Raw genomic sequence first — 57671 nt, forward strand, 5'->3', positions numbered from 1 at the left:
AAAAAAGACATCGACATTGTAGCTGTAGGTAGCGGAATCGAATTGGCCTTAAAAGTATCTAAATTACTCCCTAACAAACCCAAAGTTCAGGTTTTCAAAACCTACGGAACTGCTATGCTTCGTTTTGAAGATACTGAAATAGAATTTGTGGGTGCCCGAAAAGAGTCTTACCATTTTGAAAGTCGGAATCCAGTTGTGGAAGACGGAACATTAAAAGATGATCAAGACCGTCGTGATTTCACTATCAATGCATTGGCAATATCCTTGAATTCAAATACTTTCGGAGATTTACTCGATCCTTTTGACGGTTTGAAGGATATGGAGAATAAAATATTAAAAACACCTCTAGATCCAGATATCACTTATTCTGACGATCCTTTGAGAATGATGCGAGCGATACGTTTTGCGAATCAATTGAATTTTGTAATCGAAGAAAACTCATTGTTATCCATAACTAAAAATGCAGAAAGAATTAAGATTATTTCTGGAGAGCGAATTGTTGATGAGTTAAATAAAATACTTTCTACTGATAAACCTTCAATTGGTTTTTTACTTCTTTACAAGACTGGTCTTTTGGAGATTCTTTTACCCGAATTGACAGCCTTAAATCAAGTTGAAGAAATAGAAGGACAAACGCATAAAAACAATTTTTACCACACACTGGAAGTTGTGGACAATATTTGTCCAAACACTGATGATGTATGGCTAAGATGGGCCGCATTACTACACGATATAGGAAAAGCACCCACCAAACGTTTTAACAAAAAACAAGGTTGGACTTTTCACGGCCATGAATTTCTGGGCGGAAAAATGGTCAAAAAAATATTTGAGCGTTTACATATGCCATTAAACCAGAAGATGAAATTTGTTCAAAAAATGGTTATGATGAGCTCACGCCCAATTGTATTATCACAAGATACTGTTACGGATTCAGCGGTGCGCCGTTTGGTTTTTGACGCAGGGGAAGATGTTGAGGATTTAATGACTCTTTGCGAAGCGGATATCACAACCAAAAACCCTAATAAATTCAAGAAATACCATAACAATTTTGTAATTGTTCGAAATAAAATAGTGGAAGTGGAAGAACGTGATCATGTTCGTAATTTCCAACCTCCAATAACCGGAGAAGAGATTATAGAAATTTTCGATCTAAAACCTTCAAAAGAAATTGGAATGCTTAAAGAAGCTATTAAAGAAGCTATTTTAGAGGGTGACATACCTAATGAATACAATGCTGCTTATAGTTTTATGATTAAAAAAGCAAAAAAAATGGGATTAGCTATAGTGAACAAAAAAGAAAGCTAGAAAGTTTAAAAATGAAAAAAGAGAATAAATCGGTTATAATTTGGTTGCTATCAGGCTGTGCTTTGTTATTTGTAATGGTGACAGTAGGTGGAATTACAAGAATTACTAATTCCGGACTTTCAATGACGGATTGGCACTTGGTAACCGATACTTTTCCTCCACTAACTGAAGAGAAGTGGAATGAAGCATTTGAAGAGTACAAGAAATTCCCTGAGTATCAAAAAATCAATATTCATAATGATTTCCAACTTTCAGATTATAAATTCATTTATTTCTGGGAATGGTTTCACAGATTTATAGGTCGTATTATCGGCTTGGTTTTTATTATTCCATTCTTTTATTTTTTAGCCAAAAGAAAACTTGATTCTTCAACAGTCAAAAAATGTCTCGTTCTTTTGGGAATGGGCGCTTTTCAAGGTTTCTTAGGATGGTTTATGGTAAGAAGCGGTTTAATAAACAATCCTGATGTTAGCCATTTTAGACTTGCCTTGCATTTAACTTTTGCTTTCATCACTTTTGCTTATACTTTATGGGTATCCCTTGACTTGATTTACCCTGAAAGAAAAAACATAATTGTTCCATTAAGAAATATCGCAAGAATAGCTTTAATAGTTCTTCTTATACAAATCGTCTATGGAGGTTTCGTTGCAGGTTTAAACGCAGGTTTAATACACAATCACTGGCCTTTAATGAGTGATGGTCAATTTATGCACGAAAGTATCTTCCTGGAGCAAAAGAATCTCGCGTTGAGTTTAACCGAAGGTAAAAGTGGCGTTCAGTTTGTTCACCGCACACTGGCTTATGTTGTTGTCGCCTTAATGATTTTCCTTTATTTTAAAAGTAAAAAGTTCACATTAGACAAAATGCAATCAAAAGGAATTAATTTACTATTGATTTTAGTTTTTGTCCAGTTCCTTTTAGGAGTATTCACACTATTGTATGGTGTTCCTTTATGGTTAGGACTGGCACATCAAATTAGCGCATTCTTTTTATTATCTGCTATGACATTTACATTGCACCGTTTGTCAAAATAACAACATTTGACTATATTTACATTCGACTATATTGTCACATTTCTTGTCTTTATAAAGATAAATGTCTAAACTTTCCGAAGAAAATAAATTCCTGGATCTATCCGATTATGGAAGACCATTTGCTGTTCCAATTGCAAATCGATTAAAAAACACGCGATTTACCCCTATCCACATCACACTCCTTTTTGGGGTTTCTGGTCTAATAGCTATATATTTCATACTCCAAAAACAGTATTATTTCGCCGGATTTTTTATCATTTTAAAATCGATAATTGATGCTATTGATGGCGAACTTGCAAGGGCAAAAAACACGCCTTCTTACACTGGAAGATATCTCGATAGTGTGTTTGACATTATACTCAACTTTTTGTTTTTGATGGCAATCTGTTTTGTTTCTAACGCTTCATTTTGGCTGACTCTAATTTCTTTTTTCTGTATTCAGTTACAAGGAACTTTATACAATTATTACTATGTTATTTTAAGAAACAAAACCGAAGGTGGAGATTCAACAAGTAAAATATTCGAATACAAAACACCTAAAGCTTTAGCCGGAGAGAGTCAAAAATCAGTAAATATATTGTTCTTTATTTACACGCTTGTCTATGGCGTTTTTGACAAAATAATACATCTGCTAGATAGTGATGCTTATAAGCTAAAAACATTCCCGAATTGGTTTATGACCTGCATTTCATTATTCGGATTAGGTTTCCAGTTGTTCCTAATTTCACTTATGTTAGCAACTGGTTATATCGAATATATCGTACCGTTTTTTATATGGTATTCAATTCTTATTTTTGTTTTTATCGGAATTAGAAAATGCTTTTTCAAGCCTTAAAAGCACAATAACAAAAATCTATACGGTTGCGGTAATTAATTAATATCCAGCACCTTATGTGCGTTAACTTCAATTTACATATTAACATAAAAACTAGCCTATCCATTTTTTAAATTCGGACACTTTTTCCCTGCTTACAATCACCTCATCTACATTATAAGAAGGTAAAATCACTTTAAGGCGAGAGTTACTGTAGATCAAAATTTCTTTAATTGCCACTAACGGAATGAGGTGTTTTCTACTCACACGGAAGAATTCATCAGGGTCTAATTCTTGCTCTAAAAGTTCCAAAGTTGATTCTACCAGGTAATTTCTATTGTCTTTTGTATGAATATAAGTCCCTTTATTTTCACTATAAAAACACTCAACTTCATCAGTAGAAATCACTTTTAAATGTTGGCCAAATTTTACTGTGAACCTCTTTTTATAACTTTTCTCAAATGGATTTGAAAGCATTTTTTTTATTTCATCAAAATCTATTTTGATTGTTTCCTTTTTTGGTAAACGGTCTTTATATTTAGTTACGGCTATGGCTAAATCATCTTCGTCAATGGGTTTTAAAAGATAGTCAATACTATTTAATTTGAATGCACGCAAAGCATATTCATCATAAGCCGTAGTGAAAATGACAGCACTTTTAATGTCTATTTTTTCGAATATTTCAAACGATAATCCGTCCGATAATTGGATGTCTAAAAAGATCAAATCAGGGTGTTCATTATTAGAAAACCATTCGATGGATTCGGCAACAGAATGAAGCATCACTCCTACTTCGATATTGAGCTTATCAAGTTTTCTTTGCAACAATCTTGCCGCTGGTTTTTCGTCTTCGATTATTATTGTGGTCATTTTTTATTGGGTTTTGGGTTTTGGGTTTTGGGTTACGCTGTGAAAAATTTAAGATTCAAAAACTTGTAGATTCTCAACTGAATACTAAAGTACTGAACACTGATTACTGTTCACTCCCATTTTTTATTTTTGTCCTTATCCATAAACTCTTGAATTTTCCTTTCTTCCCAATCTGATCCAAAAAAAAGATCTCTCCCAAAAACAGATAAACCGTGAGCTACTAAACCAATTCCCCAAAAGAAAACGGTATTCCAGGTTTGCCATTCCCAAAAAACGGCATCGCCAATCATACTTTTATTAAATACAGAAAGCAGGATAAACGCATTTACTAACGCATAAACCAATAAATGAACATAGAACCCTTTAATTCTTTTTACTCTCTTATAAGCTATATCATAACGAGCATCAGGACTATCATTTCCTGACTCATAATTCTCATTTATTCTATTTCTATATCTTCCCATTGCTATACTTTTTATATTATTTCCAATTCCCTTTGTGTTCTTTTTCTTTCTCCATAAATTCTTTGATCTTCTGTTCTTCCCAATCTTTACCTAGAAAAGGCATATAATTAAAGACACTCATTCCGTGAAAAAACACACCAACTCCCCATCCTAACAAAGGCCAATAAAACCATAAATGATCTGGAGAGGTTAACAAATTAATTGTTAAAAGCCCAATATTAACAGCTATGTAGGCAATCAAATTACCATAAAACCCTTTGATTTTTTCTACTTGCTTTTTAGCCTTAAAATAGCGATCTTCATTTTCATATTTATTTTCCATAACTATTTCCATATTTGTTTTTTAGATTCCTTTTCCATTATTCTTTGTATTTTTCTCTCTTCCCAATTTTTACCAAAAAACTGAAATGTTATCAGAATGTCAATTGCTGATATAAAAAAAGCAACCGACCAAATTGCCATTACCATAAAACTAAGATACTTCACAGGGAAAAAATTCAATGGAGCTCCAAAATATTCTTTTAGGACAAACAACACTACTCCAATTAAATAGATAAGCATATGTGTATAAAACCCTTTTAATTTCTTTACTTTTTTTCTTGCCATTTCAAGAATCTCATTCTCTTCATAGCTTTCTTGAGTTGTTTCCATAATTATTTCCATGATTGGTTATTATCTTCCCTTTTTAAAATCTCTTGAATTTTTCTTTCTTCCCAATTAGAACTGTATCCAAAAACCTTGAATGCATGCATAATCAATCCAAAACCCCATCCTCCAGCAGAAAACCAAAACCACTGAAAGTGTGGAGAATACCTAAGGTTAATAAATATCAATATAGGGATTACAATACAATAAGAAATTAAGTTCCCGTAAAACCCTTTCAATTCTTCCACTCTTTTTTTTGCTCTATAATAAGCGTTATTTTCATTATATTTTGCAGTTGTTTCCATTACTGATATTTGTTTAGTTAAAATTGGTATTTTGACCGAAAACACTTTGTCATCTTGCTCAATTCTTACTTTTCTATCCGTAAGAATGGCATAACGACTAATAATGTTTTGGAGTCCAACACCCTGACCATCTTGTAACACTTCTTTTTTTTGATAATCGTTCTGAACAACTAAATAATCCTCTTCGATAAAAATGCGAATATGCAAGGGCCTTTGTTCACTAACAATATTATGTTTCACAGCATTCTCTAGTAATAGTTGTAATGACAACGGAACTACTTTAGCATCTAGATTATCTATTTCTTCAGGAAGTTCGTAAAACAAACTATTTTCGAATCGCATTTTAAGCAAGTTCATATACGTTTTGGCGAAAGCCAATTCCTCTTCAACAGTAACTAATTCTTTGTCTTTTTGCTCTAATACGTAGCGATAAATTTTAGATAGCGAAGTAGTAAACCGTTGTGCGTTATCAGGATTTTCTTCAATTAAGGAACTCAAAACATTCAAACTATTGAACAAAAAATGGGGGTCTATTTGATTCTTAAGACTCTCAAACTTTGCCGATGCTGTTCCAGCAATAATTTTATGTTGAATAACCTCAATATTTGAAGCTTTTTTCCAACTAAGCATAAAACTTCTCGCATGCATAAAAGTAGAAACACCTAATGATAAAATAATATAAAAAAGATGTATCCAGATCATACGTTCATTAAAAAACTCTGAAAATTCAAGGTTATTAAACACTACAAAAGTGAGATAATCTATCCCCAAAATCACTGGAATGGTATACAATACTGTCGCAATAATACCAAAATACACCCTTAGATTAGTTTGTTCTAACCAATCCCATTTTTTGTCTAACAACACATTGATCATTCCATTTCCAAAACCAATTCCAAAAGAATATAATGCGCTTATACAAAAAACAACCAACAGGCCTTTTAGATCATAAATCCCTTGAATAAGAGAGAAAACAAGTGTGAAAACCAAAGTGATTTTTAAACAACTCAGTAATCCTTCTTTAATATTTACAAATGTCAGAACCTTTTGATTACTCATATTTTATATTTTAAAGGTCTAAATAGAATCTAAAAACGCTATTTATTACAATTTTTTTGAGCTTCTAATGCTCTATCCAATCCCCATTTTGGTGAAAAAGACGTTTCAGGTTTAAAAGTAGCAAAAAGTCCGATAGCTTTTTCGATTTGGGCACACATTGGCTTTGTGTCTTGTCCCCAAAATTTCGCTCCTCCAATTTCAAATTCTGCCTTTCCAAAAACAACTCTCGGGTTATTTGGGGCTAAAGCTTCCGCTTTTCCATACAAGGCCATTGTGGCTCCAGATAATTTTTGTCCGTTTGTCATCGGGTCATATACAATCCAGGCAGTGTTGATCATTGCTTGCATTACGTACAGTTCAGCGTTATTTTGATCTTTTCCCATTTCTACATCCAAAGCGTTTTGTGCTTTTGAAAGTAATAATTTTATTTGTTCTTTATCCTTTGTTCCAAAAGCAGAAGTTGTGTTTACCAAAGCTATGTAATAATTAGGCAACCAGTTATTTTGTTCCGCTGCTGCAATTCTTTCAAATAGCGCTGATGCTTCGGTGTTATTCCCTTCTCCCCAAAGTTTAAAGGCTTTTCCCATTCCTTGTTCGAATTGACCTCCTTGTGATGAAGCAGTGGCTTGTTGGCCTTGAGCTGAGATTAAACTTATAACAAAAAGAGCGAATGCGGTGATTAATTTAGTCATAATTTCTAGTTTTTAAGATTGAATATTATTTGATGATTGAAACGTTGTTAATTTATAATCCAAAAGTATTACTGTTTTAACTTTTATAAAATTTATAGTTACCGAACTGTTGATTTTTGTAGATGAATCGTTTCACTAGTCTAAAGTCGCAAAGTCAAATGTCGAAAGTCACATCGTTTGAGGAAATACTCAGAGACTCTGAAGCTAAAAAACTTTGAAACTCTGAAACTTTGATACTTACAAATTCTTCAACTGATTGTCTTTCTTGTCACTACTAATAGTCCAAAAGAAGCCGATGAAAAAGAATCGATCGGCTGTTGGGGTGATTGCTCTTCTATTGTAAACTCCATTTATTTCAGGGTTTCTTGCGTAATCATATCCAAAAACATTTTGGCTTCCAAGGGCATTGTTTACGGAGAAAAACAGAATTTTTTGTGGAGACAATAAGTAGGCCCAGTTGAGACTCAAGCTGTTGTACGCTTTTGTTTTTCCGTTCATAAATTGCGTTTCGTTTGGATTATTATACGGACGGCCTGTAGCAATACTATAGGTTGCCCCTATTTGTGATCTCCAGTCTTGTATCCAGTATTTACCCACTAAAGACACGGTGTGATCAGCTATAAAACTTGGAGTAGCAGAATTCAAAAAGTTTTGATAATCTCTTTCCGTATCGATATAAGAATAAGAAACCCAATATTCTAAGTTCTTAATGTTTTTCCCGTCTCTCCAGTACAATTCCAGACCTTTTGCATACCCAGTTCCATTGTTATTGTATTGTGAATTGTATTGCGGAAAGTTTGAATCGTATTTCACCAGATTGTCATAACCCTTGAAATAGGCTTCGGCCTTAAACAATTGCTTGTCCTTATTATATTCATAATTCAGGATATAATGCTGCGCTTTTTCAGATTGCAAACTAGTATCGTATTTCAAATATTCCTGTCTTGGTGCTTGTTCGAATAAACCATAAGCGAATGAAAACTGTTTATTTTTGGCCACTTTATAAGCTAGTGCTACTCTTGGAGCAATGGATTTTTCGTCTAATAAATAATTATGTGTTGCTCTAAATCCAATTTTTGCAATAAAATTTTTCGAAAACAAAACATCTGTTTCAGAAAATAAGGCGGCCAAATTTGAATTGAATTCACTTCTAAAACCATTGGCCTTTTCGTCAAAATCCGTATTAAAATATTCTCCTCCAAAAGAAGTCTTAACCGTTCGGGAAATCGGTTTTAGAATTTTAACCTTTAAATGAGACGCTTTTTCCTGTGTATCAAAATTAATTATATCGTAAAGACCTTTGTTTTGGTTGTAACCAAAGCTAAAACCTGTTTCAATTTTCCAATTCGAACCCAAATACCCTTTATATGAAGTATTAGTATAAAAATTATTGTTTTTATTGTCCAATTTAATTTTATCAATGCTGTTAATATCCTCTTGGTTTAATTCGAAATTAGCATTGGCAAAAGAAACATATACTTTCAACAATCCTGATTCAAAATGATGGCGAAAAACACTTTCTCCACCAATGGATTGATACGGTTTCTTCCATTCGATATTATCAGGCAACAGCCCTTGATAGGGTTTCAAATTAATATATTGCGTATTGAAGCTTAATGAGTTATTTTTCCATTTCTGGGTATTTCCCACTCCTAATCCCACTGACATCAAACCAACATCTGTTTTTTCATTGTCGGGTTCATCGATGGTATTCATAATTAAAACACTAGAAAGTGCTTCCCCATATTCAGCTGAATATCCTCCAGCTGAAAAAGTTGTTCCCTCAAAGAGTAAAGGAGAAAACGTACTGCGTGTTGGAACATTATTACCCGTTTGAAGATACGGTTGAGCAACACGAATTCCATCAATAAAAGTTTGGGTTTCATTGGCTTCTCCACCACGTACAAATAGTTTTCCGCTTTCACCAGCAATTTGAGTTCCTGGTAAAGTTTTAAAAGCTGAGATTATGTCTCCAGGATTACCGGCTGTGGTTAAAATATCTAACGGTTTCAATACCGAAACCCGTGCTTTATCACCGGATTGCATCGTTCCAGCCGTAATGACAACCGCATCAAGTGAGTTGATATTGTTTTTTAGTATTATGGTTGTATTTTGAAAATTAGCGACATCTACAATCCTTTTTGTTGTTTCATAAATTAAGAAGCTCACCACTAATGTTTGTTTTCCATTGGTGTCAGTTGTAAAATTAAAGTCTCCCTTTTCGTTTGCTGTTGCCCCGTCATAAGTTCCTTCTATATAAATATTGGCGCCAGCAACAGGCTTCCCTTTTTCATCGACTACTTTTCCTGATAATGTTGCCTGAGAAAAAGTTGTTATTGAAAATAAAAGAAGGGCAAAATTAATAAAGAATTTACCACTGGTTAGTTGATTGAGTTTTTGAATTGTTGATTTCATATGTAGATAATACTTATTCTTAATGGAATATGTAATTCGCATATCTTCATTCGCGTTTGCATCGAATTTTCGTTATGCTCATTTCATATCTTGATTTTGATAAAGCAAATATCAATTAGAAAATAGAAGTGCAAAAAAAGTTCTGACTGAGTTGTCATTATTTAGGGATGAGTTGTAATCTTCTGCAATTTCATTTACATTTACCCTAACAATTCGCCTTTTATGAAAACCGAAAAAGAAAAAATGATGGCTGGGGAATTATATCTTTCCGGTAATGACGAACTTAGAAAAGACCGCCGAAAAGCAAAGAATCTGCTCCATCGATTGAATGTAACGGAATACCGAATTACAAAACAAGCTCGGTTGCTGCTTGCTGAATTAATCCCAAATACAGCTTCTAATTTTTATGTGGAGCCACCTTTTTTCTGTGATTACGGTTATAATATTCATTGTGGCGAAAATGTGTATTTCAATACTAACTGCGTCGTTTTGGATGCTTCAAAAGTAACTATCGGATCTAATGTGTTGTTTGGCCCCGGAGTTCAATTGTACACAGCGACACACCCTATTGATGCCGAAACACGTAGAACACATTCGCTTTCAAAACCCATAACCATTGGCGATGATTGCTGGATAGGTGGAAATGCTATAATTTGTCCAGGTGTGACCATTGGAAAAGGTTGTGTTATTGGTGCAGGATCAGTAGTTACTAAAGATGTTCCTGATAATTCTATGGCCGTGGGAAATCCGGCAAAAATCAATCGGAAACTAAATCAATAAAATATGCCCCATTTATTAGCTAAACTAAGTAATGTTCCAATAGATTTTATTGCCGAAATCTTAGAAAAAGACAAAGAATATCACGCTTCCCAAGGAATGTATTTAGAAAACATTTGGCAAAACGCGGATAACGAAAATGAAGTTTTCTTTATGTTTAAAATTGATTCTATCGAAAAAACAAAAATGCTAATTGACAAATTACACACAGAGGCTTTGATAGAAAATCCTGAAGAAAATTTACCCACAATGCTATATTTAGAATAATACGTATGATTACATCTAAAGCATATTCAATTGGGATTACGGGAGTAGTTCTATTTGTACTAACAACTATAATAGGAACGTTTTTACATCCAAATTACAACAATTACTCACAATTCATAAGTGAATTATACGCGGTCGAAGCTCCAAATGCAGATTTAATTAGGTATTTAGGATACATTCCATCCGGGGTTTTATTTTTATTATTTTCATTTTTTGCAATAAAAGAAACCCCTAAATCTTCACTGAAAAATGCTGGCTTTATTGGAATCGGTTTAAGCTATGGATTAGGCACTATAATTTGTGGTTATTTCAACTGTGACATTGGTTGTAACCCTGAATTTATCAATCCTAGTTTATCTCAAATTATTCACAACCTTAGTGGTTTCCTTACTTATTGCATTGTTCCGGGTTCAATATTTCTAATTGCCATTAAATCTAGAAAATGGGAGAATGGAGTTCCTTTTTCAAATTGGAGTTATATACTTTCATTAGTGAGCTTTATTTTTGTTTTTATATTAAATACAAATCTAAATTCCCCTTACAAAGGACTAATACAAAGAGTCATCGAAATTAGTATTCTGTTTTGGATTGTACTATGCGCTTTTTATATAAAAAAACAATTCAATAATGCTTGAACTTTATAAGATCCACCATACTGCTATCATTTGTTCTGATTACCCTAAGTCTAAACATTTTTACACTGAAATCTTGGGTTTGGAAATCAAACAGGAAATTTATAGAGAAGAACGAGATTCTTATAAATTGGATTTGTCTTTGAACGGAATCTATGTTCTTGAACTTTTTTCATTCCCAAATCCGCCTAAAAGAACTTCAAGACCGGAAGCAACAGGATTACGTCATTTAGCATTTGAAGTGAATGATATTGAGAAAAATCGGGATTTATTAATCTCAAACAACATTTCATCTGAAACGATTAGAGTTGATGAACATACAGGCAAACGTTTTTTCTTTATTTCAGATCCAGATGATTTACCGATAGAGTTTTACGAGAAATAGTCAAAAATCTTATCAACAAATCACATTTCTTAAAACTATATCTAAAATTAAATTTTACCTTTGACCTTTCATTAAAAACAAAGATTATGGTTTACAAGTTCAGAGTAATTCTAGATGCAGAAGAAGATATTTTTAGAGATATTGCAATACTTGAAGAAGACACTTTAGAAGATTTACACAATGCAATTTTCAATTCTTTTGGGTTTGATGGTATGGAAGTAGCTTCTTTCTATACTTGCGATGAAACCTGGAATCAAGAGGATGAAATTCCGCTTTTCGACACTGGAGACGTTATCGGCGAAACTAAAACGATGAGCGATTATGCACTATCGGACATATTAGACAAAGAAAACAACAAAATCATATACGTTTACGATTTCATCAATATGTGGACTTTCCTTGTTGAACTTGCAGCTATTGAAGATCAAGTTGCAGGAAACATTTATCCAGAAACTTTGTTCTCACACGGGGAAATGCCTGATGAGGCAATGGAAAAAAACTTCGAAGCTGATAATGCAGATGATTACAACGATGAATTTGAAGATGGTCTAGATGAGGATGACCTAGATATGTTTGAAGGAGACGACAGTTTTGAGGATTATGGATTTGAAGAAAATTGGAATTAGATATTTAAAGTATCAAAGGGGCAGAGTTTCAGAGTTTCAAAGATTATAGCTGTTATAAAAAATATATGGGAACATTTAGAGATTTATTAATATGGCAAAAATCAATGGTACTCGTTACAGAAATTTACGCTTTGTCTAACAATTTTCCAAAAGACGAAATTTATGTACTTACCTCTCAATTGCGACGAAGTGCAATATCAATCCCTAGCAACATTGCTGAGGGTTACGGAAGAAACGGAAACAAAGATTATTTGAAATTTTTAAATATTGCTGTAGCATCATTATTTGAAATGCAAACGCAACTTGAAATTGCTTTTAATCTAAAATATATTAACCAATTACAATTTAACAAAACATACGAAGATAGCAGAGAAGTAGAAAGAATGATAAGTTCTTTTTGTCGAAAAATTAAAACGGAATTATAATCGTTTTTTTTTAAAACTCTGAAACTCTGAAACTTTGAAACTCACTACTAATGATCAACTTATTCAACACACACATTGAGACGCTTTCCATTCATCGCGTTGGGAACAAAAGTCGTAATGAAGCCATCTTTTTATCAGAGCAACCTTTTAGTCTTAATGATGAAATTGTACCTCTTATGAAAGAGTTTTTCTTGAAACCATTTCGAGAAAAAGAGGAGAACTATTTTCAGTTTGCACATGAAGTTGATTTAGATTACAATGATATGTACAAATATGCCACTGAGATTTTTGAAAATCCAGGAAGCATACATGAAGTTTCAAAAAACATAACCAAACATTTATACGAGCAGTCAAACCATCCACATATCAAGAATGGTGAAGTTTATATTACTCATCTTACTAATGTAAATATCGACAACAATGTTGTAGATGCTATTGGGATTTTTAAAAGTGAATTACAAGCTGACTTTTTACAATTTGAAGAAAAAGGAACGCATTTAGATATGATCTTACAACAGGGAATTAATCTTAACAAACTTGATAAAGGTTGTATCATTTTTAATTTCAAGAAAGAAGAAGGTTATAAAATCCTGACCGTTGATAGCAATCGTTATGATGCAAGATATTGGTTAGAGCATTTTCTTTCGGTAGATGCATTTGAAGATGAAAATTTCATCACTAAGAAATATTTGAAATTTTGTCAAGGTTTTGCCAAAGATGTTGTTTTCCCTGCTGAAGATAAAAAAGAGGAAGTAATGTTTATGAACCGTTCCGTAAATTACTTTGCTAAAAACGACCAATTTGAAGAAACTAATTTCTTAAATGAAGTTCTTGACAATCCTGATTTAATCCCTGAATTTAAAAACTATAAAGTTGATAAAGGAGAGAAATACAGCATTGAAGATGTCACTTCGTTTCCTATCGCAAATGCTGCAGTAACTGACGCAAGAAAGTCAATTAAAAACGTAATCAATCTAGACACACATATCCAGATTAAAATGGATTTCATCAACCCAGAAAGCGCAGAGAAATTTGTGGAAAAAGGTTGGGATGAAGAAAAACAGATGTACTACTATTTAGTTTACTTCAACAAAGAAGAGAAGTCATAATCTCTTAAAATAAAAAACACAATCCCCAATTACAAAATGTAGTTGGGGATTTTTTTATGGAAAATTTTGACCATTAAACAAGCAGGGAATAAAATCCTTTAAACGAAAGCTATATCCTACTTATTGATTATTTTAATGCTTTTAATCGATTATTTATGTTTTTAATACGTTAATATTGTATTTTCGAAGTCCCAAATTTACCGTAAACAAACTGAGTATAAACAATTTAAAAAAAGAATCCTTCTAAAATTAATGTTATCATTTTTACATTAAATAAAAATATTAATTCTCACTTAAATATATAGAGATGCTTATACTACTAATGATCCATTGTATTCATCTTTTAAAAAGGCGAATGAATTACAAAGCAAGTTTAATATCTATTTACAAATAAGTTTTTAATAAAACTTAGCATGTAATTTTATTATCTATTTTACATTGAACCTAAAAGCGATATTCTAATATATCCTTACCATAAAGATTTCCCCAAATCTAATTATTGAATACCAACCTTAAGAACATTTTCCAACTCCAACTACTGAAAATAGTTGGAGTTTTTTTTTTGTTAATTTTACATTCCGCTTTAAAACCTGAAAACTGAGTAAGTTTATTTGTAAATTTACATTCTAATAAAGTTTCAAAATGAACACCAAATTATTCAAAGAAAGTCCTTTTAAAACCCAAATTTCATTCCATAAACTGATTGAATCTTTGGAGCAAATTGCATTGACTGATGTTGATTATCGTTCTAATTATGCAAAAGCATTACTGAAGGAAATTGAACCTATACCGGAATTCAGGTCGGGAATTGAAGATTTTTCAGTCATTGAGAAAAACGAAACGCTTATTAAATATTTATTAGCTGACTTGTTCCCAACGGCATTGACAAATAATGAAATAAAAGCAGTTACAATTCCTTTTCAAAATTTAACGTTTAACTATTCCGAAAGGTTTCGAAAAATATTAAAAGATGCTGGAGGTACTTTTGATATGACTATAAGAGATTTTGATAAACATCAGTTTTATATAATGAGTTGTAGTATGATATTAAATTCCTACTACGGTCAACATTTAGATTTTAGCAAACCCTTGTTTTATGATATTCCAGATTCAAATGGTATTCTAAAACACTATCGTATTTTATACAATGCTGATTTTATAGAAATCACACCAACAGAGAATGCTCTTTCACTAACCCCTGATGACATCGATTTATTGATGGACAATTATGATGATATTGATTTATGGAAAGAAAAATTTCCGGTAGATAGTTGGATTTTAAAAGGTTTTGGGATTGTAATTTTATTTGATGCTTCAGTTGAAAATGCAGTTTCAAACTTAAAAACAAACCTTCTTAAAAACGAAACAGAACAGGCACAAATCAATACAGACATCAATACTATTTTTCGCTCTATCTTTAAAGTACCTGATTTAAGAGTAGGATTTATGGTTTACAATCAAGAGGAAAGTAAATTCACAAAACCACCTTATGAGAAAGGGGACCTAGAAAGTTTTGTTCTCCTTGGCATAGATGAAGTAGATTGTAAAAATGAAATATTTGGTTGTTCCCTAGAGCGAATACTAGATGCTAAAAAACCTTTTTCAATTTCGAATACTGCAAAATTTGCTCAGATTCCTGGAAATGAAAAACTTGGAAAACAGTTGCTTAAACAAGGAATTCAAAGTTGTATCTTAGCGCCAATAGTAAAAAACGATATCCTTTTAGGAATTATAGAATTAGTGTCTTCTAAACCTAGGGAATTAAATAGTATCAATGCTAACAATCTTGATTTAATCTTACCTTATCTGGTTGATACTATGGAAAGATACAATATTGATATGCAACATCAAATTGAGGCTATAATTCAGAGAGAATACACTACTATTCATTCAAGTGTCAATTGGAAATTTAGAAAAGAAGCACAAAAATATTTTCAGACCCAAAAGAAAAACAAAGATTATATATTTAAAGAAATTGTATTCAAAGATGTTTATCCATTATATGGACAAATCGATATCAAAGGTTCGTCAGATCACAGAAATAAAACAGTGAAAACAGATTTAAAAAATCAGTTAAAAACTTTGTTGGAACTTTTTGACCATTTAAAAGAAAACACCGCACTTCCATTATTAGAACAAAGAAAATTTGAACTACATTCGTATTATAATGATTTGGAATTTGAATTAAAAGCAGACACGGAGCAGCAAATTCAAAATTACATCCAAAAAGAAATACATCCAATATTAAGAAATTCAAAACCAGAGAAAGATATTCAAAATCAAATAGATGCCTATTTGGAGCAATTAGATATTAAAACGGAGATGTTATATCATTCCCGAAAGGATTTTGATGATGCAATGTCTAAAATAAACAAGAAACTAGCCGCTATTCTTGACAAAGAACAAGCTGAGGCACAAAATATTTTTCCGCATTATTACGAAAGATTTAAAACTGACGGTGTTGAACACAATCTCTATATAGGAGCATCAATAACACCTGCGCAACCGTTTGATCTTATGTATCTAAGTAATCTAAGATTATGGCAGCTTCAAACCTTATGCAAAATGGAACAGGAACACTTCCAGTTAAAATCAACTTTACCCTATAAACTGGATGTTACCTCATTAATATTAGTTTTTAGCTCCCCTATTTCAATCCGATTTAGAATGGATGAAAAACGATTTGACGTTGATGGAACATATAATGCCAGATACGAAGTGGTAAAAAAACGTATTGACAAAGCACATATTAAAGGGACGAAAGAACGCATTACCGAAAAAGAAAAAATAACTATCGTTTATTCGAATAATAAAGAAGAAACAGAGTATTTAAAATACATTAAGTTCTTGCAATTTAAGAATATCTTAGAACCCAACATAGAGAAATTTGAGGTTGAAGATTTACAGGGTGTGTCCGGTTTAAGAGCCATTCGAGTAAAAGTGGTCAACGTAAAAAAAGACACTACTTCACCAAATTACACATATAAAGAATTATTAGATGAATTGAATTAAACTCTTCCTGCATTGAAAGCAATTACAAATGCTATCACTGATATGATTATTCCTATCATAAAAATGTTATAAGTTATTCTCAACAATCTATATTTTTTCTCTAAAACTACACCTAGAAAATACAAATCCTTAATCATTGAATTATAAAGATAATTTCTATCCTTCATCATCTCATTGATTGCCCATTCATACTCTTCGAGAGGCATTTTATAAAAGTTCCCAAAAAAAAGTAAATTCACTTTTCTTTCATCAATATCCTGTTTGCTGAAAGTACCGCTGGTAACTTTAGGACGTGTCGAAAGAATGGCAAATATAATCGAGACAACACTAAACATTAACATTATAAACGTTGGGTAAATTAAATGTGCATTATTAGGACTATCTAATTTAGGGATTAAAGAAGAAAGTGCTATTGAAATAATTATTGCATTTACTGAAAGTAGGATATTCGCTTTACTATCTGCAATACCGCTTAAACGCGTATGATTATTCAAGGTTACTCTAAATAAAGTATCAATCCCGCGCTCAGGTTTAATTTCTTTATTCTTCTTTTTCTTCTTGTCACTTGTAGCTAAGTGCTCTATAGTACCATCTTCCATCATTTTTATAGAATTCTGTATTTGCATTATATTTTTTTCTTTCAAAATTTGCCAGTTATTAATCGCATAGTCCGTATAATACATATGACATTGAGACAACTCACATAAATTAACCTTCGCCCATTCTAAGTCGGCATATTTTTTATCTTGTGTGTTTTCCCATTCCTTTCTCAACAACTCACATATTTCTAGATAAGAATCACTGGCAAAATGAGAATAATCAGCATCTTTAATGATTTTTTCCAGAATACTTTGAGGTTCATAATTATAAGTAGTTGCTGTAATTAAAGTGGCAACCTTATTAATATAGTCGTCCGTTTTTCCCTTAGTGCTTAAAAAATCAGAGGCAAATTGTATGCTACAACTTTCATGCTCATTACAACCACTTATATAACCTGTATCGTGAAACCATGTAGCAATTAACAATGTCTCTTTGTCTGATTCACTTAAGTTTTCTGATTCAGAAAGAATAATTGCAGCTTTAACTACTTCAGAAGTGTGAGTGAAATTATGGTAGGTATATGCTATGGAAAGTTTATCTTTGAGTAAATTAAAGACAAAATCTTCGGCTTGATCAATAAGATTCATAAACAAATTTTTATACTACTAAATTATGAAATTGTTTTCGGAAAAACGTTTTATCCTAAACAAAATGCATTCTTGCATCTTCCTAATACTCATATTGCTACAATCCTGCGCGACTCATCATGCACAATATGGAAACAAAACAGCACAAGCAGAACCTCAAAATGAATTAGATACTTTAAAAATTGCACACACTTTCTTTTTAATAGGAGATGCGGGAAATACTGACGAAGGTGATTCCAGAAATACGCTATCACTACTTCATTCAAAATTAGAAATAGCAAAAAAAAACAGCACGCTTTTATTCCTTGGTGATAATATTTACCCAAAAGGAATGCCCGGCAAAGATACCCCAAAAGAACAACTTATTGCTGAAAAGAAGTTAACGAATCAATTGGACTTATCTCAAGGTTTTAAAGGAAAAACCATTTTTATTCCAGGAAATCACGACTGGTACAACGGAATTAAAGGACTGGAACGACAAGAGAAATTTGTTACTGAATACCTAAAAGACAAAAAATCTTTTTTACCAAAAAATGCATGCGCAATAGATGACATAAAAATAAATGATCAAGTAATCCTGATCACAATTGACAGTCAATGGTTCCTGCAAGACTGGGAGAAAACACCAACAATAAATGACAATTGCGATATAAAAACTAAAGAAGGTTTATTTGAAGAATTAGAAAGCCTCTTAAATAAAAATCAAGATAAAATCGTCATTCTGGCGTTACATCATCCCTTAATGACTAATGGAAGCCACGGCGGCCATTACTCCTTAAAAAAGCAGTTATTTCCGTTAGGCAATAAAATTCCGCTTCCCGTTTTAGGATCTATTCTTAATTTTATTCGAAAAACATCCGGAATAAGTCCGCAAGATCTTCAAAACAAGCAGTACACTATTTTAACAAAACGCATTAAAACATTACTGCAAACCCAAGATAATGTAATTGTCGTATCTGGTCACGATCATAATCTACAATTCATAGAAAATGAAAACATAAAACAAATTATAAGCGGAGCCGGTTCAAAATCAGAAGCAGCAAAAGCAGTGAATCCAAATGATTTTACTTATGGTCGAAATGGTTTTGCAACTTTAAACGTATTTGAAAACGGTGCGGTACAATTGAATTTTATTGGAACTGAAAAAAAAGAAGAAAAAATACTTTTTAAGAAAACTATTTTAGATTCAAAAATAAAAATAGATAGCAACTACTACCCTACTACTTTCCCTTCTTCAACAAAAACAACTATATATTCTACTGAAATGACTTCTAAATCAGGAATTCATAATTTTATTTTTGGAGAACATTATAGAAAATATTACTCACTTCCTATCGAAGTTAAAACTGCTGTTTTAGACACTCTTTTTGGAGGTTTAACACCAAAACGTGCTGGTGGAGGACATCAATCAAAATCATTACAACTAATTGATAAAAACGGAAAAGAATACGCCATGCGTGCGATAAAAAAAAGCGTTTCTCGTTTTTTACAGTCTGTTGCTTTTAAGGATCAATTTGTTGAAGAAGAATTTAAAAATACATATGCTGAAAATTTTCTTTATGATTTCTATACAACTTCTCACCCATACACTCCTTTTGCAGTGGGGAATTTGGCAGATAAAATAGGTGTTTCTCATAGCAATCCCGTTTTATATTACATCCCGAAACAAAAAGCATTGGAAGAATACAATACTTCTTTTGGGAATGAATTGTATATGCTGGAAGAAAGACCATCTGATGGACAAAAAGACTTGAAGAGTTTTGGATATCCAGACACAATAATCAGCACAGATGATTTATTAAAAAAACTTCAAAAGGATGAAAAATACAGTGTTGATGAACCATCCTATATAAAAGCGAGATTATTTGATATGCTTATTGGCGATTGGGACAGACATTATGATCAATGGCGCTGGGGAGAATATAAAGAAGGGGACAAAATCATTTACAAGCCTATTCCGCGAGACAGAGATCAAGCATTTTCAAAATATGATGGTGCATTGCTTGCTGTTTTAATGAATATTCCCGCTTTACGCCACATGCAGACTTTCAAAAATGAAATCAAAAATGCAAAATGGTTTAATAGGGAACCGTATCCTTTAGACCTTGCTTTTCTCAAAACTGCAACAGAAGCAGACTGGGTAAATCAAGCAAGATATATCCAAGAAAACCTTTCGAACGAAGATATTGACAATGCTTTTAATAACCTTCCCACAGAAGTTCAAGATGAAACGATTGAAAGCATTAAGCAAAAATTAAAAATTCGAAAAAAAGATTTAGAAACCTATGCTTCTATATATTATAAAGTTTTACAGAAAACAGTTTTAATTGTCGGAACAAATAAAAAGGACAAATTCATTATCAATCGAATTTCCAATAACAATATTGAAGTTGCCGTTTATAGAATAAAAAAAGAAGGAGATGAGTTAGTCTATAAAAAAGAATTTACTAGTTCTAAAACCAAAAATCTATGGATATATGGTCTTGATGATGATGATGAGTTTGATATAAAAGGGAACACGAATTCAAAAATTAATATTCGTTTAATAGGTGGTCAAAACCATGACATTTATAAAGTAGAAAATGGAAACCGAATTAAAATTCATGATTTCAAGTCTAAAGAGAATACGTTTAACATTGACTCCAAAACTAAAAAACAGTTAACTGATAATTACGAAACGAATCTTTACGATTATAAAAAGCCAAAATACAATTCGTTTTCAGGATTACCGATGCTGGGTTTCAATCCTGATGACGGTGTTAAAATTGGTATTATTGCAAACTACATCATTAACAAATTTAGCCAAAACCCTTATACACAAAAACACACATTAAAAGCTAATTATTATTTTGCTACAGATGGTTTTGAATTAATTTATGATATACATTCTCCAAAATCAATAGGGAAATGGGATTTCAATTTGGAAACCCGATTTACAAGCCCTAATTTTTCGATTAATTATTTTGGATACGGGAATGAAACCTTAAATGATGATGATGCTTTTGGAATGGATTACAATCGAGTGCGTATTGCTATGCTAAAAATAGCACCGCAGTTTAAAAAAATCGGAAGACTTGGAAGTGAGTTCCAAATCCAAACATCATTTGAAAATATTGAAATTGACCAAACACCCAATCGATTTATAAGCCTTTCAAACACGGTAAATCCAATAGTTTTTGAAAGGCAACAATTTGCAGGCACGACACTAAAGTACAGTTATGATAATTATGATAACCCTTCGCTTCCTACTTTAGGAATGGGATTTTCGCTTGCCGGTAGTTGGAAAATTAATTTAAAAGAGACAAACCGAAATTTCACCACGCTGGAAGCCAAACTTAATTTTAATCATAAAATAGATAGGGACGGAAAAATTGTATTGGCTACTTTATTAAAAGGAAAAGCGATACTGAACAATAATTTCGAATTCTATCAAGGGGCCACATTGGGTGGGGATTATGATTTAAGAGGATTTAGAAACGAACGTTTTTTAGGGAATAAATCTTTTTTTCAAAGTAGTGATTTGCGTTTTACAATTGGAAAAATAAGAAAAAATTTGATCCCTATGTCGTACGGTCTTTTTGGCGGATATGATTATGGCCGAATTTGGCTTGATGGCGAAACATCAGATATGTGGCATCAATCTGTTGGTGGTGGATTATGGCTAAATGGACTAAATATAGTCACTGCAAGAGTCGCGTTTTTTAAGAGCACTGATGATGATGCAAGAATTAGCTTTGGATTAGGGTTTGGATTTTAGTTTATTGATATTAATTTCATAAAGTTTACCTCCTGTTTTTTTAACTCTTTCATCGGCAATCAATAAAGTTGTATTGTCTTTAAAACAGATGGCCTCCTTTTGAGAATAATGTTGTAATTCTATTTCGGTCTTAGTTCCCGAGAGGAAATCATCGGAGGAGAAATTTTCGAAAAGCCAAATTTTGCTGTGACTCAAAAGAACAACTTTGGTTTCGTCAGGACTTATTGCGGCACTTGTAATTGCGCAATTATCATAATCAGAACAAGTCTTAAATTCCCCAATTAATTGTGCTTTATGCATTCCAGGAGCATTAGGAACTTTATAAATAAAAACTGTTCCATCATAACCTTTACTTCTGTTTTTGGTAAACAAATAGAAATTATTTTTAAACTCAAAGAAACCTTCGACATCATAAAACAACCCTTTCTTTTTTGGAGGAAATTGTATCTGTTCAGGGTAATCAAATGCTATTTTATAAACTGGAACCGCATTATTGTTTACTAGTGAAGTTTTGTCAATTTTATAAATGCATAAATCCGTTCTAATATTGTCATTGTTGCCAAAATCCCCTATGTATAAATTCCCTTCTCTGTCCTTTGTAATATCCTCCCAGTCAATATTCAAAGTATTGTCAATGGTAATATCCTTTTCAATTTTACCCGTAGAATTTAAGCCATAAATTTTGTTTTCATTACCGCTATCTTCTAGCGTCCATAGTAATTTTGAAGTTGTAGAATAGCTAATTCCAGAAACTTCTTTTAAGCTCTTAGGTAATGTATAAATAGTGACAATTGAATTACTGTCTTGCTTACATGACAACAATAAAAAAATTGAAGAAAATAAAAAAAGGTGGTTTTTCATATTCGAAAAAAAATAAAAACAATCAAAGAATATTTACTAAAAACCGGGTCTAAATAAATTGGCATTCTTAAAGTTTCTTGTTACAAATCTAAAAGCCGCACTCAATACATTACCCATTCGTTTTGCATTTTTAAAATTTAGATCATTTGTATACCGATATAAATCCATTTTTAATTGTTCTACATGCTCGTCAGGAGCAATAAGATCGTTCCCCATGATTTTCAATAATCTTTTGATACGTGTTTCGGCAGAAAGAATCCTTTTGGCCAAAGCGGAACGTTCCTCGTTTTTATATTGTTCAACAGAACTTTCTTGTAATTTATCTTTGACCAATTTCACCATAGGGTAATTCTCTTTAAAGAACTGGGGACGGTATATTTTGAAGTTTCCTTCGTAACATTGCTGATCAAAATCGATAGGACGTATTTTATAAACCACTTGGTCAAAATCATGTATTGGCACAATAACATAATTATATGCCCGCATATCTCCTAAAAGCCGAATCATACAACGTTCATTAAACTTAACAAACTCCTTAGCAATTTGAGATTTTTCAGTTTCATTACATTCTTGAAGTAACGTTTCAATGAATACATCTCCAGGAATTCCTATTATATGCTCTTCAATTAAAGTATCTTCGTAAACCAAAAAATTAATCTTATCCGGAGACAGAATGTGCTCTAATTCGAGTCCATAAATACGGGAAGCATCTGCTTTTTTAATATAGAAATGAACATAATTATCATTAAGAATATTTCTTACTTTTATCCTAAAGGGCTTAGAATTCCCAAAAGTGCAATAATCTATCGCATCAACATTCAAAAATTTAATTGTCTCTGAATTACCGTCTGAATGTAAAAGTGTATAGATTTTTTTTAAATTCAAATCAATTTCATTCCTTTCAAATTCATTATAAAAGACCCTAGCCCATAAAGTATCCTTGTCCTGTTTATCATAAACGTTAATCGCACCTGAAAAACGTAATAAATCATCGTAACAAATAGAAACTTTTGAGATACGATCAAACCGTTCCAAATATTCAAAAAGAGATTTATTTATAGGATAGGATGGTTTTTTAAAAAGTATTGACGAGTCACTCATATTATATGCATTTATTGCAAATTTACATTAATTTAAGGGGAAACTTACTCAAAACAAAAACAACTTGTTTTTAATAGACCAATTTTTACAAAATTACAACTGTCATAAAAATATAAATTGAACAATTAAAAAGCCAAACTTAATACAGTAAGAAAAATTCTATTTTAAAATAAATTTCTTTGTTTCAAATAAACACAATAACAACTAACAACCAGTAACTTACCGTTTTATCAAAGACGAAAAAATAAATTAACATACATAATATTGTCCAAAAAAAGTAGTCGAGAATATAATTGTTTTAAATTTGAATGCCACGAAGAAACATCTTTTACCCTATTACCTACTATGACAAATAAGCATGAAATCTATATTAATGCGGCCAAAACCGCTAAAATTGGTATTTGGGAAGTAAACTTAGAAACTGATCAGGTTTATTGGGACACCGTTACAAAATGCATTCTTGAAGTATCCGAAGATTTCAAGCCATTTAGAGGTTATGCAAATAATTTTTTCCCAGAAGGTGAAATTAGGGAACAATTCAAAATGCATATAAAAAAAGCAATTGAAGAAGGGATTTCATTTGAAGAAAAATTCCAAATTATAACGGCTAAAGACAACATTAAATATGTAAAATGCATCTGTCGGGTAGAATTCAAAGATACTAAAGCTACAAGAATATTTGGTTCTTTTCAAGATATTACAAAAGAACAGAATCTGATAAATAAACTCGAACTAAGTGTTGAAAAATTCTCTTCGGTTTTTTCCAGTGCAAATGATGCCATCCTTATTATTGACTCTACAACTGGAATTATTACGGACTGTAATTCCAGATTCTATGAACTTACTGAATACAACTGCTCCGAAATAATAGGGTTACACAATTTCGAATTATTCCCGGTAAACAAAAGAAAAGAGATTAAAATATTCTTGGCAAATCAATTAAATAAAGACGACTACTTTGTAAAAGAGACTTATCTAAAATCAAAATTCGGAAAAATAATTCCTGTGGAAGTTGCATCCGGAAAGAAATTTACAGTTAAAAACAAAGCTTATTTAGTCTGTTTTTTTAGAGATATAAGTGAACGTAAAAATGCAGATGAAAGTTTGAATATGTTGTCACTTGTTGCTTCTGAAACAACAGATGCCATTATTATTGCAAATCCTGAGGGAGAAGCTCTTTGGGCTAATAAAGCTTACTTAAAGCTTACAGGGTTTAATATGGCTGAAATACTAAACAAAAAAACGGGTTACTTATTGAAAGGCCCAGAAACAGATTTAAAAACTTTTGATGAAATAAGAGAAGCTGTTAAGGATAAAAAAGATTTAAAAAGTATCATACTCTATTATAATAAACAAAAAGAGAATTTTTGGTTTGAATTCAATATTACACCTGTATTTGACAAAAAAGGGAACTGTACTAAATTCATATGTGTAGGTAGAGACGTAACATCAGCGAAAGAAAAGGAATTAGAACTCAAAAGAATATTAGAAGTATCTAGTCAACAAAATAATAAACTTTTTAATTTTTCCCATATCGTTTCACATAACATCCGTTCTCATGTTAGTAATCTATCTATGGTTTTGGATGTTATGGAAAATACTGAAGATATAAATGAAAAATTCTCTTATATCGATATGTTTAGAGAAGGAACCGAAAAATTGTCTGAAACTATTGAGTATTTAAATGAAATCATCACAATCCAGAAAAACACCAATATAGAAAAAAAGAATATTCGATTGAAAGATGAAATCGAAAAAACAAAAATGGCATTGAGATTAATCCTTTTGGAAAGTCAAATAGAAATAATTCATACTATCCCAGATAATCTAACTGTGAGTGTTATTCCTGCTTACTTAGACAGTATATTACTTAATTTATTTACAAACGCGGTAAAATACAAATCTCCTGAGCGAAAAGCTGTTTTAGAAATTGGTTATGAGGTCAATGAACATTTCACAATTATAAGTTTCAAGGACAATGGGTTAGGAATAAATTTAATTAAAAACGGGCATAAAATATTTGGAATGTACAAAACATTTCATGGAAATGAAGACGCGAGAGGAATTGGGTTATTTATTACTAAAAACCAACTTGAGGTCATGAATGGAAAAATCGAAGTTGAAAGTCAGGAAGGACAAGGTTCCATCTTTAAAATATTTATAAATGAAAAATAAGATGACCTATATTATCGACGATGATAAATTGACGGTAAAATTAATGAGTATGATCATTTCAAAAAGTAATTTTTGCGAAGAAATAGTTACTTTTTTTAATCCACAACTTGCTTTAGATGAACTGAGAAAAAATTGTAATGATCCATTAAATCTACCTGATGTTATCTTACTTGACTTAAATATGCCCATTCTGGATGGTTGGCAATTTCTAGATGAATTTATATTAATACCAATAAAAAAAGAAATTGCAGTTTTTATTGTTACTTCCTCAATTGACCCCGTGGATATTGAAATGGTAAAAAAATATGTTGCCGTTAAAAACTATATATTGAAACCTATTAATGCTGAAAAATTAAAAGCTGCTACAGAATTAATTAGTATTTCAAACTAATTTCAATTTTAGAAGTAACAATTTCCGTACTTGTTCGTCATATAGAAAAGCTAAAAAAACGAACATTTTGGAAACCATCCTTTCAATTAATAATCTCAACAAACGCTACGGCAGTTTACAAGCCCTAAAAAATGTATCCTTCGAAATAAAAAAAGGATATGTTTATGGTATTCTTGGACCAAACGGAAGTGGTAAATCAACAACTTTAGGAATCGTATTGAATGTGGTGAATAAAACCTCAGGAGAATACAAATGGTTTGATGGAAAAATACAAACACATGATGCCTTAAAAAAGGTTGGAGCAATTATCGAAAGGCCTAATTTCTATCCCTACATGACGGCTGAGGAAAATCTAAAATTGGTTTGTAGAATTAAGAGTATTGATTATTCAAAAATTCAGGAAAAACTGGAATTAGTAGGTCTAATCGATAGAAAAGACAGTAAGTTTCGCACTTTTTCATTAGGAATGAAGCAGCGTCTAGCCATAGCTTCTGCCTTGTTAAACGATCCCGAAATATTAATTCTTGACGAACCTACAAATGGTTTAGACCCACAAGGAATTCATCAGATTAGAGATATTATCAGACAAATAGCTTCTCAAGGAACCACTATTCTACTCGCTTCCCATTTATTAGATGAAGTTGAAAAAGTGTGCTCCCATGTTTTAGTTTTAAGAAAAGGGGAGATTTTATATTCTGGACCAGTTGACGGAATGACTTCAAACGAAGGTTTCTTTGAAGTACAAGCAACAGATACTGAAAATCTTATCCAAATTTTAAAAACACATCCTGCTACAGAAAATATTGTCAATGAAGAAGGAAAAGTTTTTGTCTATTTAAAAAGCCCTTTAGAAGCATCAGAATTGAATGCTTTCTTATTTGAAAACAATATAAGCCTGAATCATTTAGTAAAACGTAAAAATAGTCTGGAAGAACAATTTTTAGAGTTAACAAACAATATAAAACCAGCACTAAAGGACTAAAAATATGAAAAGATTACTTTCTATCGAATTACAAAAAATCTGGTTAAACAAAGCCAGTCGAGTTCTAACTTTAACTTATTTCATTTTGCTTTCTTTCATTGCGTTGATAGCATCAATAAAATTTGACATTGGTTTTTTTAAATTTCATCTTGCCGATATGGGAATTTTTAATTTCCCATTTATATGGCATTTTAATACTTATATAGCTGCTTGGTTAAAATTTTTCCTAGCGATTGTAATCGTATCAATGATGGCAAATGAATATAGTTACGGAACTTTAAAACAAAACCTGATTGATGGTATGAGTAAAAAAGAATTCATTTTATCAAAGTTTTTAACCGTATTATTATTTGCTTTTGTTTCGACCATTTTTGTTTTTATAATGAGCTTACTTTTAGGATTAAGTTTCTCATCCTATACTGAAACAAGTATTATATTTTCTGATTTAGAGTACTTAATTGCCTTTTTTGTAAAACTTGTTGGTTTTTTCTCCTTCTGTTTATTTCTTGGAATACTGGTAAAACGTTCCGCTTTTGCACTTGGGTTTCTATTGGTTTGGAGTATTGTAGAAGGTATCGCAAAGGGTATATTGACATTCAAAATTTTTCCGGACAGTGACATTCCTTCTTATATTACACAGTTTTTCCCCTTGGAATCCATGTCAAATTTAATTTCGGAACCATTTACACGTTTGTCTGTGGTTAAAAACATTGGTACACAAATAGGGGTTGATGGTATTAAAGATTATGATGTTCATTTTTCGGCTATTATTATCGTCCTATTATGGTCATTATTTTTTATGTTTTCATCATACAAACTACTAAAAAGCAGAGATTTGTAATACCTTTGTAAGGTTATGACAGATAAAAATACTTTTTTATACAGTCTGTTTTTATGTATCATCGCAAATCTCTTAAATGCACAATCAATAAATATTGATGATACTAAAAACGCAATTGATCTTGTTAAGATATTAACAAACAATAGCGCTTGTCTAAATGTTTCTGGTGAAAACACTAAAGGCGATACAACAATTCCTGTAAAAAACAGTTTTGGATCTTTTGATAATAATGGAGGTAGTTTCCCATTAACAAATGGAATTGTTTTGAGTACTTGGGCAAGTAAGAATTCTATAGGTCCATTTACTAGGATTCAAGGAGGCGGAACAACATTATGGAAAGGTGATGCAGATTTGGACGCGGCATTAGGAATAGCATCTGTAAATGCAACAGTTTTAGAATTTGATTTTACTCCGCTAACTAATTTCATAAGTTTCAATTACATTTTTGCTTCTAATGAATATCAGGATAATTATCCTTGTCGTTTTTCTGACGGATTTGCTTTTTTAATACGCGAATTTGACTCAACAACTTATAAAAACATAGCAGTACTTCCTGGTCAAATACCTGTTTCATCTATAAATGTACGTCCACTAATTCCTGCCTTAACTCCTCCCTATCCTCTTGGACTAAATGGATGCGCTGCAAAAAACGAATCTTATTTTGATAGATTAAATACAAGCCCAACATATACAAGCCCAATAAACTATAGCGGCCAAACTAAAATTCTGAACGCACAAACGGCTGTAATAGCCGGAAAAAAATACCACATAAAACTAGTTATAGCAGATGATGTTATCGATACTTATGATTCAGCTGTTTTTATAGAGGGAGGTAGTTTTTCTTCAAAAATAGATTTGGGTCAAGACCAATTAATTGCAACCAATAACCCTATTTGTTTTGGAGAAGCCATCACACTTAATACTAATCTCCCTGGTCTTCACCAATGGACAAGAACTGATTCAAACGGAACAACTCTTCTTCCTGAAACAAGTTCTTCTTTAGTCATCCAAGAAGCTGGCGTTTATAAAGTAGAAACTACTGTAGCGGCGGGTTGTACCGTTACAGGAATAATCAAAATAGAATATGCAACCGAGATACTACTGAAAGATACTTCACTGATAAAATGTGATGATAATGGAGCTGCTTTTTTTGACTTGACCAAAGCAGAAGCCACCATCAAAAATGGTGATTCAAGTTTGATATCTATCGAATATTATGAAACGCAAACCGGGACTGTATTATCAGATCGTATTACAAACCCAACATCATTCATAAAAACAGGTTTGACGGACCAAAAAGTTTATGTAAAAGTGACCAGCAAAACATATGGCTGCACTGAAACGGCTACTATTAACTTACAAACTATTACTAGCATTAAATCATCTACAATTCTATTAACAATCCCCATAGTAAATAATTTTTCAGGCAATGCTAATTCAGTTCAATTGATACCTCCATCGATAACTGGGACTTATGATTATTCTTTGGATGGGAAAAATTACCAATCATCTCCTTTCTTTACTGGATTAGCTGTTGGAAATTACACAGCTTACATAAGAGACTATGGGACTTGTGAGTATTTGACATTTCCAATTACCATACTTGATTACCCCCGTTTTTTTACTCCAAACGGTGATGGTTTTAATGATTTATGGAAAATCAATAATCTTGAAATATACCCTAATGCCACAATTACTATATATGACCGTTACGGCAAACTATTAAAACAATTAAACGCAAACAACTCTGGTTGGAATGGCACTTTTAATGGGAATCTCTTACCCGCAACAGATTATTGGTTTAACCTAAAAATTAATTCTGAAAAAGAAATAAAAGGCCATTTTTCGTTAAAAAGATAGAACTATTTTTATTAATTTTAGCGCATGAAAAAAATAGCATATCTTTTCTTTACATTTTTGTCGATTTCATGTTTTGCCCAATTTAGCAAAACACATTATATCCCACCAATTGGGGGGGCTGATATACAATCTGCACAAGAACAATATTTATACATTTCTTCACCTAGTAGTACTCCTGTTAATTTTACAATAAATATTATAGGAAAAAATATTATACCAAACACATGTATTATATGGCCCAAATTTTATCTAAAAATACATAGCTATATCCACAGATACTCATTACCTCTTTTTTGCTTGTAGCTTTTACGACATTAGTAATGAAATCTTCTACATCTTCCAATGAATTATAAAATTTATTAGAAAATTCTCGTTTGTATTTTGCCCACATTTTTTCAGCGGGATTAAGTTCTGGACTATATGGTGGTAGAAAAACCAAAACAATATTTTCAGGAATGATTAATTTTTTTGCCTTATGAAACCTTCCATTATCCAGCACCATTATTTTGAGTTCTTTCGGATTTTCCTTTGAGAAATTATCTAAAAAAACTTGAAAATTATCAGCGTTGCAATGTGGGAGTATTAATTGAAAATGGTCTCCAGTTATGGGCGAAAAAGCTCCAGAAAGCCAAGTTGATTTAAAAACTTGTTGGAAAGCACAAATCGGCTTAACACTAATAGCAGTAACTGATTTTCCGTTTCGAGTGAACAAACCAAAACGCGATTCATCTTGAAAATACAAGTTTACAGAGTCAAAATCACCCACCGTATTTAGTGCTATTTCTTGACAGATTCGTCCGAAGTCTTTTTAAAAGAGATTCCCTGATCTTCGTCTTTTTTGACATGACTTTTGCGGGCTACTTTTACACTTGATTTAAAATTCCTGATGCAATAATAAAGCAACGTATTGTAATTGAAAGTCTTCCTGATTCTTTTTCAATCCAATCTTTAAGCTCAACATAGCCTTGAAGTCCATTTTGAGGGTCGTTGAGTTTTGTTTCCAACATATTGTGTTCAATAGCATTAAAAGCCGACGGCTTAAAACCTGTTTTTTGATGCTTCATCAAACCCTCAATTCCAGAATTAAGGTATAATGTCCTCCAATTCTGAACGCTATTAGGGTCAACCACAGCTAATTTAGCAACCTCACGTTTAGAAATCCCTACTTTTTCGTTTTGCTTCAAAATCAGCAGAACTCTCAAACGTTGACCAATAAACGGAATAGATTGTTTGAGCAGATTTTTTATTTCTTTTTCGGTTTCCTTAATTACCAAAATTTTTGCATGCGCCATGATTACTTTTATAATATAGTCCAAATATAACATAAAAAAACCAATTATCAAAATTGGTATATATTATATTTTCGTTTGGTATTATTAATGGAACAGTAACAAGAAGTATCCCATATAGGTTAGATATTGGTTACGGAACAAACACAAACCTAATTGTAAATGAAGCAAATATTAGTTACCCATTAAACGACAAAGGGTTTATAATTGAAGCCGAAGAACAAGTTTATGCATCTATTAGATTGAGAGCAGGTGGAGGTAATCAAGCTGGAGGATTAATATCAAAAGGTATTGCTGGTTTGGGAACTCAGTTTAGAATTGGTTCCCTTATAAATACCGATTTTACTACCAACACCACTTTTCTTACATTTATTTCTGTGTTAGCGACAGAAAATAATACTACTATAAATTTTAGTGACATAAAAAATGGAGTGGCATTATTAAACAATCCCGGTGGCAACAACCCCTTACCGATTATTTTAAATAGAGGCGAAAGTTATACATTAGCCGCAAAATCTACAACTTTAACTTCTCCAAATAGAAATGGACTAATAGGCTCGTTAGTCAGTTCCGATAAACCAATTGCAGTAAACTGTGGTTCATTTGTAGGTTCAAATGGAACAAGCGGAGGAGTGGATTTAGGATTTGATCAAATTGTTTCAGCTGAAAGAACTGGCAAAGAATATATTTTTGTTAAAGGCCCAAGTACAATTAATGTAATAGAAAAACCTTTATTAATTGCTCATGAAAACGACACAAAAATATTTTTAAATGACAACACCAATACTCCAGATTACATTTTAAACGCTGGTCAATATCTAGCTCTAGATGGATCTAACTATAGTCCTTCTGGAAATTTATATGTAAAAAGCAACAAAAACATATTTGCTTATCAAGGAATTGGTGGAAATACACAAGCCAACCAAGAAATGTATTTTGTCCCGCCATTAAGTTGTGAAACACCAAACATTATAGATAATATACCGTTTATTGATAATGTTGGAGACTTTCAATTTACAACAAATAATGGTGTAAATATAGTTACAGAAACAGGTGCTGATTTAAGTTTTATATTAAACGGAATCAATTATACATATGCAACTTTACCTTCTTCAGTAACTGCTCAAGGACCATTTGATGTTATTGGTAATACAGCTTATAAAACCTATAAAATAACAGGATTGTCTGGAAACATTTCTGTATTCTCAACAAAACAATTATATCTCTCCTACTTTGGCTCAAATGTCAATGCTACTCATGGAGGTTATTATTCTGGATTTACTTTTAAACCTGATGTAAGTTTAACCAAATTAGATATATCTTCTTCTAATTGCATTCCAAATATTATTTTAGGCTCTAGTTCTATTTCCTCATTTGATAAGTACAAATGGTTTTTTAACGACTTTGAGTTAACTGGACCAGAATCTGAATTACCTAGTTACCGTCCAACTCAGCCTGGTTATTATCATTTATCGGCTACTATTTCTGCTTGTGGAACTACATTAATATCAGATAGAATTCCAGTGAGCAATTGTCCTACTAATATGGATAATGACTTGGCTAATGATAACATTGATATCGATAATGACAATGATGGTATCACAAACTGTACAGAATCTTATGGTAACCAAAACATAAATATTTCGAATTTAAATTCTGGAAGTATTTCAGTCAATAGTTATTCGAATAGCTTTAACGGAATTCTTTCTAATTCAGCTGTATACAGCCCTACTCCATTTATTGGACAAACAGATGGAAGTTTTATAACAGAAATTCCTGCTGGTAAATTGAATTCAGTATCTTATCTTATGTCTTTTAATAAACCCATAAGTATCGGAATGGAGTATATAACAACTGCCAATACTACTGATTTATTGAATGCAGATGCTGAATATATTATAAATTCTGATATTGACAAAACCATTACAGTTTTAAATCCAAGTGACCAGTTATTGATTGACACTAATTATGATGGTATATACGAAAGCGGTATTACAGAATATTCTTCATTTGAAATACGTTTTAGGTTAAAAAGCGTAGTGCCTCTAGCGGCTGGAACTGGAAATTTTAAATTTCAAACTTACTTAACAAATTCAATCCGCATTACCCATAAAAACTTATCCGATACGGCTCCTAACAAATCAAGTTTCAAATTTTATGCAGTTTGCCTACCAAAAGATACTGATGGTGACGGTATTGCTGACCAATTAGATCTAGATAGTGACAACGATGGAATCCCAGATACTATCGAAGCACAAGGGACTAATGTGATTGCTTACACCTCTGTTGATTTAAACAAAGACGGGATGAGCGATGCTTTTGGAACAGGTTTTATCCCAAAAGATACTGACAATGACGTTTCAATAGGAGGCGTTCCTGATTATTTAGATTTAGATAGTGATAATGATGGTATTTACGATTTAGTTGAGTCTGGAAGCAATTCAATTGACACTAATAATGATGGTATTATAGACGGGCCAAAGAGTTCTTTTGGTACTAATGGACTATCATTATCTTTAGAAACCGCAAATGATTCGGGTACTTTGAATTATACAATACGTGATACAGATGGAGATGGAATAAAAGATTACAGAGAAATTGACAGTGATAACGATCTTTGCAATGATGTTATTGAGGCAGGTTTTCAAGATCCAAATAACGATGGATTACTAGGAAACAATCCTTTAACAGTAAATACTAAAGGAATCGTTACAAGTGGAACCGCATACAGTAGCCCCCATATAAATTACATTACGTCAGCACCTATTGTAATTACAACTCAACCTAAATCTTTACCAACTTGCGAGCTTGAGAATGCAAAAATATCCGTGGAAGATAATGGCGGAAACACATATCAATGGCAGGTTTCCACGAATGGTTCAACTTGGGTTAACATTAATAATAATGTTCTTTATTCTGGAGCACTATCTAATACTTTAATTATTACAAGAATACCTAACGCTATGAATGGTTATAAGTATCGTGTGATTTTAAACAAAATTGGCAATTCATGTGGTTTAATCTCTAATGAAGAAGTAATTACAATTCTTCCTTTACCAACCATAGTTTCACCTATTACATTAGTGCAATGTGATGATGATGCCGATGGTTATTCTAACTTTAATTTAACCGAAAAAAATAGTTTTATATCAACAAATTATTCAAATGAAACATTCACTTACTTTACTACACAACTAGGAGCAAATACTAACAGTACTATAACTAAAATAGCAAATCCCCTGACTTATAACAGTACAAATGGATCAGTTTGGGCTAGAGTAGAAAATTCAAATGGATGTTTTAGTGTAGCACAGCTAAATTTAGTTGTATCCACAACACAAATTCCAACAACTTATAAACGCACCTTTTCAGATTGTGATGATTATATAGATGTACAAAATGACGATAAAGATGGTATATCCACTTTTAATTTTAGTAGCGTCACTTCTGAAATTAAAACCCTTTATTTAGGATCGTCTTCTTCTTATACCATACACTATTATAGAAATGAAACCGATGCATTAGCGGAAGCTAATGAAATAACAAATACATCAAATTATAGAAACATAGGATATCCAAACCAACAGCAAATTTGGGTTCGTATTGAAAGCACTTTAGACAATGCTTGTTATGGTCTTGGGCCGCATATAACATTAACCGTGAATGCAAAACCAAATATAAATACCAATGATGACCATAACGATGACAATTTAGTTTGCTCTAATCTTCCTAGTTTTTATGTCCAACTTGATGCAGGAATAAATGATGGTTCGCCTACGAGTAATTACAGTTATATTTGGACCAAAGACAGCCAAGTTTTAATAGGACAAACACAACCTACCCTAGATGTAAATGCTATGGGGTTATATACTGTAGAAGTTAAAACTTTTTTTGGATGCAGTAGAATTAGAACCATAAAAGTAACTTCTTCAGATATCGCACATATAAGTACAATAAAAATTGAGGACCTTAATGAAAACAATTCAGTAACGATAAATGCTACTGGACAAGGTGAATATGAATATAGTATTGATTCTCCTTATGGTCCTTTTCAAAAATCTAACTTTTTTGAAAATGTATCCGCTGGAATCCATGAGGTATATATTATTGATAAAAAAGGGTGCGGAACTATAAGCAAATCAATCGCAGTAATTGGCGTACCTAAATTCTTCACACCTAATGGAGATGGATATAATGATTATTGGAATTTAAAAGGAGTAAATGCAAATTTCAATTCAAAATCAATCATTTATATATTTGACAGGTATGGTAAGCTTTTAAATCAAATTATTCCATCGGATACAGGATGGGATGGTACTTTCAATAGTCAACCTTTATCCTCTGATGACTATTGGTATACTGTAAAATTAGAAGATGGTAGAGAAGCTAAAGGACATTTTACTTTAAAAAGATAAACATAAGCTTAACAATATTTAAAATTCAAACTATAATTTTAATATCCTGATGTTATAAAATAAAAATCAGGATATTAATCTAATTATTACTAGAACTATTTATTATGAGTACCAGTCCCCGAGTTGATATTACTTAGGTTTAAAAACCTGAAATTTTGAATAAGTTTGTTTAACATCATATATGATTAATGCTATTATTATTAATAAAAATTAACACTTCAATACAACGCATAAAAAAAGCCATTCTTTCGAATGGCTTTTTTATTATATAAATAAAAATTAGATTTTAAATCTTTTTCTATCAGTTTCTGTCAAATAAATTTTTCTCAAACGAATAGATTTTGGAGTTACCTCTACATATTCATCTTTTTGAATATACTCTAATGCTTCCTCTAAAGAGAAAATAATTGGAGGGATAATTCTTGCTTTTTCATCATTTCCAGAAGAACGTACGTTAGACTGTTTTTTAGCCTTAGTTACGTTTACACACATATCATCGCTACGTGAATTTTCTCCAATAACTTGACCTTCATAAATTTCATCATTAGGATTAACGAAGAATTTACCACGATCTTGTAATTTATCAATAGAATAAGGAATAGCTTTACCATTTTCCATAGAGATTAACGAACCATTGTTACGTCCCGGAATAGCTCCTTTGAAAGGCTCATATCCTATGTAACGGTGTGACATAATAGCCTCACCTGCAGTAGCAGTTAACAATTGATTACGTAATCCAATAATTCCACGAGATGGAATGTTGAATTTTATAATCATACGATCTCCTTTACCTTCCATAGAAAGCATTTCACCTTTACGGATAGTAACAAATTCTACAGCTCTACCTGAAAGATTCTCAGGTAAATCGATAGTTAATTCTTCAATTGGCTCACATTTTTTACCATCAATTTCTTTGATGATTACTTGAGGTTGACCAATTTGCATCTCGTATCCTTCTCTTCTCATTGTTTCAATAAGAACAGATAAGTGAAGTACCCCACGACCAAAAACCATAAACTTATCAGCTGAATCAGTTTCACCTAATTTCATTGCTAAGTTTTTCTCTAATTCTTTTGTCAAACGGTCTCTAATATGACGAGAAGTTACAAATTTACCCTCTTTACCAAAGAAAGGAGAGTCATTAATTGTAAACAACATACTCATTGTAGGTTCATCAATAGCAATTGATGCTAAAGCTTCAGGATTTTCAAAATCAGCGATAGTATCTCCAATTTCAAATCCTTCAACACCAACAATAGCACAAATATCTCCAGCAATTACTTCTTGTACTTTTTTACGACCAAGTCCTTCAAAAGTATGTAATTCCTTAATTCTTGATTTCATTACTGTACCATCTCTTTTTACTAAAGAAATTGGCATTCCTTCTTTCAAGACACCTCTTTCAAGACGTCCAATAGCGATACGACCTGTAAAAGCCGAAAAGTCTAAAGAAGTAATCAACATTTGTGGAGTTCCTTCTGAAACTTTAGGAGCCGGAACGTTAGCAATAACCATATCTAATAATGCTTCAACATTATCAGTTATGTTTTCCCAATGGTCAGACATCCAGTTATTCTTAGCAGAACCGTAAACCGCTGGAAAATCCAACTGCTCTTCTGTAGCTCCTAATTCAAACATTAAGTCAAAAACTTTTTCGTGAACTTCTTCAGGAGTACAGTTTTCTTTATCAACTTTATTTATAACAACGCAAGGTTTTAAACCAAGGTCTAATGCTTTTTGTAATACAAAACGCGTTTGTGGCATAGGCCCTTCAAATGCATCTACCAGTAAACAAACTCCATCAGCCATATTCAATACACGCTCTACTTCACCACCAAAATCGGCGTGACCAGGAGTATCAATAATGTTGATTTTTGTTCCTTTATACTGAACAGAAACATTCTTAGAAGTAATGGTAATACCTCTTTCACGCTCTAAGTCGTTGTTATCAAGGATTAGATCACCTGTGTTTTCGTTGTCACGAAATAATTGACAGTGATACATAATTTTATCAACCAAAGTTGTTTTACCGTGATCGACGTGGGCAATAATTGCAATGTTTCTAATAGATTCCATCTGTGATTTTTAATGGGTGCAAAGGTACACTTTATTTTGATATAAAAAACCTTTCTGCAATAGTTTACATATTATAAACCAATTAGACTCATTTACACTCACAAGACTAAACTTACAAAATAAGTTTTCGATTGTTTATTTTGAATTAAATAATATTTAATTACATTTGAGTAATGAAAAATAAAATCAATCAAATAACTATTATCTATTTACTAATAGCCCTATTCACGGCTATTATTTTATATAAATTATTGCTTAATTATTCTTCAGATGAAAATTATCCTCTTTACAACTTCATAAAAGATATTGTTTTTGTATTCTCCACAGGAATAGCATACAAATACATTATGTCTAGAAATGAAAAAACGAATATTGATATTTTAGAAAAACATAATATTGCCAATCATGAAATTACAGCATCAAATGAAAGATATGATGCTGTAGCAAAAGCAACAAGTGATACTCTTTGGGACTGGGAAATTCAGGAAGATAAAATTTTATGGAATAAAGGCATAAAAGATATATTTGGATATGATAAAGACCAAGTAGGCGATGGTTCTAAATGGTGGTTTGACAACATACATCCTGAAGATAGTATTAAAATGTCTATCAAATTATACTCTTTCATTGAACAAAAAACCGATAATTGGCAAGATGAATATCGTTTTAAATGCGCAGATAACACCTATAAATATGTATTAGATAGAGGATACATCTTGAAAGATGAAAAGGGAAAAGGGATTAGAATGATTGGTGCAATTCAAGATATAACAAAGCAAAAGAAAGAAGAGTTGCGTCTAAAGCTTTTAGAGACAGTTATCTTACAAACAAGAGATTCGATAGTCATAACCGAGGCTAATTTCAATGAAGGAAAGCTTCCTAAAATCATTTATGTTAATCCTGCTTTTTCACACATGACAGGCTATGAGCCTGAAGAAATTATCGGACAATCACCAGATATTCTAAAAGGAAAAAATACCAGCTTAGAAGATATTAACAAAATAATATCTGCCATTAAAAATAAAGAAGAAGCTTTTATTGAAACATTAAGTAACAAAAAAAACAGGGAAGAATATTGGATACGCTTTTCAATGATTCCTATCTTTAATTTAGAACAGGAACTCACACATTGGGTTTCAATTCAAAAAGATGTTTCAATTGAGAAAAAACAAGAAAAAGAAAAAGAACAACTTATTAGAGAGCTTACTCAAAATAACAAGGATTTAAAACAGTTTTCATATATTACTTCTCACAATCTAAGAGCTCCTTTATCCAACTTAACAGGGCTTTTAAATCTAATAGAAGACATCCCAATAAATGATTCCGAATTAAAAGAAATACTAGAGGGTTTTCAAAAATCAACAAACCTTCTAAATGAAACTGTAAATGATTTAAATAAAGTAATCATTATTAAAGATAACGCATCTATTACTAAAGAAGATGTATTACTTAAAGAAATTTTCGAAAAAGTGCGTCAGCAACTCTCTTTTAAAATTGATTTATGTACGCCAATTATAAATATCGATATTGCACAGCTAACCTGTATAAATATAAACAAATCCTATATAGAAAGTATATTACTTAATTTACTAACTAATTCTTTAAAATTCAAAGCAGAGAATCGACAGTTAATTGTTAATATATCCACTAAACAAATAGATGACACTACTATATTAACTTTTCAGGATAACGGTATAGGAATCGATTTAAAAAGAAATGGTGATAAAGTTTTTGGTTTATACCAGAGATTCCATAATTACCCCGATAGTAAAGGATTAGGTCTTTATCTTGTTAAATCACAGGTGGAAGCTATGGGAGGAACTATCAATATTGAAAGTAAAGTTGACAAAGGAACTATTTTTACTATAACTTTAAAAAACTAATTAATATGCTTGATTTAATTTTATGTATTGATGACGATCCTATTACACTAATGTTGAGCAAAAAAGTCATTGCTAAAACATTATTTTCAGAAAATATTATTACACTTCCAAATGGAGAAGAAGCTCTGAATTATTTTAACAAACTAAAAATTGATGATAATGAAAAGGTTTTGCTTCCTAAATTAATATTTTTGGATTTAAATATGCCAGTAATGAGTGGATGGGAATTCTTAGATATTTTTAATACTCCTGAATATGATGAATTTAAAGACATAAAAGTGATCATTCTTTCTTCCACAATAGATCCAAAAGATTTAGACAAAGCAAAAACATACCCAATGGTTTCAGATTTCTTATCAAAGCCAATTTCTTTAAGTATGTTAGATTATTTAAAAAATAAAACATAATATTATTTTAAATACAACTATATCCTTTTATGAAATTTTACAAAAACTATATAGGGGTCTAGTGGTAACTCAAAATTAAGAGGAACAAGGTTAGGTCGTTTTTAAAAGAAGTCAACAGATTCCAATCCGATAGTTTCTATCAATTGAGTTAAATTAACTAATAACATCAATATAAACATTTTTTAAGCGATTGCAAGAATTAATATTTACTTACATATAAACAAATGTCCAATTTTACAAAAACCTTGGATAAACAATAACCAACTTAAAAAATAGCTTTCTTCTAGTGAAAACTCTATCCTTTTTTTGACTAGAAAAATAGGAAAAAAACTACTATAACCATTATTGATAGTAACATAATCGGATGTCATTACAATTACATAAGCCCTCATCCTAAACAACGGTGTCTAGTCTCAGAAACTTTTCTTTAATAAGGCCGAAAAAAAAGTGACGATTACTCAGGAATTTCCCAAAACACAAACCGTTATAATAACCTTTTTTAAACATATTTTTTAATTGTTATTAAATAAAAATACTGACGATTAGCTAAATTCATTATTTCTTAAAATTTAAAAAAATTAGAAGTACATACCACTAACAAATAATTGTTCCAAAAATAAAACAATAGATAAAGCGTCAAATAAAAAATTTGAACCTATACTATTGACAAATGATGATGCAATTAAACAATTGTTGGTTAGAAGTCACTATTTCTTATACTCACACAAAAAAATAATCAAGTAACATAAAAACCAAACAGAACGAACTTTAGTATAATTTGAATTGTATCCTGACATTGAAAAAGCATCTGATTTAGCTCAAGATTTGAGAAACATCTTTGAGAAAGCAACCTATAAAATTATTGGACTATCAAGATTGGCCAGATGGTATGAAAAAAATAAAGCAATCTGGTTTTAAGTCGTTCAATATAATCTCAAAATCAATAATGAATCATTATTAAACCATTTCGATAACAGAAGTACCAATTCTTCAGCGGAATCCTTCAATACTAAAACAAAAGCTTTTAGATCTTAATTTAGAGGAGTAAGAAATGTACAATTCTTACTTTTAGGCTAACTAATATTTATGCTTAATTTTTGCTACTCCACAGGTTTTGGGATTGCCCCAAGAAAGACGACAAGCCGAGCCGTTAGGCGAACACGTCGATCCTATGAAAAACAAAAAAACCCTATCCAGTTTGGATAGGGTTTTCAAAAGAAAGGCGACGACATACTCTCCCACATAACTGCAGTACCATCTGCGCAGGCGGGCTTAACTACTCTGTTCGGGATGGGAAGAGGTGAGCCCCGCCGCAATAACCACCTTAAGGTTGTTATAATTGCTTTGGGCAATTATCATAATTATTAATTAACTAAAGTTAACTATCAATTACAAAATATCTTAACATACTGAGATAAAGAAAAAAGTATTTATTAGAAAGTTTCTTCCCCCGCCGAAGCGAGGGAAAAGTGTACATAAGCTTACGGGTTATTAGTACTACTCGACTATGACATTACTGCCTTTACATCTATAGCCTATCAACGTGGTCATCTCCCACGACCCTTAAAAGAAATCTCATCTTGTGGTGGGTTTCGCGCTTATATGCTTTCAGCGCTTATCCCTTCCAAACGTAGCTACTCTGCGATGCTCCTGGCGGAACAACAGATACACCAGAGGTTTGTCCAATTCGGTCCTCTCGTACTAGAATCAGATCCACTCAAATTTCTTGCGCCCACAGTAGATAGAGACCGAACTGTCTCACGACGTTCTGAACCCAGCTCGCGTGCCACTTTAATGGGCGAACAGCCCAACCCTTGGGACCTTCTCCAGCCCCAGGATGTGACGAGCCGACATCGAGGTGCCAAACCCCCCCGTCGATATGAGCTCTTGGGGGAGATCAGCCTGTTATCCCCGGCGTACCTTTTATCCTTTGAGCGATGGCCCTTCCATGCGGAACCACCGGATCACTATGCTCTACTTTCGTACCTGATCGACCTGTATGTCTCTCAGTCAAGCTCCCTTATGCCATTGCACTCTACGCACGGTTACCAAGCGTACTGAGGGAACCTTTAGAAGCCTCCGTTACTCTTTTGGAGGCGACCACCCCAGTCAAACTACCCACCAAGCAATGTCCCCCGCATAACGGGGTTAGGCCTCAGACAAACAAAGGGTTGTATTTCAACAATGACTCCACAACGCCTAGCGACGCCACTTCACGGTCTCCAACCTATCCTACACATCATTTGTCCAAGGTCAATACTAAGCTATAGTAAAGGTGCACAGGGTCTTTTCGTCCCACTGCGGGTAAACGGCATCTTCACCGTTACTACAATTTCACCGAGCTCATGGCTGAGACAGTGTCCAGATCGTTACACCATTCGTGCAGGTCGGAACTTACCCGACAAGGAATTTCGCTACCTTAGGACCGTTATAGTTACGGCCGCCGTTTACTGGGGCTTCATTTCAATGCTTCTCCGAAGATAACATCTCCACTTAACCTTCCAGCACCGGGCAGGTGTCAGGCCCTATACTTCATCTTACGATTTTGCAGAGCCCTGTGTTTTGATAAACAGTCGCCTGGACCTCTTCACTGCGGCCACGCCGCAAAGCGTGGCGACCCTTCTCCCGAAGTTACGGGTCTATTTTGCCTAATTCCTTAGCCATGAATCTCTCGAGCACCTTAGGATTCTCTCCTCGACTACCTGTGTCGGTTTGCGGTACGGGTACTCATTACCTGAAGTTTAGAGGTTTTTCTTGGAAGCCCTTAGGCGCACTATCTCTTTGTCCGAAGACTCCGAGTACTATCGTATTTCCCCAAGATCTGTGGATTTGCCTGCAGATCTTATAGGTAGGTACTTCAACGAACTATTCCGTCAGTTCGCGGCGCTTTCATCACTCCGTCACCCCATCACAGTAATAAGTAGTACGGGAATATTAACCCGTTGTCCATCGACTGTCCCTTTCGGGTTCGCCTTAGGTCCCGACTAACCCACAGCTGATTAGCATAGCTGTGGAAACCTTAGTCTTTCGGTGTGCGGGTTTCTCGCCCGCATTATCGTTACTTATGCCTACATTTTCTTTTCTCACCAGTCCAGCATACCTTACGATACACCTTCTACCCTGTGAGAATGCTCCCCTACCACTCCATAATTTAATATGAAATCCATAGCTTCGGTAATACGCTTATGCCCGATTATTATCCATGCTCGTCCGCTCGACTAGTGAGCTGTTACGCACTCTTTAAATGAATGGCTGCTTCCAAGCCAACATCCTAGCTGTCTATGCAGACAAACCTCGTTCTTTCAACTTAGCGTATATTTGGGGACCTTAGCTGATGGTCTGGGTTCTTTCCCCTCTCGGACTTGGACCTTAGCACCCAAGCCCTCACTGTTATGAAACATTATATAGCATTCGGAGTTTGTCAGGAATTGGTAGGCGGTGAAGCCCCCGCATCCAATCAGTAGCTCTACCTCTATATAACTTTACGCATAACGCTGCACCTAAATGCATTTCGGGGAGTACGAGCTATTTCCGAGTTTGATTGGCCTTTCACCCCTACCCACAGGTCATCCGAAGACTTTTCAACGTCAACCGGTTCGGTCCTCCACTGTGTGTTACCACAGCTTCAACCTGCCCATGGGTAGATCACACGGTTTCGCGTCTAACACTACTGACTAAAGCGCCCTATTCAGACTCGCTTTCGCTACGGATCCGTGGCTTAACCACTTATCCTTGCCAGCAACGTTAACTCGTAGGCTCATTATGCAAAAGGCACGCCGTCACCCCACGAAAGGGCTCCGACCGCTTGTAAGCGTATGGTTTCAGGATCTATTTCACTCCGTTATTCACGGTTCTTTTCACCTTTCCCTCACGGTACTGGTTCACTATCGGTCTCTCAGGAGTATTTAGCCTTAGCGGATGGTCCCGCCAAATTCAGACAGGATTTCTCGTGTCCCGCCCTACTCAGGATACCACTATCGTTATCTTCTATTACTTATACAGGGCTATCACCTTCTTTGGCTCTACTTTCCAGTAGATTCTAATTCTATCCGCAACAAATAACGTGGTCCTACAACCCCAACATTGCCGTAACAACATTGGTTTGGGCTAATCCGCGTTCGCTCGCCACTACTTACGGAATCACTTTTGTTTTCTTCTCCTCCGCCTACTTAGATGTTTCAGTTCAGCGGGTTTGCTCACCTATCGGTGTACTATGTCTTCAACATAGTGGGTTGCCCCATTCGGGTATCTACGGATCGATCGATGTGTGCTCGTCCCCGTAGCTTTTCGCAGCTTATCACGCCCTTCATCGCCTCTGAGAGCCTAGGCATTCCCCATACGCCCTTATTTTGCTTATTGTACCAATCTTAAAATCAATTAAGACCGTTTTTTCGATTTACTAAATAAATAGTAAATCTGCTTTCTACTTTTATTATTTTCTTATCTCAATATGTCAATGAACTTTTTTCTAGGCAATAGGTAATAGCCAAAAGGCATTAGTATCGCTTCGTTATCTAGTTTTTAAACTCTTGCCTATTGGCTTTTGTCTAATTACTAAATTAGTGGAGAATAACGGAGTCGAACCGTTGACCCCCTGCGTGCAAGGCAGGTGCTCTAGCCAGCTGAGCTAATTCCCCAATACAGTTGGCAGTGTTCAGTATTCAGTTTTCAGTAACTTTACTTTACATCCAAATGAGTTGTGAATTGCTAACTCTAGATTCTTCTTTTTCTTTAAGTATAAATAGTTGTCTCGGACAGACTCGAACTGTCGACCCCTACATTATCAGTGTAGTACTCTAACCAGCTGAGCTACGAGACACTCTTATTCTTAAATTGTATTATTTGAACTAACAGCAAGAGTAATAAATTTTAATCTTTGTTTCCGACTTCTCTTTTCGTCTCTTTCCCTAGCGTGTTGATAAATCAACTAACACTAAGGCTCTAGAAAGGAGGTGTTCCAGCCGCACCTTCCGGTACGGCTACCTTGTTACGACTTAGCCCTAGTTACCAGTTTTACCCTAGGCAGCTCCTTGCGGTCACCGACTTCAGGCACCCCCAGCTTCCATGGCTTGACGGGCGGTGTGTACAAGGCCCGGGAACGTATTCACCGGATCATGGCTGATATCCGATTACTAGCGATTCCAGCTTCACGGAGTCGAGTTGCAGACTCCGATCCGAACTGAGAACGGTTTTGTAGATTCGCTCCTACTTGCGTAGTGGCTGCTCTCTGTACCGTCCATTGTAGCACGTGTGTAGCCCAAGGCGTAAGGGCCGTGATGATTTGACGTCATCCCCACCTTCCTCACAGTTTGCACTGGCAGTCTCGTTAGAGTTCCCGGCGTGACTCGCTGGCAACTAACAACAGGGGTTGCGCTCGTTATAGGACTTAACCTGACACCTCACGGCACGAGCTGACGACAACCGTACAGCACCTTGTAATTTGTCTTGCGAAAGATCTGTTTCCAAACCGGTCAAACTACATTTAAGCCTTGGTAAGGTTCCTCGCGTATCATCGAATTAAACCACATATGCTCCACCGCTTGTGCGGGCCCCCGTCAATTCCTTTGAGTTTCAAACTTGCGTTCGTACTCCCCAGGTGGGATACTTATCACTTTCGCTTAGCCACTGAGATTGCTCCCAACAGCTAGTATCCATCGTTTACGGCGTGGACTACCAGGGTATCTAATCCTGTTCGCTACCCACGCTTTCGTCCATCAGCGTCAATCAATTAGTAGTAACCTGCCTTCGCAATTGGTATTCCATGTAATCTCTAAGCATTTCACCGCTACACTACATATTCTAGTTACTTCCTAATAATTCAAGTCAGACAGTATCAATGGCCGTTCCACCGTTGAGCGATGGGCTTTCACCACTGACTTATCTGACCGCCTACGGACCCTTTAAACCCAATGATTCCGGATAACGCTTGGATCCTCCGTATTACCGCGGCTGCTGGCACGGAGTTAGCCGATCCTTATTCTTACAGTACCGTCAAGCTCCGACACGTCGGAGGGTTTCTTCCTGTATAAAAGCAGTTTACAATCCATAGGACCGTCATCCTGCACGCGGCATGGCTGGTTCAGGCTTGCGCCCATTGACCAATATTCCTCACTGCTGCCTCCCGTAGGAGTCTGGTCCGTGTCTCAGTACCAGTGTGGGGGATCTCCCTCTCAGGACCCCTACCCATCGTAGTCTTGGTAAGCCGTTACCTTACCAACTAACTAATGGGACGTACGCTCATCTTTTACCGTTGTGACTTTAATTACATCCTGATCTTAAGGTCGTAATACTATGAGGTATTAATCCAAATTTCTCTGGGCTATCCCTCTGTAAAGGTAGATTGCATACGCGTTACGCACCCGTGCGCCGGTCTCTAGGAAGCAAGCTCCTATACCCCTCGACTTGCGTGTTAAGCCTGCCGCTAGCGTTCATCCTGGTAGGATCAAACTCTTCATCGTATATTATGCGAATCAAATTGCTTTGATTCTATTTATGTTTGACTGAAGATCTATCGGTTTTTTCAAATCTCTCGATTCATTACTCTTTATTCTTGTGTTCTTGAAATCTCTCTCAAAAACGGCTGTCAATTCAATATGTCTAGGAACGTGTTCTTCTTGTTTTTTCGTCTCAATAAACACCTAAGGTGTTTCTCGAAGCGGGTGCAAAAGTACAACTTCTTTTCATTCTCGCAAGCGTTTTGAAAAGTTTTTTTTTAGAAACTTTCGTTTCTCTTTTTCTTTCTTTTTAAACCCGGTTTCCCGTGTTTCGCTTACTCAATTTGTTAAAGAACTTGTTTGCTATTGCGGGTGCAAAACTACCTCCTTTTTTCAGTTATTCAAGCTTTTTAAACGCTTTTATTTGACGTTTTTTTATCTTTAATTTTAAGTTGCTTAAAACGTGGTTGTTGAAAGTAAAAGTTTTTCCTCTCCCCGGCCCTCTCCGAAGGAAAGGGAGACTTTACGAGAGTGGTTTGCGAAGATTGATGGGGATTTCAAATTAGCTAAAGTATATTACCTATATATAACAGGCCGACAATTACTTCATTAAATACCCCTAAAGCTAATGACAACCCAAATCCCTAGCCCTGATAGCAGCGAAAATCCTTATGTGCCGGGTTTCGGCACATAAGATTGTAGCGAATAGCAGGAAATTGCTCCTGAAAATATTTAAAAACCTACCTATATACAATTGATTAATTCTAATTCCACAAAATATACACACAGTTCACAAGTACCATCCAAAACCGAGACCCAGAACGATTTTTAAATTAATTATAAAACAAAAAAGACCCCTTAAAAAGGAGTCTTTTTTATATATTTTAAAATAAAAATGTAATACTTACAAATTAGTAACGAATTTTGTCAATTTTGATTTTAAATTAGAAGCTTTATTATTATGGATAATATTCTTTTTAGCTAATTTATCAATCATAGATATAACATTTGATAATTTAGATGTTGCATCCACTTTATCAGTAGCTATTCTTAATGCTTTAATAGCATTACGAGTAGTTTTGTGTTGGTATCTGTTTAATACTCTTCTCTTTTCGTTACTTCTAATTCTTTTTAAAGCAGATTTATGATTTGCCATTTTATTCTTGTTTTATCTTTTACTATTCTTTTTTTGTAGTCCGTAAGGGAATCGAACCCCTGTTACCAAGACGAAATCTTGGCGTCCTAACCCCTAGACGAACGGACCATTATCCTCCTAAGTTGGTTATCAATCTAAAATAAATTAGATTTAATCTGTAGCCCGTAGCGGAATCGAACCGCTCTTACATGGATGAAAACCATGCGTCCTAACCGATAGACGAACGGGCCATTATCCTTTTAAGTTAAGGAAAAACTATAAAACTAAAAAAAATGTAGCCCGTAGCGGAATCGAACCGCTCTTACATGGATGAAAACCATGCGTCCTAACCGATAGACGAACGGGCCATTATTCTTTTAAGTTAAGAAAAAACTTTTGCATTAAAAATTGTAGCCCGTAGCGGAATCGAACCGCTCTTACATGGATGAAAACCATGCGTCCTAACCGATAGACGAACGGGCCTTGCTTCTCTAATGCGGATGCAAAAATACAACTATTTTTGAGACGTACAATAGCTAAAGCGAAAAAAAATAAAAAATTTAATATGCCTTAGCAAAAAGCACTCTTCTAACAGAAGGATTCCCAGTAAAAACACAGCTTCCCGCCTCTTCCACACCGTCCAAAGGCATACATCTTATAGTTGCTTTAGTCAGGTCTTTAATCTTCTCTTCAGTTGCCGCAGTTCCGTCCCAATGTGCTGATACAAAACCACCTTTATCATTTAAAACAGCTTTAAACTCTTCAAAACTGTTTACTTCTGTAATATGATTATTTCTATAATTCAATGCTTTTTCAAACAAATCTTTTTGAATTTCTTCTAAAAGCCCCTTGATATAAGTCGCAATTCCATCTTTAGATTTTATTTCTTTTGTCAAAGTATCTCTTCTAGCCACTTCAAAAGTACCATTTTCAAGATCTTTTGGACCTACAGCAATACGAACCGGAACCCCTTTCAATTCCCATTCAGCAAATTTAAAACCTGGTTTCTGAGTTGTTCTGTCATCAAACTTAACTGAAACTCCTAATTTTCTCAGCTCAGCAACCAAAGTATTCACTTCAGCAGTAATAGAAGCTAATTGTTCATCCGTTTTATGAATAGGAACAATTACTACTTGTATTGGCGCTAAATTAGGAGGAAGAACTAATCCTTGGTCATCTGAATGCGTCATTACTAAAGCTCCCATTAATCTTGTCGAAACTCCCCATGAAGTTCCCCATACATATTCCTGCTTACCTTCGGCATTAGCAAACTTCACGTCAAAGGCTTTTGCGAAATTTTGCCCTAAAAAGTGAGATGTACCTGCTTGAAGTGCTTTACCATCCTGCATTAATGCTTCAATACAATAGGTTTCTTCTGCTCCAGCGAATCTTTCCGTTTCGGTTTTCAATCCTTTGATAACCGGGATAGCCATAAAGTTTTCTGCAAATTCAGCATAAACGTTCATCATTTTCTCCGATTCTTCAATAGCCTCACTTCTTGTTGCGTGTGCCGTATGCCCTTCCTGCCATAAAAATTCAGCAGTTCTAAGAAACAAACGAGTTCTCATTTCCCAACGAACAACATTAGCCCATTGATTAATTAACAATGGTAAATCTCTATAGGATTGCACCCATCCTTTATATGTAGACCAAATAATAGCTTCACTCGTAGGACGAACAATTAATTCTTCCTCTAGCTTGGCATTTGGATCCACCATTAACTTTCCTGGCTTATCTGGGTCATTCTTTAATCTATAATGAGTCACAATCGCACATTCTTTTGCAAATCCTTCGGCATTTTTCTCCTCAGCTTCGAACATGCTTTTAGGAACAAATAATGGAAAATAGGCATTCTGATGCCCTGTTTCTTTAAACATTCGATCCAATTCCGCTTGCATTTTTTCCCAAATCGCATAACCATAAGGCTTGATAACCATACAGCCTCTAACTCCAGAGTTTTCGGCTAGGTCTGCTTTTACAACCAGTTCGTTATACCATTTTGAATAATCTTCTGATCTTGTAGTAAGGTTCTTACTCATATTGAATAGTTTGGCACAAATTTTGTATTATTTATTTATCTAAAAAGTTCCACAAAACTAACTATTTTTGTATTGACCAACAATAAAAAAAACTATATATATGAAAACTAATAATTATACCTCCAAAAACGTTGCACTTTATTCCTTAATTGGGTTTTTAAGTGTTTTGGTAAGTTCGTGTGGATCTTACCAGAATAGCTCTTATTATGACAATGATGGAATATATGGAAGCAACGAAAAAGTAAGTAGTTATGTAGAGCCACAAAACAATTCAAATGGCTACTATAAGGATTACTTTGGCTCTTTACAAAACAACAACCAACAAACAGAAGTATTTACTGATATAGATAATTATCACGATTACGACAACGTAAATGATAACGATCCTCAATCCTATTCTAATAATTACAATGACTGGGGAAATAATTACAACAAAGCTTCCATAAATATTTATTCGAATAATTGGGGCCCATCATTTGGTCTTGGTTTAGGTTGGGGAAATTCTTATTTTGGATGGAATAACAATTTTTACGGGTTCAACAACTTTAATTACGGATGGGGTAATCCTTATTATGGATTCAATAACTTTAATTACGGCTGGGGATATCCTTTTTATGGATTCAATAATTTTAACTATGGCTGGGGTTATCCTTATTATGGATACAACAATTATAACTACGGGAACAGTCGTAATAACTACTCTCACAATCCTAGCAGAAGAGGTTCAACCTATAATAACAATCTAAACACGAACAAAAATTACAGTTCTCGATATTACGATTCAAACAGATCGTATAATACTGACAACCGAAGAAACTCTACTTACGACAGGTCAAGAACCAGCCCGACATTTAGTAATAGAAATAATTCTCAGTATCAAAATACACCTACAAGAACCAGAACCAACACAAACGAAAACAGAAGAGATAACAACACTCCATCCAGAAATTACAACCAAAATAATTCAAGAAACGATAATTACTCTCCTTCAAGATCAAACTCTACTAATTCAAACAGTTCTGGTGGCAGCGGAAGATCTTCAGGTGGAAACGGAAGAAGAGGCGGAATGTAAAAACATTTATATACCAATACATACTTTAAGAACTTTATTTCTATAAAAATGAAAAAACACATATACCTATTATTAGTAGCTTTCGCTTTTAGCGGGGTCCAAGGGCAGGAAATCAAAGACGCTGTACGTTATTCGCAGGACAATCTGAACGGTACGGCACGTTTTAGAGCTATGAGCGGTGCCTTTGGGGCACTTGGAGGCGATTTATCATCCTTGAATGTGAACCCGGCAGGTTCAGCGGTATTCTCTAATAACCAAATTGGAGTTACAATAAGCAATTACGACACTAAAAACAATTCCAATTATTTTGGCACAAAAACAACCGAAACAAACAATTCGCTTGATCTCAATCAAGCAGGTGGCGTTTTTGTTTTTAAAAACCAAAACTCAACTAGTGACTGGAAAAAGTTTTCAATTGCAGTAAACTATGAGAACACTAATAATTTTGACAACTCTTTCTACTCAGAAGGAATTAATCCAACAAACTCTATAGGAAAATATTTTTTGAGTTATGCTAATGGTGTTCCATTAGACAAATTAGAAAACTCTAGTTACTCAAACTTACCAAATGGAGCCCAACAGGCATACATTGGATATCAAGGTTACATTATTAATCCAGTATCGAATAGCCCAACAAACACACAATACACTTCCAATATCCCTGGAGGCGGAAATTATTTTCACGAAAATTCTATCATTTCAAATGGTTACAATGGAAAACTATCTTTTAACGGAGCTACTTCCTATAAAGACAAACTATATATAGGACTGAATTTAAACTCGCATTTTACAGACTTAAGACAGTCTAGCAGTTTTTACGAAGACAATAGTGCACCACTAACTTCTGAATACACTGTATCTAAACTTCGTTTTGACAATGATCTATACACTTACGGTACCGGTTTTTCATTTCAACTTGGAGCTATTGCAAAAGTCTCAAATGAAGTTCGACTAGGAATAGCTTATGAATCCTCTACTTGGTATACTCTTAATGATGAGTTTTCACAAAAGCTGGTTGCCGTGAGCAGCAAAACAAACGCAGACGACACAAACGATGTTGTAGACCCACAAATCATTAATGTTTACGCTCCTTATAAACTACAAACACCTAGTAAAGTTACAGGAAGTTTTGCTTATATCTTTGGCAAGAAGGGCTTGATAAGCCTTGATTATGCCATAAAAGATTACAGCAACACTAAATTCAAGCCCGAAAACGATATCTATTTCAAAGGTTTAAACAACAGTATGAGTACTATTCTTGACAACACATCAGAATTAAGAATAGGTGGTGAGTATAAAATTGAGAAATTGAGCTTAAGAGCAGGGTATCGATTTGAACAAAGTCCATATAAAAACGGTACTACTGTTGGTGATTTAACAGGTTATTCAGGAGGTTTAGGATATAACTTTGGATCAACAAAACTGGATTTATCCTATGCTTATGCAAAAAGAGAATCGCAACAAGGTTTTTTTAATCAAGGATTTACAGATGGTGCAATAATCAATTCCATAAATAATAACATCTCTTTGACTTTACTGTTTGAATTGTAATACAATAAGTAAATACAAATCTAAATCCGTTACATTAATATGAGGCGGATTTTTTTTAGCCCTGATGGAATCGGCATCCTTTCCTTGCCCTCTTTAGGCAAGGAAAGATAAAGCGTACAGCGGGAATAGCTCCATAAAAAAACACCTAAATCGAAACAATCCCGATAGCTATCGGGACAGTTTGAATAAAAAAGCGTAATTTTGCACTCCAATTTACAAATATATGAGAACCAAGTCGTTAAAAAAGAATAAAATCAATGTGATCACTCTTGGGTGTTCAAAAAACATATACGATAGTGAAGTTTTAATGGGTCAGCTCCGTGCAAGCGGAAAAGACGTTGCCCACGAAGCTCCTGAAGCAGAAGAAGGAAATATTATAGTTATAAATACCTGTGGATTTATTGATAATGCTAAGGCCGAATCAGTAAATATGATTTTGGAATATGCTGACAAAAAAGAAAGAGGTTTAGTTGACAAAGTTTTCGTTACCGGATGTTTATCTGAACGTTACAGACCAGATTTAGAAAAAGAAATACCTAATGTTGATCAATTTTTTGGAACTACAGAGCTGCCTCAATTATTGAAGGCTCTAGGTGCTGATTATAAGCATGAATTACTAGGAGAACGTTTAACTACAACTCCTAAGAACTATGCCTACCTGAAAATTGCTGAAGGTTGTGATAGACCTTGCAGTTTTTGTGCTATTCCTTTAATGAGAGGGAAACACGTTTCTCAAACTATTGAAAAACTTGTTAAAGAGGCTGAAGGATTAGCAAGAGACGGTGTAAAAGAATTGATTTTAATTGCACAGGATTTAACTTATTATGGTCTTGATATATACAAAAAACGTAATCTAGGTGAATTACTTGAAGCTTTAGTAAAAGTGGAAGGAATTGAATGGATTCGTTTGCATTATGCTTTCCCTACTGGTTTCCCAATGGATGTTCTTGAAATCATGAAACGCGAACCAAAGATTTGTAACTATATAGATATTCCGTTACAACACATATCTGATTCTATTTTGAAATCGATGAGACGTGGTACATCACAAGAGAAAACCACTAAGTTATTAAAAGATTTCCGCGCAGCAGTTCCAGGAATGGCTATTCGTACGACACTAATTGTAGGTTATCCAGGAGAAACTCAAGAGGATTTTAATATATTAAAGGATTTTGTTCAAGAAATGAAGTTTGATAGAATGGGTTGTTTTGCTTATTCTCATGAAGAAAACACACATGCTTATTTACTGGAAGATGATGTTCCAGATACTGTAAAACAAGATCGTGCTAACGAAATAATGGAATTACAATCTCAGATTTCTTGGGATTTAAACCAAGAAAAAGTAGGTCAAGTTTTCAAATGTATCATTGACAGAAAAGAAGGTGGTCATTTTGTAGGCCGTACTGAATTTGACAGTCCTGATGTTGATAATGAAGTACTTATAGATGCTACAAAGCATTATGTAAAAACTGGAGAGTTTGCAATGATTAAAATCATCGAAGCAACTGAATTTGACCTATACGGCGAACCAGTTTAAATATTAAACTTTTATCTTAATTAAATAATAGTCTATGAAAATTATTCAAACAGTATTTGTTTTTATATTTATGACTTTAACTGCAACCACTGTTTCCGCTCAATACGGAAACAATGGTTATGGTGGTAATAATGGTTATGGCAATAGAAATTCAAGCATGAGCCAAATGAATCGTAACCAAAATCACGATAAACCCACAGAAATCCCTGTTGAAGTTACCGTTAGTAAAATAATGGAGAAACTAAAGCCCGAACTTAATCTCGATGCTCTTCAAGAAATTGCAATTGGTAATGCATATAAAGAAAGTATTCAAAAACAAGGAATTCTTTTTAAATCTGAAGACAGCCAAGAGAATAAAATGAAGGAATTTCAGGCTCTTTCTGAAACTTTAGACCGAAAAGTAAATGATTTTTTGAATGAAGATCAAAAAGCAAAATACAAAGCTTTAAAGGAAGACAACAAAAATCCAAAAAAATCAAGAAGAAAAAGAGATTAATTTCTTCAAAATAAAAGGCGTCTCAGAATATGAAAAAACATTTATGCTACTTGATTATTGCAGTAACAACATTCTCCTGCTCCACTAATCCTTACAAGGTAAGTGAGAAAGAATACAATACAAAATTAAAAAATTTAAAAGAAGCCATTTCAAATAAAGAGCCTGAGCCATTACCAATTGTATCTAAAACCACAATTACTATTGACAGCCTTTATACCAAACATTTGTATACTTTTAAAGATTCCATATCAAAGATGTCTTCAACTCCATTACAAAATGGAATTCAACCTGAATGGATCAGTACCGTAAATTTCAATTTACGTAAACCAAATTTTATTATCATACATCATACAGCTCAGGATTCCATCCAGCAAACCATCAAAACATTTACTCTTACAAGAACTCAGGTAAGCGCGCATTACGTTATAGGTGATGATGGATATGTTGTGCAAATGCTAAACGATTACTTACGTGCTTGGCACGCAGGAAGTGGAACTTGGGGAAGAAACTCTGACATCAATTCGGCTTCAATAGGAATCGAACTCGATAATAATGGGACTGAACCTTTCTCTGAAAAACAGATTACCAGTCTTATGGCTCTGTTAAGCAAGTTGAAAAAAGATTACAACATCCCTACTCAAAATATAATTGGCCATTCAGACATAGCTCCTACTCGAAAAAGTGACCCTAGTGCTTTATTCCCATGGAGAACTTTAGCCGAAAATGGATTTGGTTTATGGCAAGATGATACGCTAGAACAAGCTCCTCCCTATTTCAGCTCAGATTTAGCTTTAAGAATAATAGGTTACGACACCAAAAACCTACAAGCTGCAATCAAAGCGTTTAAATTGCATTTTATCCAAACCGAAGTAGATTCAGTATTAGATGAAAAAACAATAAACACCATCTACAATATCTACAAAAAACAGTAGTAGATTTATAAAAAACAGTTCTTTGATGATTCATTGAACTGTTTTTTTTTTTGATTTATATCCAATAATAAGTTTTAGGTGACACAAAAAAAATGCCAAGAGACTTTTCAGTATCCTGACAGAAAAAAAAAAAAAAAAATTAAAAACTATAAGTAGTCGCTAATAGTGCAAAACCAGTGATTCCTTTGGCTACTGAATGGTTATTAGAGAACACCTCTTCAGAAGCTTTATCTACTCTAAACTCAGGTATAATTGTTAAGTTCCCTACTTTATAATTCAGGGACAAAGTATTTCCCAGAACTGATGTTCCAGTGAGACTACCTAAAGCCGAAGTAGCTTTTAGAGCATTAAAATATTCTATTCTATATGCAAGACTCACTACATCATTAAGAGAGTAGTTTGCATAACCAACCATAGAATACCATTCTCCATCATTTAAACTATTAGAATCATTAGTAGTCAAAGCATACGTTCCATTAAATGCCAAAGAGATTTTGTTATTCAGTTTTTTAGTTCCCACAAAGTCAAATTGAGTTTTATTCTCATCTGAAGAAGGGTTGCTACTACCTGAGGTAACATTAAAAAAAGCAGATGTAGCATCTCCTACATAAGCTAATTGACCAATAAATGTTTTTTGAGTTGAACCTGCTTTAATAGCAGTTTTAAAATCAGTAGGATTAGCAACACCGGCCATAATACTGAATTTACCTTTAGTATACTGGGCTTTTACACCAGTATTAAAAAAGGGTCCGTAAGAAAAAGCATAAGACATACTGTAATTTTTATTGTCAACTGCATCCGCTAACTCATAGCCAATATGAGTTCCAAAACTCCCTGCAATAACAGATATATTACTAGAAAGCGCGTATGTAACATACAATTGTTTAATTAAAAAAGTAGCGGGATCATCATTATAAGTAAATTGTGCTGCCCTTGTTCCAAAACCCAAATCAACAAATACTTCTGCTTTGCCCTGTTTATGTGAAGCCACAATAGAAGCCATACCTAATTCGAATGAATTATGTGAATTAGTAAAACTTGTAAAACTGTTATCAGCTTTAGAAAAATCATATTTATAGTAAATATCCGCCGAACCTTCAAAAATTGTTTTAGATTCTATTTTTGTTTCCTGAGCAAAAATCATTGATGCCGAAAACATTATTGTAAAAATCAGTATTGCTTTTTTCATGTGTAGTAGTTTAAATTTCAATAAGTTTTATTTAGTATTATATTTTGTCCTCTTCTTAGAAATTCATAAAAACTCTAAACCTGATTAGTTCAAAAAACAAAATGACAGCTTCTCATTTTGTAAGAATTAAAACGAAACGACAATGCGAAATTATTAACATTATCCTTAGTAAAGCAATAAAAATTAGACTAATTAACAGTTTCTGAAAAGAATTATTGATTTGCAATATCCGCTACATTTAAAAACAATATTTGATATTTCAAAGGCTGTTTTTTAATTTATCAATAACGCATTATTACCCAAGACCCCATTGTTTTTAAATTTACATTCAAATAATATTAAAATATTTACACAATTTGACCATTTAAACATTATTTATTTTAATCACCCCCTCATAAAACTATTCGATATTAACATTTATCAATATATCAAAAATACTAAACAAACAAAATAACAGACTGTAAAAAAAACTAAAACCATCTATTTTAATAAAACATTCTTATTTTAAAACAAGCCAAGACACAAGTAATAAAAACCTAGCAACTAAAATAATATTTTGTAAGAATTTGACACGTGATTGAATAAGTAATAGCTGAGCATTTAAGAAAAACTGAGCCAATAAGTAATTCTTATACAAATAGTAAACTTTAAAGTTTTTTGTATTTTTTTAACCTCTTTACGGGAAACCGTAAGGAAAAGAAAAAGGAGTAGTTTTAATTTGCATTGAATACACCAAACCTCTATAAAACAACAAACTATGATTCCGAAAAACATTTCACTCATTGAGAGACAACTTCTAGCTAATCAGTTTAAGATTCTTTCTAAAATAGACCCGACTGAAAAAAGAAATGAGGCAAAAATAGAGATCTTAGAAAAAGGCTACACAGGTAGGTATTTTGAGTTATTTGACATCACAATTGAAGAGATCCCTTTTACAATTTGTGACGAAACCGAACAAATATTAAATATGTATCGACGTATAGCTACAACGATGGAGACATTATCTGATGTTGATAAAGAAAACATTAACGAAAACACAATCGCTTTTGAAGGTTTTGACGCTAATAATGATCCTCACTATCATTACATGCGATTCATGGTAGAGAAACTTAATTTATGGGAAGAATACAGAGGTGTACTTTTAAATTCACATAACTCTTTATGTATAAACAAATACAGAAAAATGTTAACCTACCAGAATCATTTACTGCACAATGAACAATAC

General features: G+C 33.4%; 43 protein-coding genes, 6 tRNA genes and 3 rRNA genes (2 of these 52 cut by a window edge). 27 read left to right on the forward strand and 25 right to left on the reverse strand.

All coding sequences use genetic code 11. From position 1 onward, the window contains the following. The 3 genes from FLAK523_RS13795 to FLAK523_RS13805 form a co-directional block, all read left to right on the forward strand. Positions 1–1305, forward strand: partial view of a CCA tRNA nucleotidyltransferase gene (locus FLAK523_RS13795; protein ID WP_248904510.1) — the 3' portion only. The gene continues 126 nt to the left of window position 1, outside the view; only the last 1305 of its 1431 coding nucleotides appear in the window; its start codon lies beyond the left edge, outside the window; the stop codon is at positions 1303–1305. Between the two features lie 11 nt (positions 1306–1316). Next, positions 1317–2339, forward strand: a complete 1023-nt coding sequence (locus FLAK523_RS13800) for a COX15/CtaA family protein (RefSeq protein ID WP_248904512.1) — start codon at positions 1317–1319, stop codon at positions 2337–2339. 61 nt (positions 2340–2400) lie between these two features. Beyond that, positions 2401–3174: a CDP-alcohol phosphatidyltransferase family protein gene (locus FLAK523_RS13805; RefSeq protein WP_248904514.1), complete on the forward strand. Its 774-nt coding sequence runs from the start codon at positions 2401–2403 to the stop codon at positions 3172–3174. A 93-nt stretch (positions 3175–3267) separates the two neighbouring features. Here the strand turns inward: FLAK523_RS13805 and FLAK523_RS13810 are convergent, their stop codons facing one another. From FLAK523_RS13810 to FLAK523_RS13840, 7 genes are all read right to left on the reverse strand, one after another. Continuing rightward, positions 3268–4023, reverse strand: a complete 756-nt coding sequence (locus FLAK523_RS13810) for a LytTR family DNA-binding domain-containing protein (RefSeq protein WP_248904515.1) — start codon at positions 4021–4023, stop codon at positions 3268–3270. A gap of 110 nt (positions 4024–4133) precedes the next feature. Further along, positions 4134–4487 (reverse strand): 2TM domain-containing protein, encoded by a 354-nt coding sequence (locus FLAK523_RS13815; protein ID WP_248904517.1) that lies wholly within the window; start codon positions 4485–4487, stop codon positions 4134–4136. A gap of 16 nt (positions 4488–4503) precedes the next feature. Continuing rightward, positions 4504–4821: a 2TM domain-containing protein gene (locus tag FLAK523_RS13820; RefSeq protein ID WP_248904520.1), complete on the reverse strand. Its 318-nt coding sequence runs from the start codon at positions 4819–4821 to the stop codon at positions 4504–4506. Continuing rightward, complete coding sequence (locus FLAK523_RS13825; RefSeq protein WP_248904521.1) at positions 4812–5150, reverse strand: 2TM domain-containing protein; 339 nt, start codon at positions 5148–5150, stop codon at positions 4812–4814. The genes FLAK523_RS13820 and FLAK523_RS13825 overlap by 10 nt, the downstream gene beginning before the upstream one ends. After that, positions 5141–6496: a histidine kinase gene (locus FLAK523_RS13830; protein WP_248904524.1), complete on the reverse strand. Its 1356-nt coding sequence runs from the start codon at positions 6494–6496 to the stop codon at positions 5141–5143. The genes FLAK523_RS13825 and FLAK523_RS13830 overlap by 10 nt, the downstream gene beginning before the upstream one ends. 38 nt (positions 6497–6534) lie before the next feature. Continuing rightward, positions 6535–7188, reverse strand: a complete 654-nt coding sequence (locus FLAK523_RS13835; RefSeq protein WP_248904526.1) for a hypothetical protein — start codon at positions 7186–7188, stop codon at positions 6535–6537. 237 nt (positions 7189–7425) lie between these two features. Further along, positions 7426–9603: a TonB-dependent receptor gene (locus FLAK523_RS13840; protein WP_248904528.1), complete on the reverse strand. Its 2178-nt coding sequence runs from the start codon at positions 9601–9603 to the stop codon at positions 7426–7428. 222 nt (positions 9604–9825) lie between these two features. Between FLAK523_RS13840 and FLAK523_RS13845 the strand changes: the two genes are divergently transcribed. The 8 genes from FLAK523_RS13845 (at position 9826) to FLAK523_RS13880 (ending at position 16836) form a co-directional block, all read left to right on the forward strand. Next, positions 9826–10383, forward strand: coding sequence for a sugar O-acetyltransferase (locus FLAK523_RS13845; protein ID WP_248904530.1), 558 nt, complete (start codon positions 9826–9828; stop codon positions 10381–10383). 3 nt (positions 10384–10386) lie between these two features. Next, a complete protein-coding gene (locus tag FLAK523_RS13850; protein ID WP_248904532.1) occupies positions 10387–10647 on the forward strand; it encodes a hypothetical protein in 261 nt (86 codons plus the stop codon). Positions 10648–10652: 5 nt separating this feature from the next. Continuing rightward, entirely contained in the window at positions 10653–11282 is a 630-nt protein-coding gene (locus FLAK523_RS13855; protein ID WP_248904534.1) for a DUF998 domain-containing protein, read from the forward strand. Next, entirely contained in the window at positions 11275–11664 is a 390-nt protein-coding gene (locus FLAK523_RS13860; protein ID WP_248904536.1) for a VOC family protein, read from the forward strand. The genes FLAK523_RS13855 and FLAK523_RS13860 overlap by 8 nt, the downstream gene beginning before the upstream one ends. An 86-nt stretch (positions 11665–11750) precedes the next feature. Beyond that, positions 11751–12290 carry a plasmid pRiA4b ORF-3 family protein gene (locus FLAK523_RS13865; RefSeq protein ID WP_248904538.1) on the forward strand — a complete coding sequence of 180 codons (540 nt, stop codon included), beginning with the start codon at positions 11751–11753 and terminating at the stop codon, positions 12288–12290. 65 nt (positions 12291–12355) lie between these two features. After that, positions 12356–12715: a four helix bundle protein gene (locus tag FLAK523_RS13870; RefSeq protein ID WP_248904540.1), complete on the forward strand. Its 360-nt coding sequence runs from the start codon at positions 12356–12358 to the stop codon at positions 12713–12715. A gap of 50 nt (positions 12716–12765) precedes the next feature. Continuing rightward, on the forward strand, positions 12766–13824 hold the full coding sequence (locus FLAK523_RS13875; protein WP_248904541.1) for a nucleoid-associated protein: 1059 nt from the start codon (positions 12766–12768) through the stop codon (positions 13822–13824). A 642-nt stretch (positions 13825–14466) separates the two neighbouring features. Beyond that, complete coding sequence (locus FLAK523_RS13880) at positions 14467–16836, forward strand: GAF domain-containing protein (RefSeq protein WP_248904543.1); 2370 nt, start codon at positions 14467–14469, stop codon at positions 16834–16836. On the opposite strand, the gene FLAK523_RS13885 is transcribed toward FLAK523_RS13880, so the two are convergent. Further along, positions 16833–18023, reverse strand: coding sequence for a Pycsar system effector family protein (locus tag FLAK523_RS13885; protein ID WP_248904545.1), 1191 nt, complete (start codon positions 18021–18023; stop codon positions 16833–16835). The two genes, FLAK523_RS13880 and FLAK523_RS13885, sit on opposite strands and share 4 nt — an antisense overlap. A 25-nt stretch (positions 18024–18048) precedes the next feature. Between FLAK523_RS13885 and FLAK523_RS13890 the strand changes: the two genes are divergently transcribed. After that, positions 18049–21780 (forward strand): metallophosphoesterase, encoded by a 3732-nt coding sequence (locus FLAK523_RS13890; protein WP_248904546.1) that lies wholly within the window; start codon positions 18049–18051, stop codon positions 21778–21780. Here the strand turns inward: FLAK523_RS13890 and FLAK523_RS13895 are convergent. Next, positions 21763–22641: a hypothetical protein gene (locus FLAK523_RS13895; protein ID WP_248904548.1), complete on the reverse strand. Its 879-nt coding sequence runs from the start codon at positions 22639–22641 to the stop codon at positions 21763–21765. The genes FLAK523_RS13890 and FLAK523_RS13895 overlap by 18 nt on opposite strands. Before the next feature lie 36 nt (positions 22642–22677). Beyond that, entirely contained in the window at positions 22678–23742 is a 1065-nt protein-coding gene (locus FLAK523_RS13900; RefSeq protein WP_248904550.1) for a hypothetical protein, read from the reverse strand. Between the two features lie 345 nt (positions 23743–24087). On the opposite strand from FLAK523_RS13900, the gene FLAK523_RS13905 reads away from it, so the two are divergent. The 5 genes from FLAK523_RS13905 (at position 24088) to FLAK523_RS13925 (ending at position 29991) form a co-directional block, all read left to right on the forward strand. Next, entirely contained in the window at positions 24088–25917 is a 1830-nt protein-coding gene (locus tag FLAK523_RS13905; RefSeq protein WP_248904552.1) for a PAS domain-containing sensor histidine kinase, read from the forward strand. Further along, a complete protein-coding gene (locus FLAK523_RS13910; protein WP_248904554.1) occupies positions 25907–26308 on the forward strand; it encodes a two-component system response regulator in 402 nt (133 codons plus the stop codon). The genes FLAK523_RS13905 and FLAK523_RS13910 overlap by 11 nt, the downstream gene beginning before the upstream one ends. A gap of 67 nt (positions 26309–26375) precedes the next feature. After that, on the forward strand, positions 26376–27290 hold the full coding sequence (locus FLAK523_RS13915; RefSeq protein ID WP_248904562.1) for an ABC transporter ATP-binding protein: 915 nt from the start codon (positions 26376–26378) through the stop codon (positions 27288–27290). Positions 27291–27294: 4 nt separating this feature from the next. Next, the gene (locus tag FLAK523_RS13920) at positions 27295–28131 is read left to right on the forward strand and encodes an ABC transporter permease (RefSeq protein ID WP_248904564.1); all 837 of its coding nucleotides are present in this window, start codon (positions 27295–27297) and stop codon (positions 28129–28131) included. 15 nt (positions 28132–28146) lie between these two features. Further along, positions 28147–29991 carry a T9SS type B sorting domain-containing protein gene (locus FLAK523_RS13925; protein WP_248904566.1) on the forward strand — a complete coding sequence of 615 codons (1845 nt, stop codon included), beginning with the start codon at positions 28147–28149 and terminating at the stop codon, positions 29989–29991. Positions 29992–30220: 229 nt separating this feature from the next. Here FLAK523_RS13925 and FLAK523_RS13930 read toward each other — a convergent pair whose 3' ends face one another. Together FLAK523_RS13930 and FLAK523_RS13935 are read right to left on the reverse strand one after the other, a co-directional pair. After that, positions 30221–30757 (reverse strand): IS630 family transposase, encoded by a 537-nt coding sequence (locus tag FLAK523_RS13930; RefSeq protein WP_248902447.1) that lies wholly within the window; start codon positions 30755–30757, stop codon positions 30221–30223. Positions 30758–30854: 97 nt separating this feature from the next. Then, positions 30855–31316 carry a hypothetical protein gene (locus tag FLAK523_RS13935; RefSeq protein ID WP_248904568.1) on the reverse strand — a complete coding sequence of 154 codons (462 nt, stop codon included), beginning with the start codon at positions 31314–31316 and terminating at the stop codon, positions 30855–30857. 20 nt (positions 31317–31336) lie between these two features. On the opposite strand from FLAK523_RS13935, the gene FLAK523_RS13940 reads away from it, so the two are divergent. Then, complete coding sequence (locus FLAK523_RS13940) at positions 31337–35695, forward strand: T9SS type B sorting domain-containing protein (RefSeq protein WP_248904577.1); 4359 nt, start codon at positions 31337–31339, stop codon at positions 35693–35695. A gap of 279 nt (positions 35696–35974) precedes the next feature. Here the strand turns inward: FLAK523_RS13940 and typA are convergent, their stop codons facing one another. Further along, a complete protein-coding gene (typA, locus tag FLAK523_RS13945; RefSeq protein ID WP_248904586.1) occupies positions 35975–37771 on the reverse strand; it encodes a translational GTPase TypA in 1797 nt (598 codons plus the stop codon). Positions 37772–37944: 173 nt separating this feature from the next. On the opposite strand from typA, the gene FLAK523_RS13950 reads away from it, so the two are divergent. From FLAK523_RS13950 to FLAK523_RS15240, 3 genes are all read left to right on the forward strand, one after another. Beyond that, complete coding sequence (locus tag FLAK523_RS13950) at positions 37945–39654, forward strand: PAS domain-containing protein (protein ID WP_248904593.1); 1710 nt, start codon at positions 37945–37947, stop codon at positions 39652–39654. Between the two features lie 5 nt (positions 39655–39659). Continuing rightward, the gene (locus FLAK523_RS13955; protein ID WP_248904595.1) at positions 39660–40061 is read left to right on the forward strand and encodes a response regulator; all 402 of its coding nucleotides are present in this window, start codon (positions 39660–39662) and stop codon (positions 40059–40061) included. A 783-nt stretch (positions 40062–40844) separates the two neighbouring features. Continuing rightward, complete coding sequence (locus tag FLAK523_RS15240) at positions 40845–40979, forward strand: hypothetical protein (protein WP_256469081.1); 135 nt, start codon at positions 40845–40847, stop codon at positions 40977–40979. A gap of 299 nt (positions 40980–41278) precedes the next feature. Here the strand turns inward: FLAK523_RS15240 and rrf are convergent. The 11 genes from rrf to proS form a co-directional block, all read right to left on the reverse strand. Beyond that, positions 41279–41388 (reverse strand): 5S ribosomal RNA (gene rrf / locus FLAK523_RS13960). Between the two features lie 144 nt (positions 41389–41532). Continuing rightward, positions 41533–44420, reverse strand: a 23S ribosomal RNA gene (locus tag FLAK523_RS13965). 204 nt (positions 44421–44624) lie between these two features. After that, a tRNA-Ala gene (locus tag FLAK523_RS13970) sits at positions 44625–44698 on the reverse strand. A 108-nt stretch (positions 44699–44806) separates the two neighbouring features. Continuing rightward, positions 44807–44880 (reverse strand) — tRNA-Ile (locus FLAK523_RS13975). Positions 44881–45006: 126 nt separating this feature from the next. Continuing rightward, positions 45007–46519, reverse strand: a 16S ribosomal RNA gene (locus FLAK523_RS13980). The 16S, 23S and 5S rRNA genes sit together here with 2 tRNA genes alongside, the layout of an rRNA operon. Positions 46520–47399: 880 nt before the next feature. Next, on the reverse strand, positions 47400–47651 hold the full coding sequence (gene rpsT / locus FLAK523_RS13985; RefSeq protein ID WP_248904597.1) for a 30S ribosomal protein S20: 252 nt from the start codon (positions 47649–47651) through the stop codon (positions 47400–47402). A gap of 36 nt (positions 47652–47687) precedes the next feature. Next, positions 47688–47759, reverse strand: a tRNA-Glu gene (locus FLAK523_RS13990). Positions 47760–47809: 50 nt separating this feature from the next. Then, a tRNA-Glu gene (locus FLAK523_RS13995) sits at positions 47810–47881 on the reverse strand. Positions 47882–47926: 45 nt separating this feature from the next. Then, a tRNA-Glu gene (locus FLAK523_RS14000) sits at positions 47927–47998 on the reverse strand. A 43-nt stretch (positions 47999–48041) separates the two neighbouring features. Continuing rightward, positions 48042–48113: transfer RNA gene (locus FLAK523_RS14005), tRNA-Glu, on the reverse strand. Between the two features lie 77 nt (positions 48114–48190). After that, the gene (gene proS / locus FLAK523_RS14010; RefSeq protein ID WP_248904598.1) at positions 48191–49669 is read right to left on the reverse strand and encodes a proline--tRNA ligase; all 1479 of its coding nucleotides are present in this window, start codon (positions 49667–49669) and stop codon (positions 48191–48193) included. 100 nt (positions 49670–49769) lie between these two features. Here proS and FLAK523_RS14015 point away from each other — a divergent pair, with 100 nt between their 5' ends. From FLAK523_RS14015 to FLAK523_RS14035, 5 genes are all read left to right on the forward strand, one after another. Next, positions 49770–50741 carry a hypothetical protein gene (locus FLAK523_RS14015; RefSeq protein WP_248904600.1) on the forward strand — a complete coding sequence of 324 codons (972 nt, stop codon included), beginning with the start codon at positions 49770–49772 and terminating at the stop codon, positions 50739–50741. A gap of 48 nt (positions 50742–50789) precedes the next feature. After that, complete coding sequence (locus FLAK523_RS14020) at positions 50790–52292, forward strand: OmpP1/FadL family transporter (protein WP_248904602.1); 1503 nt, start codon at positions 50790–50792, stop codon at positions 52290–52292. Positions 52293–52515: 223 nt separating this feature from the next. Further along, positions 52516–53829: a 30S ribosomal protein S12 methylthiotransferase RimO gene (gene rimO, locus FLAK523_RS14025; RefSeq protein WP_248904604.1), complete on the forward strand. Its 1314-nt coding sequence runs from the start codon at positions 52516–52518 to the stop codon at positions 53827–53829. Between the two features lie 34 nt (positions 53830–53863). Next, complete coding sequence (locus tag FLAK523_RS14030) at positions 53864–54325, forward strand: hypothetical protein (protein ID WP_248904607.1); 462 nt, start codon at positions 53864–53866, stop codon at positions 54323–54325. 29 nt (positions 54326–54354) lie between these two features. Beyond that, positions 54355–55257, forward strand: coding sequence for an N-acetylmuramoyl-L-alanine amidase (locus FLAK523_RS14035; RefSeq protein WP_248904608.1), 903 nt, complete (start codon positions 54355–54357; stop codon positions 55255–55257). Positions 55258–55396: 139 nt separating this feature from the next. Here the strand turns inward: FLAK523_RS14035 and FLAK523_RS14040 are convergent, their stop codons facing one another. Continuing rightward, complete coding sequence (locus FLAK523_RS14040; RefSeq protein WP_248904618.1) at positions 55397–56446, reverse strand: outer membrane beta-barrel protein; 1050 nt, start codon at positions 56444–56446, stop codon at positions 55397–55399. 757 nt (positions 56447–57203) lie between these two features. Here FLAK523_RS14040 and FLAK523_RS14045 point away from each other — a divergent pair. Then, on the forward strand, positions 57204–57671 hold the 5' portion of the coding sequence (locus FLAK523_RS14045) for a YfbU family protein (protein WP_248904620.1). Its footprint extends 81 nt past the window's final position; only the first 468 of its 549 coding nucleotides appear in the window; its start codon is at positions 57204–57206; the stop codon falls past the right edge of the window.

Source organism: Flavobacterium sp. K5-23 (assembly GCF_023278045.1).
Taxonomy (GTDB): Bacteria; Bacteroidota; Bacteroidia; order Flavobacteriales; family Flavobacteriaceae; genus Flavobacterium.

Coding starts and splice junctions, on each gene's coding strand:
- FLAK523_RS13830 (WP_248904524.1), bottom strand. CDS start 6,496: ATGAGTAATCAAAAGGTTCTGACATTTGTAAATATTAAAGAAGGATTA.
- FLAK523_RS14015 (WP_248904600.1), top strand. CDS start 49,770: ATGAAAACTAATAATTATACCTCCAAAAACGTTGCACTTTATTCCTTA.
- FLAK523_RS13820 (WP_248904520.1), bottom strand. CDS start 4,821: ATGGAAATAGTTATGGAAAATAAATATGAAAATGAAGATCGCTATTTT.
- FLAK523_RS13860 (WP_248904536.1), top strand. CDS start 11,275: ATGCTTGAACTTTATAAGATCCACCATACTGCTATCATTTGTTCTGAT.
- FLAK523_RS13810 (WP_248904515.1), bottom strand. CDS start 4,023: ATGACCACAATAATAATCGAAGACGAAAAACCAGCGGCAAGATTGTTG.
- FLAK523_RS13885 (WP_248904545.1), bottom strand. CDS start 18,023: ATGAATCTTATTGATCAAGCCGAAGATTTTGTCTTTAATTTACTCAAA.
- FLAK523_RS13805 (WP_248904514.1), top strand. CDS start 2,401: ATGTCTAAACTTTCCGAAGAAAATAAATTCCTGGATCTATCCGATTAT.
- FLAK523_RS13890 (WP_248904546.1), top strand. CDS start 18,049: ATGAAATTGTTTTCGGAAAAACGTTTTATCCTAAACAAAATGCATTCT.
- FLAK523_RS13955 (WP_248904595.1), top strand. CDS start 39,660: ATGCTTGATTTAATTTTATGTATTGATGACGATCCTATTACACTAATG.
- FLAK523_RS13875 (WP_248904541.1), top strand. CDS start 12,766: ATGATCAACTTATTCAACACACACATTGAGACGCTTTCCATTCATCGC.
- FLAK523_RS13905 (WP_248904552.1), top strand. CDS start 24,088: ATGACAAATAAGCATGAAATCTATATTAATGCGGCCAAAACCGCTAAA.
- FLAK523_RS13850 (WP_248904532.1), top strand. CDS start 10,387: ATGCCCCATTTATTAGCTAAACTAAGTAATGTTCCAATAGATTTTATT.
- FLAK523_RS14035 (WP_248904608.1), top strand. CDS start 54,355: ATGAAAAAACATTTATGCTACTTGATTATTGCAGTAACAACATTCTCC.
- FLAK523_RS13920 (WP_248904564.1), top strand. CDS start 27,295: ATGAAAAGATTACTTTCTATCGAATTACAAAAAATCTGGTTAAACAAA.
- FLAK523_RS13935 (WP_248904568.1), bottom strand. CDS start 31,316: ATGTTATATTTGGACTATATTATAAAAGTAATCATGGCGCATGCAAAA.
- FLAK523_RS13845 (WP_248904530.1), top strand. CDS start 9,826: ATGAAAACCGAAAAAGAAAAAATGATGGCTGGGGAATTATATCTTTCC.
- FLAK523_RS13900 (WP_248904550.1), bottom strand. CDS start 23,742: ATGAGTGACTCGTCAATACTTTTTAAAAAACCATCCTATCCTATAAAT.
- rpsT (WP_248904597.1), bottom strand. CDS start 47,651: ATGGCAAATCATAAATCTGCTTTAAAAAGAATTAGAAGTAACGAAAAG.
- FLAK523_RS13855 (WP_248904534.1), top strand. CDS start 10,653: ATGATTACATCTAAAGCATATTCAATTGGGATTACGGGAGTAGTTCTA.
- FLAK523_RS13880 (WP_248904543.1), top strand. CDS start 14,467: ATGAACACCAAATTATTCAAAGAAAGTCCTTTTAAAACCCAAATTTCA.
- typA (WP_248904586.1), bottom strand. CDS start 37,771: ATGGAATCTATTAGAAACATTGCAATTATTGCCCACGTCGATCACGGT.
- FLAK523_RS13835 (WP_248904526.1), bottom strand. CDS start 7,188: ATGACTAAATTAATCACCGCATTCGCTCTTTTTGTTATAAGTTTAATC.
- FLAK523_RS13800 (WP_248904512.1), top strand. CDS start 1,317: ATGAAAAAAGAGAATAAATCGGTTATAATTTGGTTGCTATCAGGCTGT.
- FLAK523_RS14040 (WP_248904618.1), bottom strand. CDS start 56,446: ATGAAAAAAGCAATACTGATTTTTACAATAATGTTTTCGGCATCAATG.
- FLAK523_RS13840 (WP_248904528.1), bottom strand. CDS start 9,603: ATGAAATCAACAATTCAAAAACTCAATCAACTAACCAGTGGTAAATTC.
- FLAK523_RS13825 (WP_248904521.1), bottom strand. CDS start 5,150: ATGGAAATAATTATGGAAACAACTCAAGAAAGCTATGAAGAGAATGAG.
- FLAK523_RS13870 (WP_248904540.1), top strand. CDS start 12,356: ATGGGAACATTTAGAGATTTATTAATATGGCAAAAATCAATGGTACTC.
- FLAK523_RS14030 (WP_248904607.1), top strand. CDS start 53,864: ATGAAAATTATTCAAACAGTATTTGTTTTTATATTTATGACTTTAACT.
- FLAK523_RS13815 (WP_248904517.1), bottom strand. CDS start 4,487: ATGGGAAGATATAGAAATAGAATAAATGAGAATTATGAGTCAGGAAAT.
- FLAK523_RS13950 (WP_248904593.1), top strand. CDS start 37,945: ATGAAAAATAAAATCAATCAAATAACTATTATCTATTTACTAATAGCC.
- proS (WP_248904598.1), bottom strand. CDS start 49,669: ATGAGTAAGAACCTTACTACAAGATCAGAAGATTATTCAAAATGGTAT.
- FLAK523_RS13925 (WP_248904566.1), top strand. CDS start 28,147: ATGACAGATAAAAATACTTTTTTATACAGTCTGTTTTTATGTATCATC.
- FLAK523_RS14020 (WP_248904602.1), top strand. CDS start 50,790: ATGAAAAAACACATATACCTATTATTAGTAGCTTTCGCTTTTAGCGGG.
- FLAK523_RS13865 (WP_248904538.1), top strand. CDS start 11,751: ATGGTTTACAAGTTCAGAGTAATTCTAGATGCAGAAGAAGATATTTTT.
- rimO (WP_248904604.1), top strand. CDS start 52,516: ATGAGAACCAAGTCGTTAAAAAAGAATAAAATCAATGTGATCACTCTT.
- FLAK523_RS13910 (WP_248904554.1), top strand. CDS start 25,907: ATGAAAAATAAGATGACCTATATTATCGACGATGATAAATTGACGGTA.
- FLAK523_RS13895 (WP_248904548.1), bottom strand. CDS start 22,641: ATGAAAAACCACCTTTTTTTATTTTCTTCAATTTTTTTATTGTTGTCA.